The organism is Pigmentiphaga sp. GD03639 (genome assembly GCF_029845405.1).
In the GTDB taxonomy this organism is placed as follows: Bacteria; Pseudomonadota; Gammaproteobacteria; order Burkholderiales; family Burkholderiaceae_B; genus Pigmentiphaga; species Pigmentiphaga daeguensis.
Window position 1 is genome coordinate 55305 of sequence record NZ_JAOCLR010000017.1, and the last position, 54459, is coordinate 109763.

The window sequence follows — 54459 nt, forward strand, 5'->3', positions numbered from 1 at the left end:
GCCAGTACCGCGCCGATGTCGCCGTGGCCGACCAGGTACAGGATGCCACCGAACGACAGCAGGCCGCCGGCCGCCATGCCCACGGTGACGGGCTCGCCCAGCAGGGCGGCGCTCAGGATCGCCGTCAGCAGCGGGATCAGCGCGGTGACGATGGCCATGTTGGTGGCCGTGGTGCTTTCGGCGGCGCGGTAGGACAGGGCCTGGAACAGGGCCATGGACAACAGGCCGCCTATGGCCAGTTGCCACCAGTGGCGCCGGATCGCGTCGCGGTTGCGCCAGATGGGGCGCGCGAGGAAGGGACTCAGCAGCGCGATGGCCAGCACCAGCCGGTAGAACGTGATGGCGGTGGGCGAGATGGCCGAGGCCGCCATCTTGGACACGATCACGTTGCCGGCCCAGAAGACGATGGCCAGGAAGGGGAAGAGATACGCGGCGGGGGACATCGAAAGGGCTCCGGAAAGAGTGGACCCCTATGCTCCGCGCTTGCTGGTCGGCTGTCTCACGCTAATATGAAGAAAGTTATCTTAAAAGTGACATGTCATGGATGTCGATGCGCATTTGCGGGATACGGCCCGGGCCGGGGTGCCCGTCACCGCCATCGCCGCGGATTATCCGCACGGCCACATGATCGCTCCGCACAGCCATGCCTACAGCCAACTGCTCTACGCCATCGAAGGCGTGATGTGCATCGACGCCCAGGGCGGCCGCTGGGTCGTGCCGCCCACGCGCGGCGTGTGGCTGGAAGCCGGGATCGCGCACCAGGTGCGCATGAGCGGCGACGTGAAGATGCGGACCGTGTTCGTCGCGGCCGACGCCGGCGCGCAGTTGCCGCAGGGCAGTTGCGTGCTGGCCATTCCGCCGCTGCTGCGCGAGCTGATCCTGGCCGCCATCGACCTGCCGCCGGGCGGGGGGCCGGCGTCGCGCGCCGGTTGCCTGAGGCAGTTGCTGTTGCACGAGCTGCGGGCGCTGCCGGTGCTGCCGCTGCATCTGCCGCTGCCGTCGGACCCGCGCCTGCGCGCGGTGTGCGAGCGGCTGATCGCGGCGCCGGACGACGGCCGCACGGTCGATGCCTGGGCCGGCGGCGCGGGCATGTCGGCCCGCACGCTGCACCGGCTGTTCCAGCAGCAGACGGGCATGCGCTTCGGCTACTGGCGCCAGCAGGTGCGCCTGCTGGCCGCGCTGGAGCGCCTGGCCCGGGGTGATAAAGTGGTCGACGTCGCGCTCGACCACGGCTACCAGAGCCAGAGCGCCTTCGCAGCGATGTTCCGCCGGCATTGCGGGATGCCGCCCACGCTGTTCTATCGATGAACGCCCACAAGGAGAACCCATGATCCGGAGCGCCTTAGCCCTTGCCACGCTGGCCTTCGCCGCCGGCTGCGCCGCCCCCGTGCCCGTCGCCGATACCCAGCCCGCGGCGCAAGCGCCGCAGGGACAATGCCAGGCCGACGCGGCCCAGACCCTGGTCGGCCAGCAGCTCAGCTCGGTGCTGGTCGAGGAAGCCCGCAAGGCCTCGGGCGCCGGCAGCGCGCGCGTGCTGCGCCCCGGGCAGGCCATCACCATGGAATTCAATCCGTTCCGGGTGAACGTCGAGGTCAACCGCCGCGAGGTCGTGACGGCGATACGCTGCGGTTGAGGGCGGCCTTTCAGCCCGGCGCGGGCTTGCCCAGCGGCGCGTGCCCGCGCAGCGCCGAGGCCGCTTCCTCGATATAGGTGGCCAGCGCCCGGGCCTCGGGGCTGAGCGGCCGGATGGACGAATAGTAGATTTCGGTCCACAGCTCGATGCGAGGCCGGAACGGCCGGGTCACGACGTCGGGAAAGATGCCGGTGGACAGCAGCATGGGATTGATCAGGCCGATGCCCACGTCCTGCTGCACCAGCGCGCACACGCCCATGGACGTGCTGGCGAAGATGGTCTTGGGTATGCTGACGCCCGCTTCCTGCAAGGTGGCGCGCACCAGGATGGAAGTGGGCGACTCCTCGGGCAGGGCGATGACGGTGGCGCCGACCAGGTCTTCCGGGCGCACCACGGACTTGGCCACCAGCGGATGGCGCCGATGCAGCGCCGCCACCAGCAGGTCCTCCGATATGGTGTGGCGCTGGCACAGGTCGACGCTGCTGGCCGTGTTGGGCGCCGGCGGGTTGGTCACGCCCAGGTCCACCTCGTGGTGGGCCACCGACTCCAGCACCTTGGGCGGGCCTTCCACGCGCAGGTGCACGTTGACGTCGGGATGGCTTTCCTTGAAGCGCTGGATGGCGCTGGGCAGGATGGCGATCAGCGGCGGCGCGTGGGCCGCGACGACGACGGTGCGCACCGACCCCTGGTCCAGCGCGTAGGCCTCGTCCAGCGCCCATTCCAGGTGCTTGGCCGCCTGTTCGGCGCGCGGCAGCAGGCGGCGCGCCGCGGCCGTGGGCTCGAGCCGCCCGTGCGCCAGCGTGAATAGCGCGACGCCGGTTTCCCGCTCCATCAGCCGCAGGGTCTTGCTGACCGCCGCCTTGGAAATACCCAGCCGCAGGGCGGCTTCGCTCATGCCGCGGCTGCGCATGAGCGTGGCGAAGATCTGGAAATGGCGGCTGTTCAGCAGGCGTGACATGGCGGAACCTGGCATGGACCCGGCAACGGGCGTGTGGCGAATCGTTAACCTCTGGTTAACCAGAAATGCCATTGTCACACAGCCTGGCTGCCTACAATTTTTCGCATGGACGAGCCGCAGACGCCGCACCGGGCGGTCCGGCCGCCGCTGTCCCACCCTTTACGAGATCGATGTGATGATGCGCAAGCTGTTTTCCCTCGTGGCCGTGTCGGCCCTGGTTCCCGTGGCCGCGATGGCCGATACCTTCCCGTCCAAGCCCGTGACCATCGTGGTGTCCGTGCCGGCCGGCGGCACCATCGACGCGATCGCGCGCATGGTCGCCAAGGACCTGGGCGAATCGATGGGCAAGCAGTTCGTGGTCGAGAACCGGCCGGGCGCGAATGGCAACATCGCCGCCGACTACGTGCGCCGCGCGCCCGCGGACGGCTACACCTTGCTGATGCTGGCCTCGAGCACGCTGGCGCTGGGCCCGTACGTGATGCAGAACGTGCCGTTCGACCCGATCAAGGATTTCGCCCCGGTGGCGATGACGGCGGGCCTGAACATGGCGCTGCTGGTCAATCCCAAGGTGGGCGTCTCGGACGTCAAGGGCCTGGTCGAGAAGATGAAGGCCAACCCCGGCAAGCTGAACTATTCATCCACCGGCAACGGCTCGTTCCCGCACGTGGCCGGCGCGCTGCTGAACCTGGAAACCCACACCGACGCGACCCACGTGCCCTACAAGGGCCTGGCGCCTTCCATCCAGGACCTGCTGGCGGGCCAGGTGGACTTCACCTTCGATTCGGGCAGCGCCGTCCACGTCAAGTCGGGCAAGCTCAAGGCCCTGGCGGTGATCGGACCCAAGCGCGCCTCGGCCCTGCCCGACGTGCCGACCTTCCGCGAAGCCGGCCTGCCCGAGCTGGAGAAGGTCAGCGGCTGGCACGGCGTGTTCGCCCCGGCCGGCACGCCGGCCGACGTGATCAAGCGCCTGAACGCCGAGATCAACAAGAGCCTGAAGAAGCCCGACTCGGTCGAGCGCATCCAGGCCATGGGCTTCGAGAGCGTGGCCACCACGCCCGAGGAACTCGGCAACGCGTTGCGCACCGAGTACAAGAACTTCGGCGACCTGATCGCCAAGACCAAGATCTCGGCGTACTGATCCGCGTCCTGGCCGGCGCGCCGCGCGCCGGCCGTCCTTTTTTCCTGCTTTCCGCATCACCGCGCATGGGGTGAGGGCCGTGCTCACCCCGGCCGCCCCGCGCGGCCCGGACGGAGCCGATGTCCATGCCCAGCTTCCATTTCGAAACCACGCCTCGCATCGTCTGCGAGCGCGGGGCCGCCCTCCGGCTGGCCCGGATCCTCCAGGCCGGCGACCAGCGCCGCGCGTTCCTCGTCACCGATCCCGGACTGGTCGCGGCCGGGCTGATCGATGCGCCCGCCGCCGCTCTGCGCGCCGCCGGCGTGCACGTGACCGTATACGACCGCGTCCAGGCGGACCCGCCCGAGCACGTGGTGCTGGAGGCGGCGCAGGCCGCCCGCGACGACCGCGCCGACTGCGTGATCGGCCTGGGCGGCGGCAGTTCGCTCGACACCGCCAAGCTGGTGGCCCTGCTGGCCGCCAACCCGCAGCCGCTGGCCGACATCTATGGCCCGCAGCGCGCCCGCGGGCCGCGCCTGCCGCTGATCCAGGTGCCGACCACCGCGGGCACCGGGTCCGAAGTCACGCCCACGTCGGTGGTGTCCACGCCCGACCACCAGAAGCGCGGCGTGATCAGCTCCCTGCTGTTCCCCGACGTGGCGGTGCTGGATGCCGCGCTGACGGCGGCGCTGCCGCCCGGGCCCACCGCGATGACCGGCATCGACGCCATGGTCCACGCCATCGAGGCCTACACGACCCGGCACAAGAAGAATCCCATGTCGGACATGCTGGCCGTGCGCGCGCTGCAACTGCTGCACGGCCACCTGGACGGCGCCGTCCGGCAGGGCGGCGACCTGGACAACCGGGAAGCCATGCTGCTTGGCTCGCTGCTGGCCGGCATGGCCTTCGCCAACGCCCCGGTGGCCGCCATCCATGCGCTGGCCCATCCGCTGGGCAGCCACTTCCACGTGCCGCACGGACTGGCCAACTCGCTGGTCATGGTCCCCATCCTGCGCTTCAACCTGCCCGTGGCCGAAGGCGCGTATGCCGAACTGGCGCGCGCGCTGGACCCCGGCCTGCGCGACGCGGCCGATGCCGAGGCGGCGCTTGCCTTCATCGCGGCCATGCAGGCCCACGTGGCGGCATCGCCCATCCCGCAGCGGTTGCGCGAGGTGGGCGTGGGCGAGTCCGACCTGCCGGCCCTGGCCGAAGCGGCGATGACCGTGGACCGCCTGCTGATGAACAACCCCCGCGACCTGACCCGCGACGACGCGCTCGCGATCTATACCCAGGCCTTCTAGCCCGCCGCCACGCTTGCCTTTCATGGAAGACTGACATGACCGAACATATCCAGACCCTGATCGCCGGCTCCTGGCGCGATGCCTCGGGCCCCCGGTACGTGACCGAATACCCCGCCGACGGCAGCCAGGTCGCCACGCTGCACGCGGCCACCGCCGACGACGTGGACCAGGCCGTGCGCGCCGCCGAGGCCGCGCGCCTGCGCCCCGATTGGGCGGGCCTGAAGCCGCACGAGCGCGGCGCCATCCTGACCCGCATCGCCGCCGGCATCCGCGCCCGGGCCGAGGAACTGGCGCAGCTCCAGCGCCTGGACAACGGCAAGCCCATCAACGAGACGCGCGCGCTGGTGGCCAGCGCGGCGGGCACCTTCCAGTTCTTCGCCGCGGCCTGCGAGACGATGGAAGACACCATTACCCCGTCGCGCGGCGACTACGTCAGCATGAGCGTGCACGAGCCGCTGGGCGTGGTGGGCGCCATCACCCCGTGGAACTCGCCCATCGCCAGCGAGGCGCAGAAGCTGGCGCCCGCCCTGGCGGCCGGCTGCGCGGTCGTGTTCAAGCCGGCCGAAATCACGCCGCGCATGGCCATCGAACTGGCCCGCATCGCGCAGCAGGCAAGCGTGCCGGACGGCATCCTGAGCGTGGTGCCCGGCAAGGGTTCGGTGGTCGGCGACGCGCTGGTGCGCCATCCGCTGATCCGCCGCATCGCCTTCACCGGCGGCACCACCGTGGGCCTGGGCATCGCCCGGCTGGCGGCCGAGCGCCTGATGCCGACGTCGCTGGAGCTGGGCGGCAAGTCGCCCACCATCGTCTGCGCCGACGCCGACCTGGACCACGCCGTGGCCGGCGTGCTGTACGGCATCTTCAGTTCGTCGGGCGAATCGTGCATCGCGGGCTCGCGCGCCTTCGTGCATGCCAGCGTGTACGAAGCCTTCAAGGAACGCCTGCTGGCGGGCGTGCGGGCGCTGCGCGTGGGCGATCCGGCCAGCGAGCGGACCCAGATGGGACCGCTGGTCAGCCAGGCCCACCGCGAGTCGGTGGAGCGCTACGTGCAACTGGGCGTGGACGAGGGCGGCAAGGTGCTGGCCGGCGGCCAGCGGCCCACGGGCGCCGGCTACGACCGCGGCAGCTACTACCTGCCCACCGTGATCGAAGGCCTGCCCAACCAGGCCCGCATGTGCCAGGAGGAAATCTTCGGCCCGGTGCTGGCGCTGCTGCCGTGGACCGACGAGGCCGACCTGATCGCCCAGTGCAACGACAGCGTGTTCGGCCTGGCCTCGGGCATCTGGACGAACGATTACAAGACCGCCTGGCGCATCGGCGCCGCGCTGCAGACGGGCACCGTCTGGATCAACACCTACAAGCTGTTCTCGGTCAGCACGCCGTTCGGCGGCGTGAAGATGAGCGGCACGGGACGGGAAAAGGGCCGGCTGGGCATCCTGGAATACACCAACCAGAAGAGCTACTACTGGGGGATGAACGCGGCGCCGCTGCCGTGGAGCCGGTGATGGGGCAGCGACGTCCCCATGCATGATCGACCCGCTTGCACGGCACTTTGAGGCAAGGGCGGCGGATCCGCCGCCCCGGTTTCGTCACTCCTGCCTGGGGGCGGGCGCCGCCTGCGGTGCGCGTGCCATCCAGGCGATGAGCGACGAGCGCATCGCTTCTTCCACCGACATCTCGATGGGCGTGACCCACGAGATCGGCACGAATACCGTGTAGCCGCCGATCATGTATCCCATGGGCAGGTACACGGCGACCCGTTCGCCCGGCAGGAAGCCCTCGGGCAGGCCGGCCGTGCTGCGCCGGGTGACCAGTCCCACCAGTTCGATCTCCTGGCCCGGCATGCGCAGGATGACGACCTGCTGCCCGCCCTGGCTGGTGCTGGGGGTGAAGTAGTCGGCGAAGCTCTTGAGCGAGGAATAGATGCTTTTGACTACCGGGATGCTGGTGAACGGCCATTCCACGTAGGAAAGCATGCGGCGCACCCGGTGCTTGGACACCAGCATCCCGACCGCGACGATGCCCAGCATGCCCAGGATCAGGCCCATGCCGGGAAAGTAGAAGCTGCCGACGAAGGGGTGGAGCACCGCCAGCGCGAGGGCTTCCATCCATGCCACGCACACATACAGCAGGTACAGCGTCAACGCCAGCGGCAGGATGGTGATCAGGCCACGGAAAAAATACTTGTAGACGTTCTTCATCTCGGACTCCTGCGTCGACAGGCCCAGGGAAGCCGCCCCGCGCGGCGGCGGCCGGGGCGCCAAGCATAGCAGTGGAATGCGCGCGGCCGGGGGCCGCGCGGAAGGTCAGGCGGGGACCCGGTAGCGGACGATGTCGTCGGCGCCGATCTCGCGGGCGACCGCGCCCTGGTAATACAGCATGTGCAGGTGGGCGATGGCCTCGCCCAGCGCGAAGGTCATCTGGTGCAGGTCCAGCTTGCGCTTGAACAGCACGGGCACGATGTCGTAGGCCGAGGCGGCCTTGCCGGTACAGGCCTCCTTGACGCGCGCCAGGTGGTCGGCGTGGTGGGCGTGCTGCTGCGCGATGCGGGTATGGATGCCGACGAAGGGCCGGCCATGCGAGGGCAGCACCAGCGCGTCCGCCGGCACGTGGGCATAGCCGCCAAGCGAATCCAGGTAGAGCTGCAGCGGATTGCTTTCGGGGTCGATGTCCGTGACGCTGACGTTGGTGGAGATGCGCGGCAGCACCATGTCGCCGGAAATGACGATGTTCAGTTCCTTGCAATACAGCGAGATGTGCTCGGGCGCGTGCCCGTAGCCGGCGATGGCATGCCACTCGTGGCCGCCGATGCGCAGCACGTCGCGGTCCATGATGCGGTTGAAATGGGCGGGGACCCGCGGCACCAGTTGCGGGTAGTAGCGGGTGCGGGCGCGCACGCCGTCCAGCGAGGCCTGGTCGGTCATGCCGTTGCGGGCGAAGTGCGCCGCCATGCGTTCGCCGCCCGAGATGGCCTGGCCTTCGACGAACAGGTGGGCGGTCAGGAAGTCGGTGGCGCTCATCTGCAGCGGAACGCCCCATTTCTCGGTCAGCCAGTGGGCCAGGCCGATGTGGTCGGGGTGCATGTGGGTGACGATGACCCGCACCACGGGCAGCCCGTCGAGCTGGGTGGCGAAGACCTGTTCCCAGAGCGCCTTGACCTCGTCGCGGGCGATGCCGCAGTCGACGATGGTCCAGCCATCCCGTCCCTCGAAGCGATCGCGCAGCAGCCACAGGTTGATGTGATCCAGCGCGAAGGGAAGGGGCATGCGGATCCAGCGGATGCCGGGCGCGACCTCGATGGCCGTGCCGGCCGCGGGCAGGGTGTCGCCCAGCGGGTACTTCAGTTCGTGTTCGAGAGGATTCATGACGGATCGGGGGGGCCTGGCCGGTTCGTGCGGCGCTGCTTGGGCAGGTCTAAAATGGGCAGGCCACTTGTTGGTAAATTACAGCTAGTGTACCTAGGTGCCGGCGGATGCATTCCCGGAACGCAGCCGCCGCCCTTGCCCGTGGCGCCCGCCGCTTTTCAGAGTCAGGAGTCGAAGATGTCGGATCCCGTTGTTATCGTATCGGCCGCCCGTACCCCCATGGGCGCCATGTTGGGCGAGCTTTCAGGGCTTTCCGCCAACCAGTTGGGCGCAATCGCCATCAAGGCGGCGATCGAGCGTTCGGGCCTGAAACCCGAACAGATACAGGAAGTGCTGATGGGCAACGTGCTGCAAGCCGGCCAGGGCCAGGCTCCGGCCCGCCAGGCCGCGCTGGGCGCGGGCCTGCCGCTCGGCACCAGTTGTTCCACCATCAACAAGATCTGCGGGTCGGGCATGAAGGCCACGATGCTGGCGCACGACCTGCTGCTGGCCGGCAGCGTCCAGGTCGCGCTGGCGGGCGGCATGGAAAGCATGAGCAATGCCCCCTACCTGCTGCCCAAGGCGCGGCAAGGCTATCGCTACGGCCACGCCACCATGTACGACCACATGGCGATGGACGGCCTGGAAGACGCCTATGACAAGGGCCGCGCCATGGGCGTGTTCGCCGAGGACTGCGCCGCCAAGTACAGCTTCACCCGCGAGCAGCAGGACGCCTATTCGCTGGAGTCGCTGCGCCGCGCCAAGGCCGCCAGCGAGGACGGCAGCTTCGAATGGGAAATCGCGCCGGTCACCGTGGCCGACCGCAAGGGCGAGAAGATCATCGCGCGCGACGAGGCCCCCTACAAGGCCATGCCCGAGAAGATCCCCACCCTCAAGCCGGCGTTCAAGAAGGACGGCACCGTTACCGCCGCCAACTCCTCGTCGATCTCGGACGGCGCCGCCGCCCTGGTCCTGATGCGCGCTTCCACCGCCGAAAAGCTGGGCGTCACGCCGCTGGCCCGCGTGGTCGCCCACGCGCAGCATTCGCAGGAGCCGCAATGGTTCACCACCGCGCCGGTGGGCGCGCTGGCCACGCTGTTCGCCAAGACCGGCTGGAAGCCGGGCGACGTCGACCTGTACGAGATCAACGAAGCCTTTGCCGTGGTGACCATGGCCGCGATGGCCGAGCACAAGCTGCCGCACGAGAAGGTCAACGTGCATGGCGGCGCCACCGCCCTGGGCCACCCCATCGGCGCCAGCGGCGCGCGGCTGATCGCCACCCTGCTGGGGGCGATGCGCCAGCGCAAGGCCAGGCGCGGCGTGGCCTCGCTGTGCATAGGCGGGGGCGAAGCCACGGCCATGGCTTTCGAACTGATCTGATCGCCAGGGCTGCATGACGCAACACCCTTCGGCCGGCGGCAAGCCGGCCGGCATCGACGCGGGCAGCCCGGGGACTGCCCGCGCGTCCGCGGGCGCCAAAAGCGACGCGGTCAAGCCCAGCGATGCCTACGTGCAGTCCTTCGCGCGCGGACTGGCCGTCATCCGGGCCTTCAACGCCGAACGGCCCGCCATGACCCTGACCGAGGTGGCCGAGGCCGCCGGGTTGACGCGGGCGGGCGCGCGCCGCATCCTGCTGACGCTGGTGCAGCTGGGCTACGTGGCCGCGGAAGGCCGGCAGTTCCGGCTCACGCCCCGCATCCTTGAGCTGGGCTTCGCCTACCTGACCTCCATGCCGTTCTGGGACCTGGCCGAGCCCATCATGGAGCAACTGACCAACGAGGCGCACCAGTCCTGCTCGGCCACCGTGCTGGACGGGACCGACATCGTCTACGTGCTGCGCATTCCGACCGGGCGCATCATGTCCATCAACCTCGGGATAGGCAGCCGCCTGCCCGCCTACTGCTCGGCCATGGGGCGCGTGCTGCTGGCCGGCCTGGCCGACGCCGAGATCGACGCCGCGCTGGCCAGGTCCGACCTGCGGGCCCATACGCCGTTGACGGTGACCGATCCGGCGCAGCTCAAGGCCGCCATCCTGAAGGTGCGCGAGCAGGGCTGGTCGCTGGTGGACCGGGAACTGGAAACGGGGCTGGTCGCCATCGCCGCGCCCATCCGCGATCGCAGCGGCCGCACGGTGGCGGCCCTGAACCTGAGCGGCCAGGCGCACCTGGTGACGGCGCGGCAGATGCAGGACGAACTGCTGCCGCTGTTGTCCCGCGCCGCCGAGCGCATCAACGACTTGATGAAGCGCGTGTAATGGAGCGCCCATGACCGAACCCTATGCCTGCGCACCGCTGATACGCGAGATCGGCCGCGGCAAGGACGGCTCGCGCGCACTGGCGCGCGATCAGGCCGGCGAATTGATGGGCGCCATCCTGGATGGCCGGGTGTCCGAGCTGGAGCTGGGCGCGGTGCTGCTGGCCCTGCGCATGAAGGGCGAGTCCGTGTCCGAGGTGGCCGGCTTCCTGGATGCGGCGCAGGCGCGGATGACGCGCGTCGAGGCCCCCGCCGGGCGGCCCGTGGTGGTCCTGCCCACCTATAACGGTTCGCGCCACGCGCCCAACCTCGTGCCGCTGCTGGCCTGGACCGTGGCGCAGGCCGGCCTGCCGGTGCTGCTGCACGGGCAGGCCTCCGATCCGGCTCGGCCGGGCGCGGGTTCGAACGCCGCGCGCGTGCCTACCATCGATATCCTGGAACAACTCGGCATCGAGGCCTCGTCCGATGCCGACGCCGCCGCGCGGGCGCTGCGCGACCGGGGGCTGGCCTATCTGCCGCTGGCCGTCGCCAGTCCTGGCCTGGCCCGGGTCGTGGGCCTGCGCCGCATCCTGGGCGTGCGCAACGTCGCGCATACGCTGGCCAAGCTGCTGCGGCCGGTGCAAGGCCCCAGCCTGCTGCTGTCCGCCTACACCCATCCCGAATTCGGCGCCATGCTGGCCGAGCTGTTCGCGCTGCGGCGCGAGGCGGCGCTGCTGATGCGCGCCACCGAGGGCGAGGCGGTCGCCAACACCCGGCGCCCCCAGCGCATCGCGCGCTGGCTGGACGGTGTCGAGGCCACCGCGGTCGAGGGCGCGGAACGCGCCGAGGCCGGGCTGCCGGCCCTGCCCGCGCGCGAGGCCGCCCCGACGGCGGCCTGGGTGCGCGCCATCCAGCAGGGGCGCGAACCGCTGCCGGCCGCGATCGCGGCCCAGCGCGACGCCATCCTCGATGCCGCGGCGCGCCTGGGGGCGTCCGCATGACGCCGCGCCGAGGCATCGTCCTGTTCGCGCACGGGTCGCGGGATCCGCAATGGGCGCGTCCCATGGCGGAACTGGCCCGCGTGCTGCGCGGGCGCGATCCCGGCACGCCGGTCGAGATCGCGTTCCTGGAATTGATGCCGCCCACCCTGCCCGAGGCCATCGCCGTCCTGGCGAGCCAGGGGGTGGCCGGGATCGCCGTCCTGCCGGTATTCTGGGCGGCGGGCGCGCACGTGACGCGAGACCTGGCGCGTCTTCTGGACGAAGCGCGCGCGGCGCATCCCGCGGTGCGGTTCGCGTCATTGCCGGTGTTGTCGGAGCTGCCCGGCGTGCTGGACGCCGTTGCCGAGGCGGCCTTGCGCCCGGCGGCGGATCCGGACCCGCCGGCATAGCACCCTTTATTCCATTCCTTGCACCCGTACACGGAGATTTCCACCATGATGACCATCTGGGGCCGCCTGACTTCCATCAATGTTGCCAAGGCGGTGTGGGCCGCGCGCGAGCTGGGCCTGCAGTTCGAGCGCATCGACGTGGGCGGTCCCTATGGCGGGCTGGACAAGCCCGAGTACCTGGCGCTGAATCCCAACGGCAAGATCCCCACGCTGGATGACAACGGCTACATCCTGTGGGAATCGAACTCCATCGTGCGCTACCTGGCTGCCCAGTACGGCGCCGGCACGCTGTGGCCGACCGACCCGCGCGAGCGCGGCCTGAGCGATCGCTGGCTGGACTGGCAGGCCACCGAGTTCGGGCCCGCCATGGGGCCGGCCTTCATCGGCCTGATCCGCACGCCGGAAGACAAGCGCAACCACCAGGCCATCGCCGAGTCCGTGGCGCGCGGCAACAAGCTGATCCTGCTGCTGGAGAAGTTCCTGGCCGACGGCCGCCAGTACCTGGCGGGCGACCGCTTCACCATCGGCGACATCGCCGTCGGCTGCGCCATCGACCGCTGGTTCCTGCTGCCCATCGAGCGCCCGGCCACGCCGCTGCTGGCGCAATGGCACGAGCGCGTCAGCACCCGGCCGTCGGCGCAGGGCGTGCTTGGACAGGAATTGAAGTAGCGGCACCCGCGGGCAAGTGCCGCAGTCATCCCTGCGGCACCTGCGTGGGACGCCATCGGCCTCGCGGCGGTGCCGATCTGGCACAATCCGGATAGGCACCCCCCGGGCAAAGGGCCCGGCAGGACCGTTCCAGGGCAGTTCCATGATCCGCGAAATATTGAAGATGGGCGACGAACGCCTGCTGCGCGTCGCCAAGCCGGTTCGGGAGACCGGTACCCAGGCGCTCGACGCGCTGATCCAGGACATGTTCGATACGATGGAGGCCGCGGGCGGCGTGGGGCTGGCCGCGCCGCAGATCGGCGTCGACCTGCAGGTGGTGATCTTCGGCTTCGACAGCAGCGAGCGCTATCCCGACGCGCCGGCGGTGCCGCGCACCATACTCATCAATCCCGTCATCACGCCCCTGTCCGACGAGAAGGAAGAGGGCTGGGAAGGCTGCCTGTCGGTACCGGGCCTGCGCGGGGCGGTGCCGCGCCACGTCTCCATCCGCTACACCGGCATCGACCCCGCCGGGGTTCCCATCGACCGCGTGGCAGACGGTTTTCACGCCCGGGTGGTGCAGCATGAATGCGACCACCTGATCGGACGCCTGTACCCGTCGCGCATCGAGGATTTCTCGAAGTTCGGCTTCACCGAAGTGCTGTTCCCCGGTCTCGATCCGAACCGCGACGACTGATACCGGGAGGTCGCCAACATGGCGGAAAGTCTGCTGTCGATCGGTCTGGAGGTCGCCACCCTCCATGTGCTGGGCATCATCGCAGCGTGCCACGCGATCATGAACACCCGCACCTCGCAGGGCGCGGTGGCCTGGGCCGTGGCGCTGGTCTCCGTTCCCTACCTGACGCTGATTCCGTATCTGTTCCTGGGCCGCAGCCGCTTTGCCGGCTACGTGGACGAACACCGGTTCAACAGCGCGCGGGCGCGCGCGCGTACCGAGGCCGACGTCAACCAGTCGCAGCTTACCGTGGCCGCGCGCCGCGACGCCGCGACGGAGCCGGCGCTGCGGCGCTTCCTGGCGCTGGACCGGCTGATGGGCCGCCGCTTCCTGGCCGGCAACCAGGTCGGCCTGCTGGAGAACGGCCGGGAAACCTTCGATGCGATTTTCGAGGCCATCGACCAGGCACGGCGTTACGTCCTCGTGCAGTTCTTCATCGTGCGCGACGACCCGCTGGGGCGCGAACTGCACCGGCGCCTGCTGGCGCGCGCCGCGGCCGGGGTCAAGGTCCATTTCCTGTACGACGGCATCGGCAGCCACGCGCTGGCGCGCCGCTACGTCGAGTCCCTGCGGGCGGGTGGCGTGCAGATCCATGCGTTCTCGGTGCGCCGGGTCAGCAACCGCTTCCAGCTGAATTTCCGCAACCATCGCAAGATCGTCGTGGTTGACGGGCAGGTGGCCTTCGTCGGCGGCCACAACGTGGGCGAGGACTATCTGGGCGGCAATCCGCGCCTGTCGCCGTGGCGGGACACCCACATCCGCCTGGCCGGTCCCATCGTGGCGCAGATCCAGCGCACGTTCAGCGAAGACTGGTATTGGGTCACGCAGACCCTGCCCGAGCTGGCCATGCCGGAGGAAGCCCCGGGCGACATGACCTGCCTGGCCATCGCCAGCGGTCCAGCCGACCACCAGGAGACCGGTTCGCTGTTCATGACGCAGGCCATCCAGGCGGCGCGGCGGCGCATCTGGCTGACCTCGCCGTATTTCGTGCCAGATTCGGCCGTGCAGTCGGCGCTCCGGCTGGCGGTGCTGCGCGGGGTGGACGTGCGGGTGCTGTTGCCCTGCCGGCCCGACCATTTCACGGTCTACCAGGCTTCGCTGTTCCACACCTACGAAGCGGTGCGCGCGGGCGTGCGGATCTATCGATACCAGCCGGGGTTCCTGCACCAGAAGGTGATGCTGATCGACGACGACACGGTCGCGGTGGGCAGCGCCAACCTGGACAACCGCTCGTTCCGGCTCAATTTCGAGCTGAGCGTGCTGACCGTCAGTCCCGAATTCGCGGCCCAGGCGCAGGCCATGCTGCTGGCCGACTTCGCGTTGGCCAAGGAAGTGGGGCCGGGCGAGTGGGAGACCGTGCCCCTGCTGCCGCGCGTGGTCATGCACGTGGCGCGGCTGTTCGCGCCCGTGCTGTGACGGCCGCCGCCCGGATCAGCGCTTGTCGAATACCTCGGCGCAGCGCGAGAAGCTGAACCCGGCGCCGGAGGATTCACGCGTGGTCTGGATGGCGGTGATGCTGCCGGCGGCATTGGCATTGATCTGCAGCTCGCAGAACAGCTCTTCGGTGCGGGCCGGCGACACCATCACGCGGTCGGTCTTCTTGGAGTCCTTGTCGCGCGGCACGTCGCGGTACTGCGCGGCGTGCTGGATGCTTTTCTCGCCGCCGCGCCAGTTGTAGACGGAACTGCCGTCGCCCAGCTTGTACGAACGCTGCGGCGGGCCGTACTGCGAAAAGAAGGCGTCGGTGGACTGGCCGATCCAGCGTGCCCGTATGGCCGAATTGGTTTCCTCGGTGGTGGCGCAGCCGGACACCAGGAGCAGGGCGGCCGCCAGGCCGGGCAACAGGACCTTCATGGGATTCTCCAGGACGGGTGGGTGGGGTTGGGTTCTCGTCAGGGGCGGATCAGGATGTCGGGGCCGATCTCGGCGATGGTGCGCGTGCCGGTCAAGGCCATGCTGACGTCCAGTTCGCGCTGGATGATGCCGAGCGCGGCATCGACGCCGGGCCGGCCCATGGCGCCCAGCCCGTACAGGAAGGCGCGGCCTATCATCGCGCCGCGCGCGCCCAGGGCCAATGCCTTGAGCACGTCCTGTCCGCTGCGCACGCCGCCGTCGAACAGGACCTCGGTCCTGTCGCCCACCGCCTCGACGATGGCGGGCAGGGCGGCGATGGAGGACTGCGCGCCGTCGAGCTGGCGGCCTCCATGGTTGCTGACCACGATGGCGTCCGCGCCGCACGAAGCGGCGATGCGGGCATCCTCGGGGTCGAGGATGCCCTTCATGATCAGCTTGCCGCCCCACTGCCGCTTGATCCACTCCACGTCCTTCCAGGACAGCGTGGGATCGAACTGGCGGGCGGTCCAGCGGGCCAGGCTGTTGATGCCGTCGGCGTCCTTGACGTGGCCGGCCAGGTTGCCGAATGTCCGGCGCCGGGCGCCCAGCATGCGCAATGCCCAGGCGGGCTTGCTCGCCAGGTCCAGCAGGTTGGCCAGCGTGGGGCGCAGCGGCACGGTCATGCCGTTCTTCAGGTCCTTGTGGCGCTGGCCCAGGATCTGCAGGTCCAGGGTCAGCACCAGGGCCGAGCACCGGGCCGCCTTGGCGCGCTGGATCAGGTCGGCGATGAACTCGCGGTCGCGCATCACGTACAGCTGGAACCAGAAGGGCTTGGTGGTGGCCGCGGCCACGTCCTCGATCGAGCAGATGCTCATCGTGGACAGCGTGAAGGGGATGCCGAACTGCTCGGCGGCCTGGGCGCCCAGGATCTCGCCGTCGGCCCATTGCATGCCCGCCAGGCCGGTCGGCGCGATCGCCACCGGCATGCTGACCTCCTGGCCGAGCAGGGTGCTGCGGGTGGAGCGGTTGTCGACGTTGACCGCGACGCGCTGGCGCAGCTTGATGGCCGCCAGGTCGTCGGCGTTGGCGCGATAGGTGCACTCGGTGTACGAGCCGCTGTCGGCATAGTCGTAGAAGGCGCGCGGGACGCGCTTCCTGGCGAGCTGACGCAGGTCTTCGATGCAGGTGATGACGGGCATGGGGAAATCCGGGTATTCGAGAAGCGCGGCACGCGGCCGCATGGGCGCTATTTTGCTACAGATGAGCGGGAACGACCTCCCAGCAGGCGGTTCCACGTCTGGTCGAAGGTGGCGCAGAAGGCCTCGGCCAGCTTGGACAGGGGGCGATGCCGATGGCGCAGCAGGCGCAGTTCGAGCCGGGCTCGGCATTGGTAGGGGCGCACCACCAGGCCGGGAAAGGCGGCTCCCGCTACCGCGGTGGCATCGACGATGGCGACGCCGCCGCCCGCCAGGCTGAACCAGCAGGCGGTCTGCCCTGAGCGCACCTCGATGCCGGTCTGGATCTGCGCGGCGTAGCGCCCGTACAGATCTTGCGGCGTGACGCCATACAGTAGCGCTTGCGGAAAGGAGATGACGCGATGATCCCGCAGGTCCGAGGCATGTACCGTTTCCTTGCGCGCCAGTGCGTGGCCCGCAGGCATGACGCAGACCAGCCCGCAGGGGTAGCGACCGAGGATCTGGAGGCTGGGATGATCCTGCGGGCTGAGCGACAGACCCAGGTCCGCGGCGCCGTCCACCAGCGCCTGCACTAGCAGGTGGGGAATGAGCAGGTCGACGTGCAGCCTCGCGTGTGGAGTGCTTTCCGATACCTGCGTGGCGGCTTGGGGCACCACTGTCGCGCCCAGGCTGGGCGAGATGGCAAGGCGCAGCGATCCCGCCGTGGGGTTGCGCAGTTCCTCGGTCATCACGCGGATGCGCTCGACGCCTGCCCACATGCGGTCGACCTGCTCGTATAGCTGAGTGGCCTCCGGTGTGGCGATGAGTCGTCCCTTCGCGCGTTCGAACAGGCGCAATCCCGAGCGGCGTTCCGCCGTGGCCAACAACTTGCTGACTGCGGGTGGAGAAACGTGCAGGAGTTCGGCCGCGCCCTTGACCGACCCGGTTTGCATGATGGCCCGGAACACTTCTATCTGGCGCAGATTCACGTGGATTCCCCGATTAACCTTTGGTTAATACTAACCGACATCAATTCAATTTACTCAGCCCTGGCGGCGATGGGACACTGCGGCTCCATTGGATGCTTCGGTGAAACGACATGACTGACACGCTTGCGGCGGCTTGCCGAGCTCCCGCGGAAGGGCCCGCGGTCTGGAAGGCGGCGGATTTCGAGCACGATCGATCCTGGCTGCATCGCTTGAGCGACGAGCAGGCCGGCTGCCTGGCGCGAGCGGCTCGGGAATTCGACGGCCAGGACCTGGCGCGCGCGACGCCCGAGTGGGCGGCCCGTCATCTGGTTCCGCTTGCCATGCTGATGCGCGAGGTGAAGCGGGAGCTCGGCACCCGCGGATTCGTGCTGCTGCGCGGCGTGCCGGTGCGTGAACTGGGAGACAAGGCCGGGTTGGCATTCTGGATGCTGGGCGCGTTGCTGGGTACCGGATTGACCCAGAACGCCGACGGCGACCTGTTGTGCCCCGTCACCGACAAGGGCGTGCGGTTCGACTATTCGGCCGAGGCCCATCGCAGCAACGCCCGGGGATACCAGAGCCGCGCCGACCTGAACTATCACTGCGACCCCACCGACGTCGTCGCGCTGCTGTGCGTCAACAAGGCCATGTCGGGAGGTGCCAGCACCATCGTTAGCACACCGGCGGTCTACAACGCGCTGCTTGCCGATCATCCGGAGCACATGGAGGTGCTGGAGCGAGGGTTTCCCTACGATCGCAAGGGCGAGCAATGGCCGCAAGAGGCGCCTGCCTCGCCGCGTATCCCCGTCTTCGTCCGGCACGGCGCGCGGGTCAGCTGCCGCTATGCCAGGTCCTATATAGAAGGCGCGGCGGCCAAGCTCGGTACCCCGCTCGAGGACGCGGAGCGGGCCGCGCTCGATTGCTTCGACTCGGTAGTCAGGCGTCCGGACATGGCGCTACACATGGCGTTCGAACCGGGCGACGTCCAACTGCTGAACAACTTCACCGTGGTGCATGGCAGGACTGCCTACGAGGACGATCCCGATCCCGCGCAGCGGCGCTTTCTTTACCGCCTCTGGCTGCATCTGGGCGACAGTCCGCCATGGCAAGGGGAAAGCCAGATCATGCGATGGGCGTTTGCCCGCTTTGGCAACCTTGGCCGTACCGCGCAGGAATGGTCATCGCTGCGGTCCGAGACCTGAGCGCCTACGGCATGCCATCGACAGGAAGGAGACAACATGAAAATTGCAATCGCCCTCGTGGCCGCGCTCTGCGCGATGAGCAGCAGCTTCGCGGAGGCGCAGGCGTGGCCGCAGAAGAATGTCCGCGTCATCGTGCCCTACGGTCCGGGTTCGGTCCCGGATACGCTGGCCAGATTGATCTTCGAGAACGTGCAGAAGGTCTCGGGCCACGTGGTCGTGGTCGAGAACCGGGCCGGAGCGGCAGGCATGATAGGCGCGGGTGCAGTGGCCCGCGCCGAGCCCGATGGATACACGCTCGTGCTGGCACCGGCCGGGCCCCTGGCCACCAACGCGCTGTTGTACAAGAAGATGCCCTATGACCCGCTGCGCGACCTGGCGCCGGTGGCGATGGTGGCCGAGACGCCTACCGTGCTGGTGGCCAGTGCGGCGATGCATGCCGGACGCGCCGCGGATCTGCTGGCAGCGATGCGCGACCCTTCGCGCAGGATGGCGTATGCGTCGCCAGGCAACGGCACGCTGGGTCACTTGGCGATGGCCTACCTGGTTGCGCTGAGCGGTGGCGATGTTCCGCATGCACCCTATGCCGGCTCGCCGCAGATCGTCTCCGCCCTGATCGCCAACGACGTGCAGATGGCCGTGCTGCCGCCGCTCGCCGTGGCGCCTTTCATCAAGTCTGGCAAGATCGACGCCGTCGCGGTCGTGGGGCCCCGTCGAACCCCCATGCTGCCGCAGGTCGCCACGCTGAAGGAGCAGGGCGTCGACTTCGACCCCATAGGCTGGTTCGGCCTCGCGGCGCCCGCCACTACGCCGCCCGCCGTATTGCAGGCCATCCATGCGGCCGTAGCTGTCGCACTGCGCGATCCCAAGGTTGTCGACTACTACCGTGCGCAGGGCATGGAACCGGCCCATCTCGGGCCGGCTGCGTTCCGCGACTACATCGCGCGGGAACTGGACCGCTGGCGGCCAATCATCGCACGCAATGCGATCTCTCTCGATTGAGCGGGCGGGGGCGGATCCTGCGCTGCCGTCCGGGCACGAAAGCTGCTGCCTGGCACGGCAACTCGACAGGAGCCGACCATGAAAACCCCTCCCGACCCCAATGCCGGCGCGCCGCGCCCGAAACATGTTTCCTCCGACGACGCCCCGCGTCCGGACGTGGATCATCCGCCCGGTCCCGAAGGGGCGACGACCGAGTTCGACCAGGGGACCGCGCAAGCCGGTAGAGAGGCCAGGACCGGGACGCTGCCCGGATCCGACGATTTCACGCCGGCGCAGCGCGGCCAGCAGGGGGCCGACGTGGAGGTGCGCAGCGACGGCGCGGCGGGCAACGAGCGGCGCAGCGGGAAAGACGAGGAAGACTGACGAGGCTTCAGGCCAGGTCGGGATCGCGACCCCGACGCGACGGCGGCTTGCCCAGTGCGGACGGGACCTCCCCCGGCATCTTCCGGCCGACGTTGGCGGGTTCCGAGCCGGTCTGCGGCTCGACCGGCTCGCGCGGCCGTTCCTCGGAGCCGACGCCCAGCCAGTTGGGATCGGCCGGCCGTTCGCGTATGACAGTGGGGGGCTTGGCGGTCGTGTCGGACGGACGATCTTTCATGGGAGGTCTCCTGAAAGCGCGTTCCGCAGCAAGTGGCGTGCCACGCGCCGCCGCCGGAACAGCTAGCGGCGGAACAGTCGCAGCAAATCGGGCGACGCGGTCTGGCCGGGCACGGGTGCCACGTTCCGGTCCAGTTGCACCTGCTGCGGCACGTACGGCGCTTCCAGCCGTTCCAGTTCCTCGGCGCTGAGTACGATGTCCAGCGCGGCCACGGCATCGTCCAGGTGGGCGGCGCGCGTGGCGCCGACGATGGGAGCGGTGACCGCCGGATTGTGCAGCAGCCAGGCCAACGCGATCTGTGCCGGCTTGACGTCGCGCTCGGCGGCGACCTGGATGACGCGGTCCACGATGCTCTCGTCCTCCGGGCGGACGAAGTCGCGGACGACGCGCGAACGTTCGGTGTCCTGCCTGCGGCTGCCCGCCAGCAGGCCGCGCGCCAGGGGGCTGTAGGGCAGCACCGCCACGCCCTGATGCAGGCACAGCGGCAGGGTCTCGCGCTCTTCTTCCCGGTATAGCAGGTTGTACTTGTTCTGCATGGTCGAGAACCGTGTCAGCCCGTCACGCCCGGCCAGTTGCTGCAAGGTGGCGAACTGCCAGGCGTGCATGCTGCTGGCGCCGATGTAGAGCGCCTTGCCGGCGCGCACCACGTCATCCAGGGCCAGCATCACTTCCTCGAGCGGCGTGTGGGGATCGAGGCGGTGGATCTGATAGAGGTCGATGTAGTCGGTTCCCAGGCGCCGCAGGCTGTCGTCGATGGCGTGGCGGATACGCTTGCGCGACAGGCCGTGGCTGACGCCCTCACCGCTGCTCAGGCCCGCCTTGGTGGCGATGACGACCTTGTCGCGGCCCGTGCCGTAGCGCTTGATGGCGCGGCCCAGGATTTCCTCGCTCAGGCCGCTGGAATAGGACTCGGCGGTGTCGAACAGGTTGAAACCGTGCTCGAATGCCGCGCGGTAGTGGGGCTGGGCGTCGTCCTCGGACAGGGCCCAGGGCATCCAGTCCCTGGAGCCGTAGCTGGAGGCGCCGAATGCCAGCCGCGAGACGCGCAGGCCGGTGGTGCCCAGATCGATGTATTGCATGCGTGGTCCCGAAGGCGGAAAAGTGCTGGAACGCGCAATCTAGCAACGCGCGCGGCGCGGCGGAAATGCGATTTGCGGCATTGCATATGCGGACAAATTCCTTCGGCGCCGGCCGGCGGCGGCATAGAGTAGTCCTCCGACGTCTTTCCGCCTTGCCGCCATGTCCAGCATTCCGTCGCATCTCCATGCCGTACCCGTGCCTCCCCTCGCGGCCCGCGAGCCACGGCCGCGCAAGCGCGTGCCCGCCGCGCTGCTGATCGTCGCGGGGCAGGTCCTGCTGCTGGCGGCCATCCTGCTGTCCATCCAGTTCCTGGTGGACAGCGGCGCGGTCAAGCCCATCTACCTGGCATCGCCCACGCAGGTCCTGGAGGCCTTCCCCCGCCTGGTGACGCAGGATGGCCTGCTGCGCCACCTGCTGGTGACCCTGTCCGAGGCGCTGCTGGGACTCGCCATCGCGTTCGTGGCCGGCGTCTCGACCGGCGTGGTGATGGGCCTGCTGCCGGCGGTGCACCGGTTTCTCAATCCGTTCCTGGTCGCGCTGATGACCGTCCCCAAGGTCGCGATCATTCCGCTGCTGACGCTGTACCTGGGCATAGGCTATGCGCACAAGGTCTTCATCGTTTTCCTGTTCGGCTATTTCATCTTCGTGTTCAACACGATCGCGGGCATCCGCCAGGTGCAGGAAAACCATCTGAAGGTCGCCCGGGTGCTGGGCGCGACGCCCGCGCAGCGCATCTTCAAGGTGGTCCTGCCGTCGGCCATTCCCTCGATCATGGCGGCGGTGCGTGTGGAGGCGGTGATGTGCGTGGTGGCCGCGCTGCTGGCCGAGATCGTGGCGTCCAAGGCGGGCATCGGCAATCTGCTGAACCGGGCCACCGGCGTCTACGACACCGCCGCCGTCTTCGCGCTGGTCGCCACCATCACAGTGTTCGCGCTGCTCATCATCTTCGCGGTCGAGCAACTGGAGAGGCGCGTGCTGCTCCGGTGGAAGCATGCCTGACCGTTCGTCATTTCCCCGCTTCGCTTTCCTGTGGATTCCATCATGAACAAGAACCGACGCGACATGCTGTCGCGCCTTGCCGCCCTGGCGGCCCTTTCCGCCTCCGTTCCCGGATTGTCGTCCGCGCAGGGCGCCGCGACGAAGAAGCTCAAGCTCGTGGCCACCAACAGCTACACCCAGCAGCCCATCGCCTTTGGCGTGGAGAAAGGATTCTTCCGCGAAGAGGGCCTGGAGGTGGAGTTCGTGGACGTACAGGATGCGGTGACCGGCGTCGCGACCGGCGAGCTGTCGTTCGCGTTCGGGCCGACCAGCGTCTACCTGCGCGCCGCGGCGCTGGGCGCGCCGATCAAGATCGTATCGTCGGGCTTTCGCAGCAAGGGACCGTACTTCCTGATCGCCCGGCCCGGCATCCAGAGCATCGCCGGCCTGAAGGGCAAGACCGTGGGCAATGCCCATGCGGGTTCGAACCTGGATACGGTGCTGCGCACGATCCTGGTCCGCAACGGCCTCGATCCCCGCCGCGACGTGACGCTGTTCGGCAATGGCTCGACCCAGCAGGCCTACGGCACGCTGATCTCCGGCCAGGTGGACGCGACCATCATCCACCAGCCCTTTGCCGCGCTGGGCGAGCTGGAGAAGACCAGCCGCACGCTGGCCCGGGGCTGGGACTACCTGCCCACTTATCACACCGGCGTGCTGATCGCGGGCGACCGGCTGATCGCGAACGATCCCGACCTGCTGCGCCGCGGGCTGCGGGCCTATTTCAAGTCCTACACCTACGCCAAGGCGAACTACCCGGAGTACCTGCCGTGGCTGCAGGCGCGGCTCAAGCTCAACCCCCGCGCGGTCGAACTGGCGCTCAGGCAGGAGGACGACGTCTGGGACAACAATCCCGACGTCGATCCGGTCGCCATCCAGGATACGCAGCGCATCGAGATCGAGCAGCAGAACCAGAAGGCGCCGTATGACGCGAAGAAGTACATCGACCTGCGCTTCGTGCCGCGGGAATACGTCAAGCCGTTCCAGTACCCCGATAGATCGGCGGCGCTGAAAGGCTGATCGCAAGGAGTCGCCCGGTGTCCATTTTCTCGATCCGCAAGCTGAGCCAGGTCTATGGGGGCGCGAAGCCCGTGCATGCGCTGGCCGATATCGACCTCGATATCGATGAAGGGGAGTTCGTGGTGCTGCTGGGCCCCAGCGGTTGCGGCAAGAGCACGCTGCTGGAGATCCTGGCCGGCCTGCAGCGCCCCACCGCCGGGAAGGCCCTGTTCGACGGCCGGCCCATCGCCGGGCCGTTCCCCTCGGTGGGGGTGGTGTTCCAGGACGCCTCGCTGCTGCCCTGGCGCACGGTGGCGCGCAACGTCCAGCTGGGCCTGGAGATCCGGGGACGCGACAAGGCGCTGCGGCGCCAGACCGCCAAGGCCTATCTGGAGCTGGTGGGGCTGGCGGGATTCGGCGACAAGTACCCGCACCAGTTGTCGGGCGGCATGCGCCAGCGGGCCGGCATCGCCCGCGCGCTGGCCAACGAGCCCAGCGTGCTGCTGATGGACGAGCCCTTCGGCGCGGTGGACCACATCACGCGCATCCGGCTGCAGGAAGACCTGGTGCGCATCTGGCAGGCGCACCGGCGCACGGTGGTGTTCGTCACGCACGACGTGGGCGAGGCGGTGTTCCTGGCCGACCGCATCGTGCTGCTGTCGCCCCGGCCGGGCCATATCCACGACACCTTCCGCGTGGCCGTTCCGCGGCCGCGCCGGCGCGGCGACCTGCCGCTGCTCAAGCTCGAGGCGTCGATCTACGACGCCCTGCATGCGATCGACACAGGCGCCTCGCCGGCCCGGGCTCCGCTGCGCGCGCTGGCCTCGGCGCGCTGACTCTTCACCTGGGGTTCCACATGTCTTCCACATCCGTATCCCTTCCGCGTGCCGGCGGCCCGCTGCTGGCGTATCTGCATCGCCGCGCCGAGCCCTCGATCGAGACGGCGTTCGCCGGCTCGCTGCTGACCAGCCTGGCGCTGGAAGTCGAGCGCGCCGGGTTCGACCTGCTGGTGCTCGATGACGAACCGCGCGTCGAAGGCGCCGCGCCGCGCGTGCGCCTCGACCCGTTCACGGCGGCTTCCTTCATCGCGACGCGCACCCGCCACCTGGGCCTGGCCGTGACGGCCGACGCCGCCTACTACGAACCGTTCAACCTGGCCCGCCTGACCGCTTCGCTGGACCACATCACCCATGGGCGGGCGGCGCTCAACCTGGTGCACGATCCCGCGCGCGCGGCGGCGGTCAACTTCGGCGTGCGCGATCGCGCCGCGCCGGCGGATCCCGGGCGGCATGCCAGGGAGTTCCTGCACGTGGTGCGCGCGCTGTGGGACAGCTGGGAGGACGACGCTTTCCTGCGCGACAAGGCCAGCGGCCGTTTCGTGGACGGCGCCAAGATCCACGCCATTGCGCACCGGGGCGAGCATTTCCAGGTCCAGGGACCGCTGAACGTCGCGCGGCCGCCGCAGGGCCAGTTGCCCCTGGTGCATGTCGAACGCTCGGCCGCCTCGCGCCCCTGGGCGGCGGCCGAGGCCGACATCGTGGTGGTGGCGGCCGGGGACGAAGCCGGCGTGCGCGAGGCGGCCGAAGCCTTGCGCGCACTGGCCGTGCGCGAAGGCCGCGCCGCGAATCCGCCGCGGGTGCTCGCGCCCATCGTGCCCTGGGTGGCCGACACGCCGGACGAAGCGCAGCGGCTGCGCGCCCGCGCGCCTTCGCGTGCCGATGCGGTCACGCTGATCGGCACGCCGGGCGAGATCGCCGCCACCTTGCAGGCATGGGTGGCGCGGCGGGTGGCCGACGGATTCGCGGTGGCGCCGGCGCCCGAGCCTGGCCAATGGCCGCGTTTCGCCGAACTGGTGGTGCCGGGGCTGGTTCGGCGCGGCGCGACCGCCCCGCCCGCCGAAGGCGCCGCGCTCACGCTGCGCGGACGCCTGGGCCTGGCCCGTCCCGCCAATCGCCACGTTTCCCCGCAACCCGTCAACGGATGACCGCCATGAGCCAACCCCCTCGCCGTTTGCACCTGGGCCTGATGTTCTGGGCCACCGGCACCCACGCCGCCGGCTGGCGGCTGCCCGGCTCCAAGGAGGATGCGGCGTTCGACATCGAGTTCCTGCAGCACGTGACGCAAGTGGCGGAGCGGGCCCGGTTCGACTTCCTGTTCCTGGGCGACCGCCTGGCCACGGATCCCCGGCTGCAACGCACCAACCCCGCGCAGATGTCGCGGCTGGAGCCGTTCACGACGGCCGCCAGCCTGGCTGCCGCCACGTCGCGCATCGGCATCGTGGTCACCGCCAACCCCACCTACTACGACCCCTATTCCGTGGCGCGCCTGATGGGATCGCTCGATCACGTCAGCGCGGGCCGTGCATCCTGGAACATCGTGACCGGTGCCGATGACATCGCCGCCGCCAACTTCAGCCGTACCGAGCATTGGGAAACGGGCAAGCGCTATGACTGGGCCGACGAGTTCGTCGACGTGGTGAAGGCATTGTGGGACGGCGCACCGTCGGTCGAGGCGCCGGCGGGCGTCCCGCTGGATCACGACGGACGGCACTTCCGCATCGCCGGCCCGCTGGACGTGCCGCGGCTGCCGCAGCGCCATGCGGTCATCCTGCACGCGGGCACCTCGGACCGGTCGCGCGAACTGGGCGCGCGCGAGGCCGACGTCATCTTCGCCGGCCAGCCCGACATTCCGTCGGCCCAGGCCTACTACGCCGACATCAAGCAGCGCGCCGCCCGCTACGGACGCGGCGAAGACGAAATCGCCATCCTGCCGGGCCTCACGCCCATAGTCGCGCCCACCACCGAAGAAGCCGTGGCGATCTACGACAGGTTGAACGCCTTCCTGCCGCTGGACCCGGAAGAGGCGGCGGGCGAGGTCCGCAAGGGCGGGCTGGGGCGCGGCCGCCGGCGCAACCTGAGCGCGCTGTCCGAGACCCTGGGCGTGGACGTGCGCGGCAACGACCCCGGCGCCGTGGTGGAACCCGCGCTGTACGGGCAGGCGTCCGAGGCGGGGCGCAGGCTGATCGACGAGACCGCCCGCCGCACCCGCCGGTCGCTGACGGGTGCGGCGCGTATTTCCTATCGCGACCTGATCGATACGGCGGGGGCCATGGGCGCCATCGTGGTGGGCAACCCCGAGGAGGTCGCCGATTTCATCCAGGCCTGGTTCGACCAGCGGGCGGCGGACGGCTTCAACATCTTTCCCGCCTACGTGCCAGGGGCCGTCGAGGCATTCGCGGAACTGGTCGTGCCGGTGCTGCAGCGGCGCGGCCTGTTCCGCCTGGACTACGAAGGCCCGACCTTCAGGGATCACCTGGGGCTGGGCCTGCCCGGCTCCCGCCGGGACCGGGATCAACTGGTGCGCCTGTAGGTATAGGTGTAGTCGAACCGGGTCGTGGTGGGCGGGATCGTGATGCCGTTTGCGGTGCCCGAGACCGACACCGAGCCCTTGCTCTTGAGCACGATGGTGCTGCCGACGCCGCAGCCTCCGCAGCCCTCGTAGCTGGTCGACAGGTCGCTGTAGCTGTAGCTCAGGCTGACCCCGGGGCCGGACACGCCGCCCGAGACGCCGCCGTACTGCTGCACCACCTGTTGGGCACCGTCGGCCGAGGCCGGCACGGCGCCGAATTCGATGTTGCCGATGGTCTGCTCGAAAGGCACGCCGTTGGCCGAGCCCCGCACGGTCAGTTCCCACTTCGAGCCGGCCGGGATGGTGCTGCTCGTGCCGCCGCCGCTGAACGAGATGCCGGCCACGCTGATCGAGAAATCATAGGTGGTGACGCTTTCGCCGACCTTGATCGTTTCCGAGCAGGACGTGGTGGAGCAACTGAGCGAAATCGATACGCCGTCCAGCACCGCATCGAAGCCCTTGCCGTCGGCGGCGAAGCCGCGGCTGAAGAAATCGAAGGTCTTGGGATCCACGCCCTTGGCGGTGTAGAGCGCGGCGAAGTTGGCGTTCACACGCTTGGCAGCGGCTGTGATCGCGTCGCCTGCGAGGCGAGTGGTCTTCCAACCCTCGAACAGCGCGGCCAGCGGTTTCCTGCCGCCGGCATCATGCAGCGCCAGCGTGGTCAGCGGCGTGATGTTGGCCGTGCCCGCGGCCGCCGCGAACGAGTACAGCACCGATCCCGATCCGGTCGAGACCTTGAGCAGGTAGGGCGGCGCCGATTCGATGGTGATGCTGTAGCGGCCATCGGCGCCGCTCTTGCCGGTGGCGGTGGCGCCCGCCGCGTTCACGACGGTGACGGTGGCGTTGGCCACGGCGGCGCCGGTGGCCGCCGTGCCCGACAGCGTGTCCGTCTTCGGTGCCGGCGGACTCGCGCCGCCCGACGAGCCGCCGTCGCCGCCGCAGGCGCCCAGGGCAAGTGCGAGACAGGCGCACGCGGCAAGGCGCGCAATGCGTGGCGGGAAGAACGGTAGCTTCATCATGGAATACCTTCGTGGCGTGGATGAGACCTGCCGCGTTCGCGGCCGGTCGGGTGGTGTCCGGCGATTCTTCCCATGTGGAGCGGGGCGGGCAATCCCGCGAACACGGGGTTGCCGGCAGGCGACGAATGGCTTGTACTGGCCGGGGTCTTTCTTCATCATCAGCGTGCCGCCCCCGTTCGCGTCCCGATTGCCGCTGGAATCCCGACATGCCCATCAATTCGTTCCTGGCCGTGCCTGCCCGCATCCTGCTGGCGGTGCTGGCGCTGTGCGCGGCCGCCGCCGCGGCGGCCACCTGGGGGGCGTTGCAGACGCCCTGGCTGGGCATCGCATTCACTGTCGACGAAGCCGGCAGCGTGCGCGCGCGCGGACTGTCCGGCGGCCCCGCCCATGGCCTGGAGGAAGGCGCGTCGCGCCTGGCGCTTTCGCGTCCCGGAGAGCGCACCGGCCTGGACGTGGAGCCCGACGACCTGATCGAAGAGCCCGACTTCTTCGACGAATACGCGCGCATGAACAGGTTCTTCGACCGGCAGGCAAAATTCCGCGCGCTGCTGGACGGGCCCGTGCGGGCCGAGTGGACACGGGTCGATGGTTCGCGCGCGGCCGAGGTCTGGACGCCCGCGACCCGGCCGCTGGGATCGCTGCCGGCGACGTTCTGGTTCCAGCTCGTCGTCAGCTTCGCCGGGTGCCTGATCGCATGCTGGGTCTGGGCCTTGCGGCCGACGGACCTGGGCGCGGGCATGTTCGCGCTGACCGGCCTGGCCTTCCCCGCCTTCGCGGTGCCCGCGGCGGTCTATAGCAGCCGCGAACTGGCGCTGGGCGGGGAACTGTTCCACGCGCTGTCCGCCGCCAACCACGCCGGCGCCTTCATGTTCGGGTGCGCGCTGCTGGCGGTGTTCCTGTGTTATCCGAGGCGGCTGGTGCCGGTGGGGGCGCTGTGGGCGCTGCCCGTGGTGTACGGGGCCTGGTGGCTGGCCGACACGATGCAGTGGCTGCCCAGCCAGAACTGGACCCGCATGGGCATCATGTCCGAGATGCTGGGCGCGATCGCGCTGGCCGGCGTGCAATGGAGAATGAGCCGGGGCCGTCCGCTGGATCGGGCCGCGCTGCGCTGGCTGGCACTGTCCATGCTGGTGGGCAGCGGCCTGTTCGTCTTCTCGACGACGGGATCCAAGGTGCTGGGCTTCTTTCCGCCCATCTCCCAGGGCTACGCCTTCGGCTACTTCCTGATCATCTACGTCGGGCTCGCGTTCGGCCTGCGCCGGTACCGGCTGTTCGACCTGGACCGCTGGGCCTACCGGATCCTGCTGTGGCTGGCCGGGGCGCTGGCGGTGGTGCTGATGGACGCGGCGCTGATCGTCTGGCTGCGCTGGAACCCGGCGTTCTCGATGGGCGTGTCGCTGCTGCTGTGCGGCTGGCTGTACTTCCCGTTCCGACAGTGGCTGTGGCGCCGGCTGACCGGCGCCCGGGGCGCGCGGGTCGACTCCACTTTCCCCGAGCTGATCCGCATTGCCTTCTCGCCCTCGCGAGGGGAACAGGAGCGCCGGTGGGACGCGCTGCTCGGGCAGTTGTTCGATCCGCTGGACATTCGCCGCCTTGCGCATGCCGAGGCCGAGGACCCCCGTTCGGCCACCCTGCTGGAGTCGGGGCAGGCGCTGTGGGTGCCGTCCTGCGGCGGCCTGGAGGCGCGGGTGCTGCGCCTGGCCGATCGCGGCCGCAGGCTGTTCGCGCCGCACGACGTCGAGCTGGCGGTATCGCTGTCCAGCCTGGTGCAGAAGGCGGGCGAGGGGCGCGATTCCTACGAGCGGGGCGTGCGCGAAGAACGCCATCGCATCGCGCAGGACATGCACGACGACATCGGCGCGCGGCTGCTGATGCTGATCCACCAGGCGTCGCGCGCGGGCGACGGCGTGGCGGCCGATGTCGCGCGCGCGGCGATGAGCGACCTGCGCACCACGCTGTCGGCCCTGGAGGGCCACAGCCAGCCGCTGGCCGATGCACTGGCCGATTGGCGCGCCGAGATGGCCACCCGCTGCGACGCGGCGGGCGTGGATTTCGTCTGGAACGAGTTCGTGCCGGCCATGCCGCTGCCCGACATGCAGTCGGCCCTGCCGGCCCGGATGAAGGCCACCCTGGAACGCGCCCTGCGCGAGGGCCTGTCCAACGCGCTCAAGCATGGCGGTCCCACCCGTATCGAGGTGGAGGTGCGAGCGGGCAACGGCCGGCTGGACATCGTCATGGTGGACGATGGCATGCGCGGCTCCGGCCGCAGCGCGCCCGTTGCGGGGCCGGCCAGCATCGGCCTGGGCCTGGCCGGCATGCGGCGGCGCCTGGCCGAGTACCAGGGGGTGGTCGGGCTCGAACGCGGCGAGGACGGCTGTATCCTGAGGATCTGCCTGCCGCTGGGGCCCGGGAATTCAGCCGTGGCGTCCGTGGAGCCGGCGGCGCCGGCGGAGGTGCGGGCATGAACGACATCCTGATCGTCGAAGACCTGCCGGAAGCGGCGGCCATGCTGAGCGAGGCCGTGGCGCTGGCCTTTCCGGAAGCGCGCGTGCGCTGCGGCCAGGACCTGGCGCAGGCGGGCGCGGCCATCGCCGAGCGGGTGCCGGACCTGGCCCTGGTGGACCTGGGACTGCCCGACGGCGATGGCACGGAACTCATCGCCACCCTGACGCTGCGGCATCCGCGCTGCACCGTGGTGGTGTCCAGCATCACGGGCGAGGACAGCAAGCTGTTCGCCGCCTTGCAGGCCGGCGCGCAGGGCTATGTGCTGAAGGAACATCCGCCGGCCCAGCTCGCGGCCATGCTGACCGGCATCGCCCAGGGCCAGCCGCCGCTGTCGCCCGCCATCGCGCGCCGGCTGCTGGATCATTTCCGCTTGAGGCCGTCCACGGTCATCAGCCCGCTGTCGGCCCGGGAGAACGAAGTGCTGGTGCTGCTGGCGCGTGGCCTGCGGCTGGGCGAGATCGCCACCGCGCTGGGCATCTCGCGCCATACCGTGGGCGACCACGTCAAGCACATCTACGAGAAGCTCAACATTGCCTCGCGCGCCGAGGCGGCGCTGCGCGCCAAGTCCTTCGGCCTGGTCTGAAGCCGGCGGGTCAGCGCCGCAGCCGGTCCAGCGCCTCGTCCATGGCGGGCGGCCGGGGCGCATCCTTGTAGACGTCCAGCCGCCGGAAGATGTCCGCGGCCGCGAGGTGAAAGCCCGAAGGCAGCCCGGAGGCATGGAAAGTGGACGCGATTTCCTCCATCTCGCCCACCCAGCGCCAGGCCTTCTCGGCCTTCTGCGCGACCTCTTCCGACCGTGCCGGGGTCTGCGGGCTGGACCGCTGCCATTCGGCCAGCAGGGCCGGCTCGACGCCTTCGTGGCGGGCCAGCGCGCGTATGCCGGCCAGCAGCGCGGTGGCGCCCTTGCTCCAGGCGGCATAGCAGATCTTCAGCGCCGAAGCGCTGCCGGCGGGGGAGTCCAGCGCGATGGCTTCGAGCGCGCTGCCTTCGAACAGCGCAGCGATGTCCGAAGCGCCGTCGCCGGCCAGGTAGAGACGGGTGCTGCCGGCCGCGCGCGGCGGCTGGCCGATGATGCCGCCGTCCACGAAGCGCGCGCCGCCGGCGCGCACGGCTTCCTCGATCTGCCGGAGGGTGGCCGGCGAGACCGCGTTGGCGTCGACGAAGACGCCGCCGTACCGGTGCCGCGCGACCTCGCGCGCCAGGTCGAGCGCGTTGTCCGGCGGGCAGACCGAGATGGCGATGTCGGCGGCGCGCAGGGCGTCGGCCAGGGAGCCTGCGTCTTCCAGACCGGCCTGGCGCGCCCGCGCGGCCGTGGCGGCGCTGCGCCCGGCGGAACACCAGAGCACGCGGTGGCCGGTGGAGACCAGGCAGGCGCCGATGGCCGCGCCCATGGCGCCGGGATGCAGGAGGGCGAGGGTGGGGCTGGGCATGATGACGTCTCCCGGAGGCGGATGATGGCGGAGGTCCATGTTAACGCCGCCGCGCGGGCCGCGTCCGCGCTGGCTACAATGGCGCTGCTTCATATTCGCGCAGAAGGTTCGCCATGAACGATTCCCAGCACAAGCTTTCCATGACGATCCTGATGACGCCCGACATGGCGAATTTCTCGGGCAACGTCCATGGCGGCACCATCCTCAAGTATCTCGACCAGGTCGCCTATGCCTGCGCCAGCCGCTACGCCGGGCGCTACGTGGTCACGCTGTCGGTCGATCAGGTCGTGTTCCGCCAGCCCATCCACGTGGGCGAACTGGTCACCTTCTACGCGGCGGTCAACTACACCGGGCGCACGTCCATGGAGATCGGCATCAAGGTGGTGACGGAAGATATCCGCAGCAAGACCGTGCGCCACGCCAACAGCTGCTATTTCACGATGGTCGCGGTGGGCGACGACGGCGTGCCGGTACCGGTGCCCCCGCTCGAACCGCAGGACGAGGAAGAGCGCCAGCGCTGCGAGGCGGCGCTGCTGCGGCGCGAGCTGCGGCAGGAAATGGAAAGGCGGCATCAACTGATCAAGGAACGCACCACGCAGGCGGGCGGCGCGTGAACTAGCTCATGCGTGGCGGCTATTTGGTCGGGAGGCCGGAATCTCCTACTATTTTCGATTCCGTTTCCCTTCCGCACGAGGCAGCCATGACCTATCGACCGCTCGGCACCACCGGCCTGCAGGTATTCCCCATTGCCTTCGGCGGCAACGTATTCGGCTGGACCCTGGACGAGGCCGCGTCGTTCGGCATCCTGGATGCGCTGGCCGACCGGGGCATGAACTTCATCGATACCGCCGACGCCTATTCGCGCTGGGTACCCGGCAACCAGGGCGGCGAATCGGAAACCATCATCGGCAACTGGTTCAAGCGCAGCGGCAAGCGCGATCGCGTGATCCTGGCCACCAAGGTGGGCAAGCCCGCGCTGGGCAATCCGGGCGGGCTGTCGGCCGCGTACATAGAAAAGGCGGTGGAAGGTTCGCTGCGCCGCCTGCGGACCGACTACATCGATCTGTACCAGGCCCATGACGACGATGCGGCGACGCCGCTGGAGGAAAGCCTGGCGGCCTTCGACCGGCTGGTGAAGGCCGGCAAGGTCCGCGCGATCGGTGCGTCCAACTACACCGCCGCCCGCTTCCAGGAGGCCCTGGACGTGAGCCGTGCCAACGGTTTTGCCGCCTATGCCACGCTGCAGCCCGAGTACAACCTGATCGAGCGCCAGGCGTTCGAGACGGAACTGGCGCCGGTGGCGCTGCGCAATCAGGTGGCCGTCATCAACTATTACGCGCTGGCCAGCGGTTTCCTGAGCGGCAAGTATCGCACCGCCGCCGACCTCGAAGGCAAGGCGCGCGGCAGCCGGGTGGGCACGTACCTGAACGAGCGCGGCCTGCGCATCCTGGAGGCCCTGGACCAGGTGGCCCAGCGGCATGGCTCGACCCCGGCGGCCGTGGCGCTGGCCTGGCTGCTGCACCAGCCCGCGGTCACGGCGCCCATCGCCAGCGCCACCTCGGCCGCCCAGCTCGATTCGCTGCAGGCTGCCGCCACGCTGGCACTGGACGCGGAATCGCTGGACCTGCTTTCGAAGGCTAGCGCCTACTAGCGGTAAAAACCTTGGCCGGCGTGGCTGCGCCGGCCAGTGTGTTGCACATTGTTTGCAGTGGGATGGATCGCTCTTCCGTAGACTCGCCCCAAGCTTGTCTCTGCGAGCACTTCCATGACCGAACTTACCGGCGAGCTGTCCGAGCGCCGCGCGGCGGGGCCGCTGTGCGACCTGGGGCGCGTGATCCAGTCAGCCGTGGAGGACTACGACCTCTCGCCGGACGGCAACGTCCGGTACGTGGAGGCCGATGTACCCGACCATCCGCTGCTGGTGGCCGGCTCCGCCGACCATGTCTGCGCGCTGATCGACTCCGCCATCGCCTGCATCGCCAGCCGTCCCGGCATTAACCGGCGCATCGTGGTCGGCGCGCGGCTGGACCTGGATCGCGTGCAGTTGCGGGTCGGCCATGGCAACGGCGCCAGCGGCCACACCTCCGTGCCGGTCTCGCTGGACGAGCTCCAGCCCTGGGGGCCGACGCGGGTCCGCGCCTCGTTCGCCAAGGAACGGGCGCGCATGCTGCGGCTGCTGGATGTGCTGGACGCGACGCTGGTGATAGGCGTGGACGTCACCCTGGATGCGGCCGTCCTGTCCATCGCCTTTCCCGCCATCGGTGGCGGGCTTCGCCGCCGGCGACCCTACCCTGTGGCCGTCAAGACAGGCCAGGCAAGTTCGTAGCCGCGGCGGGCCGCATGCGGGCCTGCGCCGCCCTGGCCGAGGCCATCCGGCCCTTGCGTTTCTTCGCCCAGATCACGACGCCCGTCACGCTCAGGATGGCCACCGACAGTCCCAGCAGCGACACGAAGATGCGTCCGGGAATGCCCAGAATGCGGCCGGAATGCAGCGGGAACTGGGCCTGCATGAACACGTCCCCGGCGCTGCCGGTGCCCGGGATGTGCTTGCCCAGCAGCGCTCCGTTCTTTTCGTCGAAGTAGAGCCAGCTGTTGCCGAGCCCGCCGTCGCCGTGGTCGTTGCCGGGTTCGTAGAAACCTACGCCATAGATGCCTTGCAGCGCGCCGTAGAACACGGCGCCGGCCGGTTCGGCGATGCCCAGGCGGCCGGCCTCGGCCCTGCCCAGCTCGACGATCCGCGTCCGGGTCAGCGTCGGCATGATGGGCTGGTCCAGCGGGCGCAGGGGGCGGGTCTCGAACGGCGTGGGCGTCAGCGGCGAGATCTGGTTGACCACCGGACGCACGACCTCGTTGCCCAGGTTGAGCGAGATCGAGGTCACCGCCAGCAGGAGCAGCAGCGCCCACAGCCAGACGCCGCCGGAGCGATGCACGTCGAAATTGAGCGCGTAGCCGCCCTTGCCGACGCGGAACGCGAACGATTTGCGCCAGGCGCGCCACGAGGGGAAGGACAGGTAGAGCGCGACGAAGCAGTCCAGGAACCAGGCGATGCTGACCAGCCCCATGAACCACATACCCAGTTCCACGCCCTTCACGTCGGGCAGGTGCATGGTGTAGTGCAGCTTGTACAGGAAAGGCAGCAGGTTCTCGCGGCTGAGCGAGATCGCACCCCATTCGCGCCGGCCCTGGACGTCGCCGGTGACCGGATCCAGCGCGACCTGGTTGAAGTCCAGCGGGAAGGCCTTGCCGGTGGCCGGGTCGATGCGGCCGGTGACGGAGACCAGCAGGGCGTGGCCGGGCTCGACCTCCAGCGGGCTGAAGGTGACCATCAGGCGCGGATCCTCGGCTTCCAGCCTGGCGATCAGGGTCTCGACCGGCAGCGGCTCGCCCTGCGTGGCGGGCTCGAACAGCTGCGGGTTCAGCCACGCGTCGAGCTCGTGGTCCCACGAGATGAAGGCGCCGGTCAGCCCGGCGATGAACAGGAAGGCGGCGACGCCCAGGCCCAACCAGCGGTGCAGCAGGACTCCGAATTTGCGCAACATGAGGCTAAGGTCGCGCCTGTGGAGAGGCCGCGATTCCCGGAATGTTGAAATTCCAGGAATGATAACGCGAATTAGTATTATTTGATGTATCGGCGGCCGGTCGGTTACACCAAGGGTTTCAGGCAGGTCTCCACGCGCCAGCCGTACAGCCACTGCATCGCGTCGTAGTACTGATCCTGGGTGCGGCCCACCCACAGCGAGTTGCGCACCAGGCGCTCGACGCCCTTGGCGTGGTAGAGCGTGCCCATGGCGCGGGTGGACAGCACCACGCGCGCGGTGCGGGTGATGCGGGAGTTCTCGTACAGCCGGAACGCCGCTTCCAGGTCGCCGCGGGCATGGCGCACCGCCGCGCCCAGCGTGGCGGCATCTTCCAGTGCCATGCAGGCGCCCTGTGCCAGGTACTGGGTCATGGGATGGGCGGCGTCGCCCAGCACCGTGGCGCGGCCCTGGCCCCAGCGCGGCTGCGGGTCGCGGTCGGCGGTGGCCCAGCGCTTCCAGGACGTGGGACGGTGCAGCATCTGGTGCGGACGGGGATGGATGCCCTCGAAGTAGGACAGCACTTCCTCCTTGCTGCCCTCGCGCACGCCCCAGACCTCGGGCTCGCGGCTGTGGAAGGTGACCACCAGGTTGTACTGGTGTCCGTTGCGCAGCGGATAGTGCACCAGGTGGCAGTTCGGGCCGGCCCACACCACCGGGGCGTTGATCTTGAGGTCGTCGGGCATGTCGGCCTCGTCCACCACGGCGCGGTAGACCACGTGGCCGGTCACCCGGGCCTCGTCGCCGATCAGCGTGTCGCGTATCACCGACTTCACGCCGTCGGCGCCCACCACGGCATCGGCCGTATGGCGGCCGCCCTGGTCGTCCACCACCGTGGCCTGGCCGTCGCCCAGTTCCAGGGCCTGCACGCGGGTGGAGGTCTTGAAGCGGATCAGCGGATGGACCTGCACCGCTTCCAGGATGGACAGGTGGATGTCGGCACGGTGGATGACGGCGTAGGGATTGCCGAAGCGCGCACGGAACGCCTCGCCCACCTCGAAGCCGCCGACCTCGGTGGCGTCGACCGCGTCCATCATGATCAGGCGCTCGGTGAAGACTGCGCGGCGCCGCGCGGCCTCGCCCACGCCCAGCGCGTCCAGCGCGGCGAAGGCGTTGGGGCCGAGCTGGATGCCGGCGCCGATCTCGCCTATGGTCGGGCTCTGCTCCAGCAGTTCGACCGACACGCCTTCCCTGGCCAGGGCCAGCGCGGCGGCCAGGCCGCCTATGCCGCCGCCCACCACGATGGCGGTCGCTTGGGTTCCGGTACTCATGGTGTCTCCTCGCGTGAAATCTGGCGCCATGTTAGTAAGCGGGTGCGCTTGACTCCATGGAGCGGTATCGATACGCTGGATCGAATTTATCGATATGGATCAATAAGAAAATTGGAGAATATCGATACGAAGCTGCTGCGCGTGTTCGACGAGATCCGCCGCACCGGCAGCGTCTCGGCCGCTGCCGAGCGCATGGGCATGAGCCAGTCGACGATGAGTTTTTTCCTGGCGAAACTGCGCGAACTGTTCGACGATCCGCTGTTCGTGCGCACCACCTCGGGCATGGAGCCCACGGCGCGCGCGCTGGAACTCGAAGGCCGCGTGGCCGCCGCGCTGGCCGCGATGCAGGCGCTGCTCGAGCCTGCCGTCTTCCTGCCGGCGGCCTCCGATCGCGTCTTCCGCCTGTGCATGACGGACATCAGCCACATCGTGCTGCTGCCGCGCATCGTCAACCGCCTGCGCGACGTGGCGCCCGCCGTGCGCATCGAGATCTTCCGTATCGGGCCCGACACCCCGGCGCGCATGGAAAGCGGCGAAGCCGACCTGTCCATAGGCTTCATGCCGCAGCTGGATGCCGGCTTCTACCGCCAGCGGCTGTTCGAGCAGGACTTCGTGTGCGTGGCGGGACCGCGCCATCCGCGCATCGGCCGCACCTTCACGCGTGCCGATTTCGCCCGCGAAGGCCACGTCGACGTCTCGCCCTCGACCACCAGCCAGTTGATCGTGGAGCAGGCCATCCGCCGTGCCGGGCTGGAGCGGCAGGTGGTGCTGCGGCTGCCCAGCTACCTGGGCCTGGCGGCAATCATCGCGCAGACCGACTTCGTCGCCACGGTGCCGAGCCTCCTGGGCGGGATCGTGGCGCGGCAGGAAGGGCTGCGCGTGCACGCGCCCCCCATTCCGATCGAGCGCTATGCGGTCAATCAGTACTGGCACGCGCGCTTCCACCGCGATCCCGGCCACGCCTGGCTGCGCCAGACCCTGGCCGAGCTGTTCATGGATACGGGCGTGGGCGTCAGCCCGCCGCGTCGGCGGTCTTCTCGGCGTGCGGGTTCACCATGACGATGGGCGAGGTGGCCACCGCCACGCAGGGCAGGATGAAGCCTTCCTGCTTTTCCTGCGCGCTCAGGCCCGGCCATTCGACCAGATAGCGGACGCTGCCGCTTTCCATGCGCGAAAAACAGGTCCGGCAGGTGCCGTTGCGGCAGATGGTGGGCAGCCGTATCCCGGCGCGCCGCGCGGCCTGGAACAGGCTCTCGTCCTCGCCGGCGGCGAAGGTCCATTGCTGCGGATCGAGGGTGACGGAATGGGTATCGGTGGGAGCGTTCACGGCGGATGGCGCAGGGCGGGGCGAGGCCCGATGGGCGGGATGCTAGCATCCCCGGCGCGGCCCGGCCGCCGGGCCGCGCCGGACTCACAAGGGTCATGCCTTGAAACACATGCTCCCCGAGGAGGCCACGCGCGCACGGGTACACTTCGCCATCGATGGCCAACCAGCGGATGGGAGCAACGACGCGTATGCAGCCGTGGGATATCGCGTCCTACAGGTTCCGGGGCCAGCGCCGCCTGGACGACCAGGCCGCCGCTGACGCCTTGCGGCGCAGCGAGGACCGCTACCGGCAATTGTTCGAATCCATCGACCAGGGATTCTGCGTCCTGCAGATGATCTTCGACAACGGCAAGCCGGTCGATTATCGCTTCCTTGAGATCAATCCCGCCTTCGAGGCCCACACCGGCCTGCGCCATGCGCTGGGCAAGCGCATGCGGGAGCTGTCTCCCGACCACGAGGAACACTGGTACCAGATCTATGGCGACGTCGCGCTGACCGGCCAGCCGGCGCGCTTCGAACATCATGCCGAAACGCTGGAGCGCTGGTTCGACGTCTATGCGTTCCGCCTGGGGGAACCCGACGAGGCGACCGTCGCCGTGCTGTTCAGCGACATCACCGAGCGCTACGTCATGGAAGCACAGCGCGAGCAGTTGCTGGAGGCCGAGCGCGCCGCCCGGCACGACGCCGAGGCCGCCACCCGCATGAAGGACGAATTCCTGGCCACGCTGTCGCACGAACTGCGCACGCCGCTGTCGGTCATCATCGGCTGGAGCCAGCTGCTGCTCAAGCGGGCGCCCGACAACGAGCAATTGCGCAAGGGCCTCTCGACCATATTGCAAAGCGCCCGCACCCAGGCCACGCTGATTTCCGACATGCTCGACATGAGCGCGATCTTCCTGGGCAAGATCAAGCTCGACCTGGAACCCCTGGATGGCTTCGAGCAGGTTGCGCGGGTCGTGCAGTCCAGCGAGCCGTCCATGCAGAGCAAGGGGATACGGCTGGAATTCCAGCACAGCTTCGAGGTTTGCCTGGTCCTGGCGGACCCCGCGCGATTGCAACAAATCTTTTGGAACCTGCTGTCCAACGCGATCAAGTTCACGCCGCCCAACGGCCGGATCAGCATCGCGGCTCGCCGTACCGATACGCGGTTCGAGATCTCGGTGGCCGACAGCGGCGTGGGCATCGAGCCCGATTTCCTGCCCCACCTGTTCGACCGCTTCCGCCAGGCCGACGGTTCGACCTCGCGGCGCTACGGCGGCCTGGGGCTGGGCCTGTCCATCGTCAAGCAGCTGGTGGAAATGCACGGCGGCGAAGTGTGGGCCGAGAGCGAGGGCATGAACCGCGGCGCCTGCTTCACGGTCAGCCTGCCCGTGTACCGGTCGCCGCTCATCGCTTCCGAGACCGGCGACATCCAGGGCGAGAAGGGGGACCTGCTGCATGCCGACAGCCTGGCGGGCCAGCTCATCCTGGCCGTGGAGGACCAGCCGGACATGCTGGAGTACCTGACCCACCTGCTGCGCGAGTACGGCGCCGAGGTCACGGGCGTGACCTCGGCCTACGCCGCGCTCGAGGAACTGGCCGAGCGCGGGGCCGGTTTCTATTCCGCGCTGGTGGCCGACATAGGCATGCCGGGCATGGATGGCTATCAGTTGATCGAGTCGGTGCGCAAGGGCATGGGCCTGGACGGCGCGGCCTTGCGCGCGGTGGCGGTGACCGCCCTGGCGCGCGAGGATGACCGCAGGCGGGCGCTCGCAAGCGGTTTCCAGGCCCACGTGACCAAGCCCTACCGGGCCGCGACGCTGATCGCGGCGATACGCGGCGTGAACGAAGACGCCGCGGGCCAGCGGCCCGTTCCTGGCGAGCCTCCTTTTAGCGGGACCAGGCCCTAGACGGCGTCGCAGGCCTGGGCGAAGTCGCCCAGCAGGTCCTCGGGATCCTCGATGCCGACCGAAACGCGTATCAGCGAATCGGCGATGTCCATCTCCCGCCGCCGCTCGGGGCCCATTTCCCAATAGATGGTCTGTGCCACCGGGATGGCCAGCGTGCGGTTGTCGCCCAGGTGGGTGGCCGAGATGACCACGCGCAACTGGTTCTGGAAATGCACCGGATCGATTCCGTCCAGCAGCTCGAAGGCCAGCAAGGCGCCGCCGCGCTTGAACAGGGCGCGCGCGCGCTCGTGCTGCGGGTGGTCGGGCAGGCTGGGGTGATAGACGCGCTTGACCTTGGGATGGGCGGCCAGTTGCGCGGCCAGCGCGGCGGCGGTCGAGCAGGCGCGCTCCATGCGCAGGCTGAGGGTCTCGGCGCCGGCCGCGATGCGGTGGGCGGCCTCCGAACCCAGGGTGGCGCCCATGTCGCGCAGGCCCTTCTTCTTGATCTGCTGCAGGCCCTGCATGGCCGGCTTGGTGTTGCGGTACGACGGGCTGATGTTGGGATAGGCGGTCCAGTCGAACAGCCCGGTGTCCGTGACCGCGCCGCCCAGCGCGTTGCCGTGGCCGCAGATGTACTTGGTGAGCGAGTTGATGCTCAGGTCGGCCTGGACCGCCTTGGGACGGAACAGGTAGGGCGAGGTCATGGTGTTGTCGACCACGTACAGCACGCCGCGGGCCTTGCACAGCACGCCGATCTCGGCCAGCGCGGCCACCTGCGTGCGGGGATTGGCGATGGTCTCGACGAACACCAGGCGGGTGTTGGGGCGCAGCGCCCGCTCGACGTTGGCGGCGTCGGTGGCATCGACGAAGTCGATTTCCACGCCCAGCCCCTTCATCGTCGCGAACAGGCTGTTGGTATTGCCGAACAGGAAGCCGCTGGAGACCACGTGGTCGCCTTCGCGCAGCAGAGTGGTCAGCACCGCGGCGATGGCGGCCATGCCGGTCGAGAAGGAGACGGTGCCGATGCCGTCCTCCATCTCGGTGATCTTGGCCTCGAGCGCGGCGGTGGTGGGGTTGCCCTGGCGGCCGTACGAGTATCCCGGATTGCGGCCCTGGAACACGTCGACCAGGGTTTGCGCGTCGCCATAGCCGAAGGCGGAGGCGGTGTGCATGGGTTTGTGCAGGGCGCCATGCTCGACCGAGCCGCGGCGGTCGCTATGCAGGATGCGGGTGGTGAAGCCTTCGGACATGATCTGGACTGGGACTATCTAGGGAGGGGGCCGTCATTTTAATCCTTGCCCGTCACGCGGCGGGCGGCGCGCAGGGATCCCGGCGCCCAGTTGCCCCAGCTTCTCCTGCACCACCTGCCCGAGCGCCCGGGTAAGCGCGGCGGCGGCATCCGGCCGGGGCACGTTGCGGCGGTAAACGGCCGAGAAGTCCAGCGATATCGTAGGGGTGAAGGGGCGGATGGCGACCTTGGGCGTGTGGTGGCCGATGACGGCGATGGGATCGATGACCGCGATCCCTATCCCGCGGCTCACATAGCCGATCACCGAGGACGAGTGCATGGTCTCGACGCGGATGTTGGGCCGTACCCCGGCCGCCAGCATCGCATTGTTGAGCTGGATGCGCTGGCGGCTCGCCTGGCCCAGCGCGACGAAGTCCTGGCCGTCGAGATCGTTGACCGTGACCCGTTTCTTGCGCGCGAGAGGATGGGCGGCAGGCATGACGCAGACCGCCTGGGTCGAGGGAAAGGGGTCGTGTTCCAGTCCGCTCGGATCGGGCGGCAGCGTGCCGAACACGATGTCCAGCTGCGCGTGGAGCAGCATGGAAACGAGGTTGATCGAGCTGTCGGGATGGACGGAAACGACGACGTCGGGGTGGTGCCGCAGCAGCAGGCCGATGGCCTCGGGCAGGCAATGCGAGGCGAGGTTCGGCATCGTCCCCACGTGCAGATAGCCGGCCGTCGACAGCCGGATCGCGCGCGCGGCCTCGCGGATCCGGTCGGCGCCCGAGAAGTGCCGTTCCACCTCGCTGTACAGCCGGACCGCCGCTTCGGTCGCAATGATCTGTATGCCCTGGCGCTGGAACAGCACCAGCCTGAGCTCGTGCTCGAGATCGTGGATCAGCCGCGAGACCGCGGGCTGCGAAATGGACATCGCGTGGCCGGCGGCCGTCATGCTGCCGGTCAGCATGACGGCGCGGAATGCTTCGAGCTGGCGGAAGTTCAGCGGGCGTGCCAAGGTGGCGATGCGGTTATCGATGCTCGGACGCGCCGATCATACTTCGAAGGCCGAATCGTCGATAGGCGCGAGGCACGATTCGAGCAGCCTTCCATGGCCCCCGATCGCATCGTTCAGCCCCAGGCGCCGCAGGCATGCCCAGAAGCAGGCCTGGTTGCTGGTGATGACGGGCTTGCCCAGGTCGCGTTCCAGGGCCGCCACCACGCCCAGCGAAGCCAGGTTGGTGCAGGAAATGAACACGGCGTCCGCCTCGGGGCGGTCGGCCAGGCGGGCCAGCCGGTAGAGGGCCTCGGGAGGGACCCGGCCGATGCCGCGGCGTTCCTCCTGCGTCTCTCCCAGTTCCAGGCCGTGCAGCGAGGCCACGCGGAAGCCGTACTCCTCCAGGAATTCCCGCTCGCGCCGGTTGACGAATTCCACGTAGGGCGTGGCCACGGCCACGTTGCGCACGCCCAGCGCCCGCAGCGCGGCGACCACGGCCCCCGAGGCGGCCAGCGCCGGCGCGCCTGCCCGCTGGCGTATGTCCGCCACGATCTCGGACATGGGGCACATGAACGACCCGGAGGTGCAGCCGTAGGCGACGATGTCGACCTCGGCCGTGGCCAGCTGGTCCGCAGCCGTCCGGGTCGCTTCGGCCATGGCGACGTAGGATTCCTGGGTCATGCTGCCCAGCAGCATGGCCCGGGCCGTGAACACTCCCACGCCCTCGGGCGCCATGCGCCAGAACTCGGGTTCGTTGATGGTGTTGGTGGATGGGACGATCAGGCCGATCTTCGCCTTCCAGCCATAGGGCGCGTACAGGGAAACGGCCTTCATGGACATGCTCCTTCTGGTTTCCGGGTCATTCGAGCCGTATCCCCATGCGGCGGATCAGATCTCCGTATTTCTTCTCCTCGGCCACCAGGGTCTGGCCCAGTTCGGCGGGCGTGCTGCCGACCACCTGCGCGCCGGCGTCCTCGAGGCGCTTGCGGACCTCCGGCAGGTTCAGTGCCGCGACGATCTCGCGATTGAGCTGGTCGATGCGGGCGGCAGGGGTGCCGGCGGGCGCCAGCACGGCGCCCCAGGACTCCGCGCGGAATCCGGGATAGCCGGCCTCGGCCACCGTGGGGATGTCCGGATACTTCGGGAGCCGTTCGGCGCCGGCGGCCAGGATCTTGAGGTTGCCCGCGGCCACGTGCGGCTGCACCGCGCCCAGCGTATCGAACACGATCTGCGTGCGGCCCGCGATGAGGTCCATGTGCGCCGCCGCGCTGCCCTTGTAGGGAACGTGGGTCATCTTGAGCCCGGCCAGGTCGGCGAACCACTGGCCGAAGACGTGGACGTTGCTGCCGTTGCCGGCCGAGGCGAAGGCGAGCTGGTTCGGCCGGGCGCGCACGTAGGCCACCAGTTCCGGCACGTTGTTCACCGGCAGCGAGGGCGAGGCCACCAGCACCATCGCGGTGCGCGTCGCCAGCGTGACGGGCGCGAAATCCTTGATGGGATCGAACGGCAGGTCGGGGATGAGGGCGCGGCCGAAGACGTGCGAGCTGACGACGTACACCAGCGTGTTGCCGTCGGGCGCGGCCTTGGCGACCTGGGCGGTGCCGATGGCGCCGTTGGCGCCCGGCTTGTTTTCCACCACCACGGGCTGGTGCAGCCGCGCGGCCAGGTGCTCGGACAACAGCCGCGCCGTGATGTCGGCCAGGCCGCCCGAGGCGTAGGGAACGACGATGCGCAGCGGCCGGCCGGAGGAGGCCGCGGGCGACTGGGCGTGGGCGGGGCCGAGCGCGCCCAGCGCGAGGGAAAGGCAGGCGGCGATGCGCCTGAACGAAGCGGACATGTCGGTTCTCCGAAGTAGGGAAATCTAGCGGTCGAGCGTGCCGTGGGACAGCCCGCGGTCGGGCGGCGCGATGTTGACGCGCACCATGTCGCGCAGAAGCTGGATGATCGCCATCGAACTCTCGCCCTCGGTGCCGTCGACGATGAAGCGCGAGGTGCAATAGCGCATCTCCCAGCCACCCGCGTCCAGGCAGGCGCGCAGGACGTCGCGTTCGATGGCCGGCGTATGCAGGACGTCGAGCCGGCGGCACAGGAAGGCCAGCATGGCGCAGAGGCCGTAGGCGCCCCAGTTGGAGATCGAGGCCGGCAGGAAGATGTCGGTGGCGACCGTGGTGGGCACGCCCACTCCCCCTTCGTACTGGCAACGCCGGCCGTAGGGGTGGAAGGACTTCATGAAGTCGAAGATCCGGCCAAAGCCGATCTCGTTGCCGTTGTCGCCGATGCCGATGGACAGGATCCCGCGCCGCGCGGCCTGCGTGAAGAGCGGCGAGAGGTCGACGCACTCCTGCGGCCGCACGCCCGTGGAATAGTGGATCAGCCCGTGCTCGTTGGGCCCCAGGCGTTCGATCGACACGATGGCCCGGGGCTGGCAGTCGTCCAGCAGCGCCGCGGCCCAGTCCGGTACTTCGTCCTGCCGTTCGGGCGAGGTGGACAGCGCCGCGCCCATCCGGCGGTCGCGGCACAGCGCGTAGTCGCGCACCATGATGCCCGCGGCCTGGCTGCTGGCCACGACCGGTGGGGCGTGGCAGGGTTCGGTCACGAACACCGGCACCGCCTGCAAGCCCCAGAACAGTGCATGGGCGAGGGCCGCCGCGCCGGGCGGGCCGTCGCTCTCGCCGTTGGGCGCCTCGGGCGCGTAGCCGGCGCCGGTCACGATCAGGACGCGGTCGCCGGGCCGCACGCGGTCGAACAGCGCCTGCGCGGCGCGCGCGCTGATCGGCCGTCCGCCGCCTTCGGCGCGCGCCCGGTCGTAGATCGGGCCGATGATGTTGTGGTTCATTGCGCGGTTGCGCATCTCGACCGTGACGAGGCGGTCGACGTACTCGCCGATGATGTCGGGCATCGGAGGCTCCCGGATGGCTCTGGATTAGACTGGAGCCATTCTGAGTCGTCTCGCGTCCGGGGGCATAATCGAATTCTCGGCGCGATCGATAAGCAAATGTTATGCGGCGCCGCGGCTGCGTTCGACGGCCCCGGGGCGGCTTTCCGGCTCGCGTCCTACACCATGAACATTCCTTCCATACCGGTCCTGCGCGCGTTCATCGAAGTCGCCCGCTGCAACAGCTTCACCCGCGCGGCCGATACGCTGTGCCTGACCCAGAGCGCCGTCAGCAAGCAGGTTCAGGCGCTGGAAGAGCAACTGGGCTGCCGGCTGTTCGTGCGTTCGGGAAAGCTGCTGGCGCTGACGCCCGCCGGCCACGCCTATCTTGCGCACGCCGGCGATGCGCTGGCCATGCTGCAGGAGGGCAGGGCGATCGCGCAGGAGGTAGCCGGGGAAAAGGCGCCCGCCACCGCGGTGGAGATATCCGCGTCCCCGGCCTTCGCGTCGTACTGGCTCATTCCCCGCCTGCCGGGATTCCGCGAGCGTGCGCCCGGCACGCGCCTGGCGGTCCGCCCGCGCCTGCCGGATTTCTCGCCGGTGACCGAGCGCTTCGACGTCGAGGTCCGGGTCGGCGCCGGACGATGGCCCGATGCCCGGGCGATCCGCCTGCTGGGGCGCGAAATGGCGCTGGTGGCCAGCCCCGATCTGCTGGGGGACACGCGCGCCACGCTGCGGCAGGTCCAGGCACTGCCCGCGCTGCACCGCGCGCAGCGGGGCTATGACTGGAGGGAATGGAGCGCGGCGGCGGCGCCCGCCTGGACGCCTCGCGCCGGCACCGGCCTGCTGTTCGAAGGGTTCTCGGTGCTGATCCCGGCGGTGGTGGCCGGGCTGGGCGTGGCGATATGCCCGCTGTTCCTGGTACTGGACCAGCTCGAAAGCGGCCGCCTGGTGCGGCCTCTGGGCGAATGCGTGCGGACGCGATACGCCTATCACGCCGTGCTGCCCACCGGCGCCGGGCATGGCGCCGCCCGGGACCGGTTCCTGGACTGGATGCTGCCCGAAGCCGAAGCGACGCAGATGCGCATACAGAAGCATCTGGATTTGGGGTATTCCATGGCGGAATGAGGGTCCCGAAGTTTTCGTTTGACCCTCCCTGGAGCGGAACTTAATGTGGCGCCTCTCATTCTTCCAGGCGTCCGTGACATGCGCGTCCTTTCCATTCTCCGTCTTTGCATCGCGGGCGCGGCTGGCGCCGTGGCTGCCGCCCCCGCCCTGGCCGATTCCTATCCCTCCAGGCCCATCGAGTTCGTCGTGCCCTACGCGCCCGGCGGCGCCTCGGACATCGTCGTCCGGGCGCTGGCCCCGCAACTCCAGAAGCAGCTGGGCGTATCGGTCGTCGTCATCAACCGCGCCGGCGCCAACACGGCAATCGCCGCCACGCAGCTGGCGCGATCCGCCCCGGACGGCTACACGATCATGCTGGCCGACGTGGCGCTGGTGCTCAACGCCGCGGTGCGCCAGACGTCGCCCGGCTACGACGTGGCCAAGGATTTCTCCACCATCGCCCAGGTGGGCTCCGCGCCGCTGGTGCTGTTCGTGCCGGCCTCGGGCGCGGCCGACCTGCCGTTGTTCCTCAAGCAGGCGCACGATCGCCCCGTGAACATCGCCAACGCCGGCCCCGGCTCGCTGGGCCACCTGGCGGCCGAACTGCTGCAGCTGCGCACCAAGACCACGCTGGTGAGCGTGCCGTATCGTGGATCGGGACCCGCCATGAACGAGACGATCGCCGGGCAGGTCGATGCCATCTTCACCAGCACCGCTTCCGGCATGCCGCTGGTCAAGAGCGGCCGCCTGCGGCCGCTGGCCGTCGCCTCGCCCGAGCCGTTGAAGGATTTTCCCGAGATTCCCACCTTCGACCGCCTCGGGGTGCAGGGCGTGCACGTCCTGAACTGGTGGGGCCTGATCGCGCCGGCGGGGCTGCCCGCCGACATCTCGGCCCGTATCGCGAAGGCGGTGACGGCGGCCATGCGCGATCCCGCCATCGTGGAACGCTTCGCGGCGCTGGGCATCTCGCCGTCGACGCGCGACGCGGCGGCCTTCGCCGGCCTGATGAGCAAGGAATTCGCCGCTTGGCGCGACGTGGCCACGCGGGCCGGTATCAAAGTGGATTGATGGACGGCACCAACAGGTGTTCGTGAGAACAAGGAGGATACAAGATGAGTGGTGAACGGATGCGCCTGACCGCGGCGGACGGTTTCGAATTCGACGGCTACGTGGCCCGGCCGGCGGGCACGCCCCGCGCCGGCGTCGTCATCCTGCCCGAGATCTTCGGCGTGAACAGCCACATACGCAGCGTGGCCGACCGCTATGCCGGATGGGGTTATCTCGCGATCGCGCCCAGTGTCTTCGACCGGGTGGAGCCCGGGCTGGACCTGGGCTACGGCGACGACGACGTCCGCAAGGGGCAGGCCCTGATGAAGCTGATCGACTGGAACGATGCGGTCAAGGACATCGAGGCTGCCGGCGCGTTCGCGGCCCAGGCGGGCAAGGTGGGCATCGTCGGCTTCTGCTGGGGCGGCACCGCGGCATGGGTGACGGCGGGGCGCGGCACGGGATTCGCGTGCGCGGTCTCGTACTACGGCAACGCCATTCCAACGGTGATCGAGCCGACGCCGCGCATCCCCATGATGCTGCATTGGGGCGAGCGCGATCACCTGGTGTCCAAGGAAAAAATGATGGAGCCGGGCCGGGCCGCGCCCGAGGTGGCCGTGCATTTCTATGCCACGGGGCATGGCTTCAACTGCGATCAGCGCGACCTCTACCACGCGGAATCGGCGGCCCTGGCACAGCAGCGTACGCTGAACTTCCTTGGCGAGCACCTGGCATGACGCGCGACGACATCGGCGCGCAGGCAGCCGAACAGGCGGCCTTCGACGAGGTCGCCGCGCGCCTTCGGCGGGACGAGGAGTTGTGGACCGATTTCCAGGCCCTGTGCCGGCATGGCGGACGCATGGCGGGCACCGCCAGCGAACGCGCCGCGCAGGATTGGTGCGAACAGCAATTGAGCGTTTTCGGAACGGTCGCGCGCGAGTCCACGCCTTACGCCGGGTGGCGGTGCGACCATGCGGTGCTGACGCGCCTGCCCGATGGCCGGCAACTGGAGGCCGTGCCGCTGCTGGGGACGGCGTTCACGCCGGAAGAGGGCATCGAACTGCCCGTGCTGGACCTGGGACGCGGAACGCCCGACATGATCACCGCCGCGGGCGACGCGGTGCGCGGGCACGCGGTGATGGTGCAGCACGAATACCCCTTTTCCACCCGGACGGTCCATCGCCGGGTCAAGCTGGCCGCGGCGCAGCAGGCGGGCGCCGCCGCGCTACTGGTCGTGCAGCCCGAGGCCGGAATAGGCCCGGTGTCGGGATCCTCGGGACGCGGGGGCGGGCCGGGCATCCCGGCCATGGGCATCTCGGCCGAGGCCGGGCTGGCGCTGCGGCAGCCCGGGGCGCGCGTCCGCCTGTGCATCGGCGGCGAAGACCTGCCGCAGGCGCGTACCGACACGCTGGTGCTCGACCTGCCGGCCGGGCAGGCCGCTCACCCGGACGAGCGCGTGGTGCTGTCCGCCCACATCGACGGCCATCCCCTGGCCGAGAGCGCCCTGGACAATGCGACCGGCGTGGCGGCGGCCATGGCGCTGGCCCGGGCGTTCGCGCCGCGGATGCACGTCATGCGCCGGGGCCTGACCGTGTGCCTGTTCAGCGCCGAGGAATGGGCGCTGAACGGCTCGCGCGAGTGGCTGGCGGCGCTGGCGCAAGCGCGGCGCGCGGCGATGGCGCTCAACGTCAATCTCGACTCGCTGGCGGGATCGCCGCGCCTGACCGCGCTGACGTCGGGCTTCGAACGGCTGGGCGGGTTCGCCCGGTCGGGGGCGTCGCTGGCCGGAGGCGACCTGGGCGTCCATCTGCCGCTCATGTCCAATAGCGACCACGCGAACTTCGCCGCCTGGGGCATTCCCGCGCTGCGCCTGATCGCCGGCTTCGACGAACCCGACAGCGCGCTGCGCCTGCTGCTGACGCCCGCCGATACGAGGGCGCTGGTGGACCAGGGCCATCTGCGCGGCGCCACGGTGCTGGCCGCGGGCGTGCTGTGGCGCGCGCTGCGCGCGGACAGCCTGGGCGGCTTACGCAACGAACCGGCGCCCGGAGGCGGCGCATGAGCGCATCGGCACGCGGTTCGATCGTGGTGCTGGGCGCGGGGCTGGTGGGCCTGGCTTGCGCCCATGCCCTGCAGCGCGACGGATACGACGTGACGGTCATCGATCGCGGCGGCGTGGGCGAGGGCGCGAGCTTCGGCAACGCCGCCCACATCGCCATCGCTTCCATCTTCCCGCAGGCCACGCCCGGCATACTGGGGCAGACGGTCCGGATGCTGCGCGATCCCCGGGGCCCGCTGATCGTGCGGCCCGGCTATGCCGCCCGGCATCTCCCGTGGTTCGCACGCTTCATCGCCCAGGGCACCGCCGAGCGCGCGCGCGTCGGGACCCATGCCACGGCCGCGATGCTGGCGCAGGCCTGGGAGGCCTGGCAGCCCGTGCTGGACGACATCGGCGGCAACGACCTGGTGCGCCGGTCCGGCGCCCTGCACGTGTTCGGGTCGCAGGCGGCGCTGCGCGCGGCACAGGGGGCCTACGAGCTGCGGCGCAGCCTGGGGGTCGCGTGCACGCCGCTCGACGTGGACGAGGCGCGGGCCATGGAGCCCGCGCTGACCGATCGCATCGGCGGCGCGATGTCGATACCGGGAATGGGATACGTCACCGATACACTGATGCTGGCCCGGCGCCTGGCCGCCCGGGTCGAGGCGCTGGGCGGGCGCATCGTGCGCGCCCAGGCCACCGGCATCGATGCCGGTGGCGTGCTGACCCGGGACGGGCGCCTGCGCGCCGACCGCGTGGTGCTGGCCGCCGGCGCCTGGTCCCACCGGCTGGCGCGGGGGCTGGGCGTGGACATTCCGCTGGTGGCCGAGCGCGGCTATCACGTCATGCTGGCGCCGGGCAGCAGTCCGCTGCGCATGCCGGTGCTGATGGTGGAACGCAAGGTCGCGCTGACGCCCATGGCGGCGGGCATCCGGATGGCGAGCGTCGCGGAATTCACGCACGCCGATGCTCCGGCCGATCACGTGCGCGCGGCGCCGGTGTTCGACGGACTCGAACGCTTCGTCCAGGGAGTGGATGCCGAACCGGTATCGAAATGGGTGGGGCCGCGCCCTTCCGTGCCCGACAGCCGTCCCATCCTGGGGACGGCCCCGGCCGCGCCCCACGTCCTGCTGGCCTACGGCCATGGCCATCTGGGCGTGACGCTGGCCGCGCTGACCGGACGCATCATCGCCGACGTGGCGAGCGGCCGCGACCCGCGCGTGGACATGCGCGCCGTCGCGCCGCTGCGCAGCCTGCGCCTCAGGTGATCCGGGGGGATACATGTCGGAACTGCTGCTGTTGGCGGCCGCCTTCGGCGCGGGCATGCTCAACGCCGCGGCGGGCGGGGGAAGCTTCCTCACGCTCCCGGCCCTGGTCTCCGTGGGCATGCCCGCGGCGGTTGCCAACGCCACCGGCACGCTGGCGCTGCTGCCCGGCTATGTGACCGGCGCCTGGGCGCTGCGGCGCGACATCGCGCGGTCGGAATCCGGCTCGCTCGCGGGCCTGTCGGGCATCGCGCTGGCGGGCGGGAGCGCGGGAGCACTGCTGTTGCTGTGGACCTCGGGCGCCGTCTTCCGGAACGTGGCGCCCTGGCTGCTGCTGTTCGCCACCGCCCTGTTCCTGTGCGCGCCCATCATGCTGAGGGCGGCGCGCGGGCGGATGTTGTCTTCCGGTGCGGCGGCGGCGGGCCTCTTCGCCGTCAGCCTGTATGGCGGCTACTTCAACGGCGGCGTGGGCATCATGCTGCTGGCCCTGTTCGGGATGTCCAAGCGCGGCGATTTCAGCGCCCTCAATGGGCTCAAGAACCTGCTGTCCGGCGTGCTGACCGTGGTGGCCGTCGTGGTCTACGTGGCCGGCGGGCTCGTGCAATGGCGCGAGGCGGGCGTGATGGCCGTGGGCGCGACGGTGGGCGGATTCGCGGGCGCACGGTTGGCGCGCCGCGTGCCCGCCGTCGTGATGCGGGCCATCGTGGTGCTGGTGGGCGTGTCGATGAGTGCGTTCATGTTCCTGAAGGCGTGAGGCCCGGCAGGACCGCGCGCGCCTCGGCTTCCCGCAGCCGGGCTTCCCGCTCGCCCACGTAGTCCCGCGTCAGCGGCACGCTTTCCTGGCGCCTGGCCAGTTGCACCTGGAAGATGGCGATGTCCTGGTAGCGGAACGCCGTCTCCGACATCGACAGGTAGTACTCCCACATGCGGGCGAAGCGTTCGTCGTACAGCGCCACGGCCTCGGCCCGGCGCGCCAGGAAGCGCTCGCGCCAGATGCGCAGCGTGCTGGCGTAGTGCAGGCGCAGCACCTCGATGTCGGTGACGACCAGGCCCGAGCGTTCGATGGCGGGCGTGAATTCCGACAGCGACGGGATGTGGCCGCCGGGAAAGATGTACTTCTCTATCCACGGATTGTTGAAGTCCGGGACGTCGGAGTTGCCGATGAAATGCAACAGCATCACGCCGTCGTCCGTCAGCAGTTCGTGGCATTTGCGGAAGAAGGCGTCGTGATAGCCCACGCCCACGTGCTCGAACATGCCCACCGACACGACACGGTCGAAGCGGCCGGGCGTCGCGCGGTAGTCCTCCAGGCGGTAGTCGTAGGCCTGGGGATGGGCGGTGCGGGCGGCCAGTTCGCGCGCGCCCTTCAGTTGTTCCTCGGACAGCGTGATGCCGGTGGCGTGCCCGGCGCCGGCGACCTCGACCAGGTAGCGCGTCAGGCCGCCCCAGCCGCAGCCGATGTCGAGCACGCGGTGGCCGGGCTCGACCAGCAGCTTGGCCGCGATGTGGCGCTGCTTGGCCCGCTGGGCCGATTCCAGGTCTTGCCCGGGGTGCTCGAAATAGGCGCAGGAATACTGCCGCTGCTCGTCCAGGAACAGCGAGTACAGGCGGTCGTCCAGGTCGTAGTGGTGGGCGACGTTGGCGCGCGCGCGGCCCGGGCGGTTGTTCTGCAGGAAGCGCCGTATCGACATGCGCATCGCGTCCAGCACGCGCACCATGACGCCGGGCCGCACCGCGTCGGCATCGCGCAGCAGCAGTTCCAGCACGTCGTAGATGCTGCCTTCGTCGACCACCAGCCGCTGGTCCATGAACAGCTCGCCCAAGCGCAGGTCGGGGTCCATCAGCAGCGCCAGCACGGCGCGGGTGTCGGTGAAGCGGATGGCGGCGCGCGGCAAGGTGCCGTCGCCGAAGGCCAGGCGGCGGCCGTCGGGCAGGGTGACATCCAGCGTGCCGCGCCGGACCAGGTCTTCCAGGGTATTGGCAAGCAAGCGTTCCGCGTACGTTTGAAGCATCGTGGTTTCCGCGATGGGTCGACAGGACAGGGTGCTGCTACGCGGCCAGTGTAATGAATCCCCGGGAACCGGGTGCGGTTGATTTTTCCGCGGGCGGCAAGAAGAATGCGCCATGGCATTGCCCCATACCGCCTTTTCGCTGTTGTTCGAGCGCCTGTCCGATACGCAGGCGCGGGCCGTGCTCGACCGCATGACGGCACGCGAACTGGCGCGCGGCCAGGGCCTGTTCGCGCAGGGGGATCCCAGCCCGCGCCTGTGGGTGATACGGGCGGGCCGGTTGCGCACCTATCATTTGGCGCCGTCGGGCGAGGAGTTCACGACCGCCGTCTGGACGTCCGGGCAGACCCTGGGGCTGCTGAGCACGCTGCTGGACCAGCCCCGCGCGATCTCGTGCGAGGCGCTGGAGCCGGCGTCGTTGCTGGCCATGGAGCGGGCAGACCTGCTTGCGCTGATGGAAGCCGTGCCTGTTTTCGCCATCAACGTGGCGCGCGTGGCCGCCATGCTGGCGACCCACAGCATCGCGCGAGCCGGCCCCAGGGTACTGGATTCGGCCACGGCGAAACTGGCGCGCATCCTGCATGATCTGGCGCTGGCCGATCCCGGCTACGACGGGCATGGCGCCGAGATAGCGGGCGTGACGCGCGCGGACCTGGCCAAGATGGCAGGCATCAGCCGCACCTGGGCCAGCCTGCGGCTGGCAGCCCTGGAGCGCGCGGGCCTGGTGCTGCGCAGGCGCGGCGGGCTGCGCGTGCCCGACGTGGCCAGGCTGGCCCGGCTTTATTCGGACGGGTACTGAGGCGGCAGCAGCGCCAGGCACTCGACCTCCAGCAGCAGGTCGGGCTTGGCCAGCGCGGCCACGCCCACCAGCGTGCTGGCCGGCGGCCGGTCCGCGTCCAGGTACGGTGCGCGCACGCGCCGTATGGTCGCCACCGCTTCCTCGGTCAGGTCGCGCACGAAGTAGTTGAGCTTGACCGCATAGGCCAGCGCCGAACCGGCGGCCTCGAGCGCCGTCGCCAGGTTCTCGAACACCTGCCGGGTCTGGGCGGCCAGGTCGCCCTTGCCGACGATGCTGCCGTCGGGCGCGTAGGCCACCTGGCCCGAGACGACGATCAGCCGGTCCACCGGGGCGATGGCGACGTGGGTGAAGCCGTTCGGGGCGGGCAGGCGGTCGGGATTGATGAACGAGACGTAGGGGTGCATGGCGGGCGTCAGTTGAGCGTGATCCGGGTGCGTTCGATGATACGGGCATACAGCTCGCGCTGGCGCGCGGCGAACTCGGCGAACCGGGCCGGCGTCGAGCCCGCGGGCTCGATGGCGGCCTGCTTCAGGGTCGCCGCGACGCCGGGGTCGGCCAGCGCTGCGCGCACGGCGGCGTTCAGGCGCTCGACTACCGGAGCCGGCGTGCCGGCGGGCGCGACGATGCCGAACCACGAATACAGGTCGACCTCGCCCGCACCCTGTTCCTGCGCGGTGCCGATCTCGGGCGCTAGCGGCGATCGTTTGGCGCTCAGGATGGCAAGGGCCTTGAGCTTGCCGGTGCGCACCTGCGGCAGCGTGGCGGCCAGCGTGTCCACCACCACGTCGACGTTGCCGCCCATCAGGTCCACCAGCGCCGGCGCGCTGCCCTTGTAGGGCACGTGCAGCAGGGTGGCCGACCGTTGCAGGCCTACCAGCTCCATGCCGATGTGGTTCGAGGTGCCGGCGCCCATGGAGCCATAGGCCAGGCCCTTGGGGCGCTCGCGCGCCTGGTCCAGCGCCTGGACCAGGGTGGTCCACGGGGCATCGGGGCGGGCGACCACCACGTTGGGCACGGTGCCCAGCAGCGAGACGTGGTCGAAGGAGTCGGTGGGCGAGTAGCCCACGTCCTTCATCAGCAGGGGATTGATCGCCAGGGTGGCGTTACTGGCAACCAGCAGCGTATAGCCGTCGGCCGGCGCCTTGGCCACCGATTGCGCGGCCACCACCGTGCCGGCGCCCGGGCGGTTGATGACGACCACCGCCTGGCCCAGTTGCCGGCTCATGCCGCCGGCCACGGTGCGGGCCAGCAGGTCGGTGGTGCCGCCCGCGGCGAAAGGAACGATCAGATTGATGGGGTGGGCCGGGAAATCGGCCGCCGCGGCCGGGGGCGTCGCGGCCAGGGCCAGCAGCGCGGCCAGTGCGGTACGCAGGATAGTCATCGCAAGTCTCCACCTTGAATGACGCCATTCTGCGGGGGGACCGCGGGGCTGTCGGTTAACTG

The 54459-nt window shown here is 69.6% G+C and carries 56 protein-coding genes (1 of these 56 cut by a window edge); 34 read left to right on the top strand and 22 right to left on the bottom strand.

Annotation, left to right across the window (positions count from 1 at the left end):
• Window positions 1-443: the beginning of a DMT family transporter gene (locus N5K27_RS17930; protein ID WP_132979500.1), read on the bottom strand. It extends 466 nt beyond the left edge of the window; only the first 443 of its 909 coding nucleotides appear in the window; the start codon lies at window positions 441-443; its stop codon lies off the left edge, out of view.
• Between the two features lie 97 nt (window positions 444-540).
• On the opposite strand from N5K27_RS17930, the gene N5K27_RS17935 reads away from it, so the two are divergent.
• Both N5K27_RS17935 and N5K27_RS17940 read left to right on the top strand, forming a co-directional pair.
• Window positions 541-1308: a helix-turn-helix transcriptional regulator gene (locus N5K27_RS17935; protein WP_279817891.1), complete on the top strand. Its 768-nt coding sequence runs from the start codon at window positions 541-543 to the stop codon at window positions 1306-1308.
• Between the two features lie 19 nt (window positions 1309-1327).
• The gene (locus N5K27_RS17940) at window positions 1328-1633 is read left to right on the top strand and encodes an I78 family peptidase inhibitor (protein ID WP_279817892.1); all 306 of its coding nucleotides are present in this window, start codon (window positions 1328-1330) and stop codon (window positions 1631-1633) included.
• A 10-nt stretch (window positions 1634-1643) separates the two neighbouring features.
• Here N5K27_RS17940 and N5K27_RS17945 read toward each other — a convergent pair whose 3' ends face one another.
• Window positions 1644-2591 (bottom strand): LysR family transcriptional regulator, encoded by a 948-nt coding sequence (locus N5K27_RS17945; protein WP_165963115.1) that lies wholly within the window; start codon window positions 2589-2591, stop codon window positions 1644-1646.
• Between the two features lie 175 nt (window positions 2592-2766).
• On the opposite strand from N5K27_RS17945, the gene N5K27_RS17950 reads away from it, so the two are divergent.
• From N5K27_RS17950 to N5K27_RS17960, 3 genes are all read left to right on the top strand, one after another.
• Window positions 2767-3729, top strand: coding sequence for a tripartite tricarboxylate transporter substrate binding protein (locus N5K27_RS17950; RefSeq protein WP_279817893.1), 963 nt, complete (start codon window positions 2767-2769; stop codon window positions 3727-3729).
• Between the two features lie 125 nt (window positions 3730-3854).
• Window positions 3855-5009, top strand: coding sequence for an iron-containing alcohol dehydrogenase (locus tag N5K27_RS17955; protein WP_279817894.1), 1155 nt, complete (start codon window positions 3855-3857; stop codon window positions 5007-5009).
• A gap of 35 nt (window positions 5010-5044) precedes the next feature.
• Window positions 5045-6514, top strand: coding sequence for an aldehyde dehydrogenase (locus N5K27_RS17960; RefSeq protein WP_279817896.1), 1470 nt, complete (start codon window positions 5045-5047; stop codon window positions 6512-6514).
• Between the two features lie 84 nt (window positions 6515-6598).
• Here N5K27_RS17960 and N5K27_RS17965 read toward each other — a convergent pair whose 3' ends face one another.
• Together N5K27_RS17965 and N5K27_RS17970 are read right to left on the bottom strand one after the other, a co-directional pair.
• Complete coding sequence (locus tag N5K27_RS17965; RefSeq protein ID WP_279817897.1) at window positions 6599-7210, bottom strand: DUF502 domain-containing protein; 612 nt, start codon at window positions 7208-7210, stop codon at window positions 6599-6601.
• Between the two features lie 105 nt (window positions 7211-7315).
• Window positions 7316-8374, bottom strand: a complete 1059-nt coding sequence (locus tag N5K27_RS17970) for an MBL fold metallo-hydrolase (protein WP_087838095.1) — start codon at window positions 8372-8374, stop codon at window positions 7316-7318.
• A gap of 177 nt (window positions 8375-8551) precedes the next feature.
• Between N5K27_RS17970 and N5K27_RS17975 the strand changes: the two genes are divergently transcribed.
• The 7 genes from N5K27_RS17975 to cls all read left to right on the top strand — a co-directional run bounded on the left by N5K27_RS17975 (window position 8552) and on the right by cls (window position 14775).
• The gene (locus tag N5K27_RS17975) at window positions 8552-9733 is read left to right on the top strand and encodes an acetyl-CoA C-acetyltransferase (protein WP_279817899.1); all 1182 of its coding nucleotides are present in this window, start codon (window positions 8552-8554) and stop codon (window positions 9731-9733) included.
• A gap of 13 nt (window positions 9734-9746) precedes the next feature.
• Entirely contained in the window at window positions 9747-10607 is an 861-nt protein-coding gene (locus N5K27_RS17980; protein ID WP_279817901.1) for an IclR family transcriptional regulator, read from the top strand.
• A 10-nt stretch (window positions 10608-10617) separates the two neighbouring features.
• Complete coding sequence (ybiB, locus tag N5K27_RS17985; protein WP_279817903.1) at window positions 10618-11586, top strand: DNA-binding protein YbiB; 969 nt, start codon at window positions 10618-10620, stop codon at window positions 11584-11586.
• Window positions 11583-11975: a CbiX/SirB N-terminal domain-containing protein gene (locus N5K27_RS17990; RefSeq protein ID WP_279817904.1), complete on the top strand. Its 393-nt coding sequence runs from the start codon at window positions 11583-11585 to the stop codon at window positions 11973-11975. The genes ybiB and N5K27_RS17990 overlap by 4 nt, the downstream gene beginning before the upstream one ends.
• Before the next feature lie 45 nt (window positions 11976-12020).
• Window positions 12021-12644 (top strand): glutathione S-transferase family protein, encoded by a 624-nt coding sequence (locus N5K27_RS17995; protein ID WP_087838090.1) that lies wholly within the window; start codon window positions 12021-12023, stop codon window positions 12642-12644.
• 142 nt (window positions 12645-12786) lie between these two features.
• A complete protein-coding gene (gene def, locus N5K27_RS18000; RefSeq protein ID WP_087838089.1) occupies window positions 12787-13320 on the top strand; it encodes a peptide deformylase in 534 nt (177 codons plus the stop codon).
• A gap of 18 nt (window positions 13321-13338) precedes the next feature.
• Entirely contained in the window at window positions 13339-14775 is a 1437-nt protein-coding gene (gene cls / locus N5K27_RS18005; RefSeq protein ID WP_279817906.1) for a cardiolipin synthase, read from the top strand.
• A 15-nt stretch (window positions 14776-14790) separates the two neighbouring features.
• Here the strand turns inward: cls and N5K27_RS18010 are convergent, their stop codons facing one another.
• From N5K27_RS18010 to N5K27_RS18020, 3 genes are read right to left on the bottom strand one after another with little or no spacing between them, the layout of a single operon-like run.
• Complete coding sequence (locus N5K27_RS18010; RefSeq protein ID WP_279817908.1) at window positions 14791-15213, bottom strand: hypothetical protein; 423 nt, start codon at window positions 15211-15213, stop codon at window positions 14791-14793.
• Window positions 15214-15251: 38 nt separating this feature from the next.
• Window positions 15252-16391 carry an alpha-hydroxy acid oxidase gene (locus N5K27_RS18015; protein ID WP_279817909.1) on the bottom strand — a complete coding sequence of 380 codons (1140 nt, stop codon included), beginning with the start codon at window positions 16389-16391 and terminating at the stop codon, window positions 15252-15254.
• Window positions 16392-16438: 47 nt separating this feature from the next.
• Window positions 16439-17356, bottom strand: a complete 918-nt coding sequence (locus tag N5K27_RS18020; RefSeq protein WP_279817910.1) for a LysR substrate-binding domain-containing protein — start codon at window positions 17354-17356, stop codon at window positions 16439-16441.
• A gap of 110 nt (window positions 17357-17466) precedes the next feature.
• Between N5K27_RS18020 and N5K27_RS18025 the strand changes: the two genes are divergently transcribed.
• The 3 genes from N5K27_RS18025 to N5K27_RS18035 all read left to right on the top strand — a co-directional run bounded on the left by N5K27_RS18025 (window position 17467) and on the right by N5K27_RS18035 (window position 19899).
• Window positions 17467-18537 (top strand): TauD/TfdA family dioxygenase, encoded by a 1071-nt coding sequence (locus tag N5K27_RS18025; RefSeq protein WP_279817912.1) that lies wholly within the window; start codon window positions 17467-17469, stop codon window positions 18535-18537.
• Between the two features lie 36 nt (window positions 18538-18573).
• Entirely contained in the window at window positions 18574-19536 is a 963-nt protein-coding gene (locus N5K27_RS18030; RefSeq protein ID WP_279817913.1) for a tripartite tricarboxylate transporter substrate-binding protein, read from the top strand.
• Window positions 19537-19614: 78 nt separating this feature from the next.
• Window positions 19615-19899: a hypothetical protein gene (locus tag N5K27_RS18035; RefSeq protein WP_279817914.1), complete on the top strand. Its 285-nt coding sequence runs from the start codon at window positions 19615-19617 to the stop codon at window positions 19897-19899.
• A 7-nt stretch (window positions 19900-19906) separates the two neighbouring features.
• Here the strand turns inward: N5K27_RS18035 and N5K27_RS18040 are convergent, their stop codons facing one another.
• Window positions 19907-20134, bottom strand: coding sequence for a hypothetical protein (locus tag N5K27_RS18040; RefSeq protein ID WP_279817915.1), 228 nt, complete (start codon window positions 20132-20134; stop codon window positions 19907-19909).
• 62 nt (window positions 20135-20196) lie between these two features.
• The gene (locus tag N5K27_RS18045; RefSeq protein WP_279817917.1) at window positions 20197-21213 is read right to left on the bottom strand and encodes an aldo/keto reductase; all 1017 of its coding nucleotides are present in this window, start codon (window positions 21211-21213) and stop codon (window positions 20197-20199) included.
• A gap of 160 nt (window positions 21214-21373) precedes the next feature.
• On the opposite strand from N5K27_RS18045, the gene N5K27_RS18050 reads away from it, so the two are divergent.
• Genes N5K27_RS18050 through N5K27_RS18070 form a run of 5 tightly spaced genes read left to right on the top strand, consistent with a single transcriptional unit; the run spans window position 21374 to window position 26620 of the window.
• Window positions 21374-22213 (top strand): ABC transporter permease, encoded by an 840-nt coding sequence (locus N5K27_RS18050; RefSeq protein ID WP_279817919.1) that lies wholly within the window; start codon window positions 21374-21376, stop codon window positions 22211-22213.
• A gap of 42 nt (window positions 22214-22255) precedes the next feature.
• The gene (locus N5K27_RS18055) at window positions 22256-23272 is read left to right on the top strand and encodes an ABC transporter substrate-binding protein (protein ID WP_279817921.1); all 1017 of its coding nucleotides are present in this window, start codon (window positions 22256-22258) and stop codon (window positions 23270-23272) included.
• Window positions 23273-23289: 17 nt separating this feature from the next.
• A complete protein-coding gene (locus N5K27_RS18060; RefSeq protein WP_279817923.1) occupies window positions 23290-24087 on the top strand; it encodes an ABC transporter ATP-binding protein in 798 nt (265 codons plus the stop codon).
• Window positions 24088-24107: 20 nt separating this feature from the next.
• Window positions 24108-25235, top strand: coding sequence for an LLM class flavin-dependent oxidoreductase (locus tag N5K27_RS18065; RefSeq protein WP_279817925.1), 1128 nt, complete (start codon window positions 24108-24110; stop codon window positions 25233-25235).
• 5 nt (window positions 25236-25240) lie between these two features.
• Window positions 25241-26620 carry an NtaA/DmoA family FMN-dependent monooxygenase gene (locus tag N5K27_RS18070; RefSeq protein ID WP_279817927.1) on the top strand — a complete coding sequence of 460 codons (1380 nt, stop codon included), beginning with the start codon at window positions 25241-25243 and terminating at the stop codon, window positions 26618-26620.
• Here the strand turns inward: N5K27_RS18070 and N5K27_RS18075 are convergent.
• Window positions 26602-27678, bottom strand: a complete 1077-nt coding sequence (locus tag N5K27_RS18075) for an Ig-like domain-containing protein (protein ID WP_087838077.1) — start codon at window positions 27676-27678, stop codon at window positions 26602-26604. The two genes, N5K27_RS18070 and N5K27_RS18075, sit on opposite strands and share 19 nt — an antisense overlap.
• 206 nt (window positions 27679-27884) lie before the next feature.
• Between N5K27_RS18075 and N5K27_RS18080 the strand changes: the two genes are divergently transcribed.
• Window positions 27885-30143, top strand: coding sequence for an ATP-binding protein (locus N5K27_RS18080; protein ID WP_176400686.1), 2259 nt, complete (start codon window positions 27885-27887; stop codon window positions 30141-30143).
• Window positions 30140-30766, top strand: coding sequence for a response regulator transcription factor (locus tag N5K27_RS18085; protein WP_087838075.1), 627 nt, complete (start codon window positions 30140-30142; stop codon window positions 30764-30766). Before N5K27_RS18080 ends, N5K27_RS18085 begins: the two co-directional genes overlap by 4 nt.
• Window positions 30767-30776: 10 nt before the next feature.
• On the opposite strand, the gene N5K27_RS18090 is transcribed toward N5K27_RS18085, so the two are convergent.
• Complete coding sequence (locus N5K27_RS18090; protein ID WP_176400685.1) at window positions 30777-31613, bottom strand: NAD(P)-dependent oxidoreductase; 837 nt, start codon at window positions 31611-31613, stop codon at window positions 30777-30779.
• A gap of 113 nt (window positions 31614-31726) precedes the next feature.
• On the opposite strand from N5K27_RS18090, the gene N5K27_RS18095 reads away from it, so the two are divergent.
• From N5K27_RS18095 to N5K27_RS18105, 3 genes are all read left to right on the top strand, one after another.
• Complete coding sequence (locus N5K27_RS18095; RefSeq protein ID WP_087838073.1) at window positions 31727-32227, top strand: acyl-CoA thioesterase; 501 nt, start codon at window positions 31727-31729, stop codon at window positions 32225-32227.
• 86 nt (window positions 32228-32313) lie between these two features.
• Window positions 32314-33264: an aldo/keto reductase gene (locus tag N5K27_RS18100; protein WP_087838072.1), complete on the top strand. Its 951-nt coding sequence runs from the start codon at window positions 32314-32316 to the stop codon at window positions 33262-33264.
• Window positions 33265-33378: 114 nt separating this feature from the next.
• Window positions 33379-33939 carry a hypothetical protein gene (locus N5K27_RS18105; RefSeq protein WP_087838071.1) on the top strand — a complete coding sequence of 187 codons (561 nt, stop codon included), beginning with the start codon at window positions 33379-33381 and terminating at the stop codon, window positions 33937-33939.
• On the opposite strand, the gene N5K27_RS18110 is transcribed toward N5K27_RS18105, so the two are convergent.
• Both N5K27_RS18110 and N5K27_RS18115 read right to left on the bottom strand, forming a co-directional pair.
• Window positions 33914-35149 (bottom strand): PepSY-associated TM helix domain-containing protein, encoded by a 1236-nt coding sequence (locus N5K27_RS18110; RefSeq protein ID WP_130357884.1) that lies wholly within the window; start codon window positions 35147-35149, stop codon window positions 33914-33916. The two genes, N5K27_RS18105 and N5K27_RS18110, sit on opposite strands and share 26 nt — an antisense overlap.
• A 107-nt stretch (window positions 35150-35256) precedes the next feature.
• Window positions 35257-36459: a 3-hydroxybenzoate 6-monooxygenase gene (locus N5K27_RS18115; protein WP_087838070.1), complete on the bottom strand. Its 1203-nt coding sequence runs from the start codon at window positions 36457-36459 to the stop codon at window positions 35257-35259.
• Window positions 36460-36570: 111 nt separating this feature from the next.
• On the opposite strand from N5K27_RS18115, the gene N5K27_RS18120 reads away from it, so the two are divergent.
• Window positions 36571-37518: a LysR family transcriptional regulator gene (locus N5K27_RS18120; protein ID WP_087838069.1), complete on the top strand. Its 948-nt coding sequence runs from the start codon at window positions 36571-36573 to the stop codon at window positions 37516-37518.
• Here N5K27_RS18120 and N5K27_RS18125 read toward each other — a convergent pair.
• On the bottom strand, window positions 37472-37786 hold the full coding sequence (locus N5K27_RS18125; RefSeq protein WP_087838068.1) for a 2Fe-2S iron-sulfur cluster-binding protein: 315 nt from the start codon (window positions 37784-37786) through the stop codon (window positions 37472-37474). The two genes, N5K27_RS18120 and N5K27_RS18125, sit on opposite strands and share 47 nt — an antisense overlap.
• A 188-nt stretch (window positions 37787-37974) precedes the next feature.
• Between N5K27_RS18125 and N5K27_RS18130 the strand changes: the two genes are divergently transcribed.
• On the top strand, window positions 37975-39675 hold the full coding sequence (locus tag N5K27_RS18130; protein WP_087838067.1) for an ATP-binding protein: 1701 nt from the start codon (window positions 37975-37977) through the stop codon (window positions 39673-39675).
• Here the strand turns inward: N5K27_RS18130 and N5K27_RS18135 are convergent.
• Genes N5K27_RS18135 through N5K27_RS18155 form a run of 5 tightly spaced genes read right to left on the bottom strand, consistent with a single transcriptional unit; the run spans window position 39672 to window position 44775 of the window.
• The gene (locus N5K27_RS18135) at window positions 39672-40904 is read right to left on the bottom strand and encodes a cystathionine gamma-synthase family protein (RefSeq protein WP_087838066.1); all 1233 of its coding nucleotides are present in this window, start codon (window positions 40902-40904) and stop codon (window positions 39672-39674) included. The two genes, N5K27_RS18130 and N5K27_RS18135, sit on opposite strands and share 4 nt — an antisense overlap.
• A 33-nt stretch (window positions 40905-40937) precedes the next feature.
• Window positions 40938-41897: a LysR family transcriptional regulator gene (locus tag N5K27_RS18140; RefSeq protein WP_279817936.1), complete on the bottom strand. Its 960-nt coding sequence runs from the start codon at window positions 41895-41897 to the stop codon at window positions 40938-40940.
• A gap of 36 nt (window positions 41898-41933) precedes the next feature.
• Window positions 41934-42710 (bottom strand): aspartate/glutamate racemase family protein, encoded by a 777-nt coding sequence (locus tag N5K27_RS18145; RefSeq protein WP_243724476.1) that lies wholly within the window; start codon window positions 42708-42710, stop codon window positions 41934-41936.
• Window positions 42711-42735: 25 nt separating this feature from the next.
• Entirely contained in the window at window positions 42736-43713 is a 978-nt protein-coding gene (locus N5K27_RS18150) for a tripartite tricarboxylate transporter substrate binding protein (RefSeq protein WP_087838063.1), read from the bottom strand.
• A 24-nt stretch (window positions 43714-43737) separates the two neighbouring features.
• A complete protein-coding gene (locus N5K27_RS18155; RefSeq protein ID WP_132979523.1) occupies window positions 43738-44775 on the bottom strand; it encodes a glutamate cyclase domain-containing protein in 1038 nt (345 codons plus the stop codon).
• A 162-nt stretch (window positions 44776-44937) separates the two neighbouring features.
• Between N5K27_RS18155 and N5K27_RS18160 the strand changes: the two genes are divergently transcribed.
• The 6 genes from N5K27_RS18160 (at window position 44938) to N5K27_RS18185 (ending at window position 50962) form a co-directional block, all read left to right on the top strand.
• Complete coding sequence (locus N5K27_RS18160; protein WP_176400684.1) at window positions 44938-45879, top strand: LysR substrate-binding domain-containing protein; 942 nt, start codon at window positions 44938-44940, stop codon at window positions 45877-45879.
• Window positions 45880-45957: 78 nt separating this feature from the next.
• Window positions 45958-46926 (top strand): tripartite tricarboxylate transporter substrate-binding protein, encoded by a 969-nt coding sequence (locus tag N5K27_RS18165; protein WP_279817941.1) that lies wholly within the window; start codon window positions 45958-45960, stop codon window positions 46924-46926.
• Window positions 46927-46970: 44 nt separating this feature from the next.
• A complete protein-coding gene (locus N5K27_RS18170) occupies window positions 46971-47642 on the top strand; it encodes a dienelactone hydrolase family protein (RefSeq protein ID WP_279817943.1) in 672 nt (223 codons plus the stop codon).
• Window positions 47639-48967, top strand: coding sequence for a M28 family peptidase (locus N5K27_RS18175; protein WP_279817944.1), 1329 nt, complete (start codon window positions 47639-47641; stop codon window positions 48965-48967). Before N5K27_RS18170 ends, N5K27_RS18175 begins: the two co-directional genes overlap by 4 nt.
• A complete protein-coding gene (locus N5K27_RS18180; protein WP_087838057.1) occupies window positions 48964-50211 on the top strand; it encodes an FAD-dependent oxidoreductase in 1248 nt (415 codons plus the stop codon). The genes N5K27_RS18175 and N5K27_RS18180 overlap by 4 nt, the downstream gene beginning before the upstream one ends.
• Window positions 50212-50224: 13 nt before the next feature.
• The gene (locus N5K27_RS18185; protein ID WP_087838056.1) at window positions 50225-50962 is read left to right on the top strand and encodes a sulfite exporter TauE/SafE family protein; all 738 of its coding nucleotides are present in this window, start codon (window positions 50225-50227) and stop codon (window positions 50960-50962) included.
• Here the strand turns inward: N5K27_RS18185 and N5K27_RS18190 are convergent.
• Window positions 50943-52220, bottom strand: a complete 1278-nt coding sequence (locus N5K27_RS18190; RefSeq protein ID WP_279817946.1) for a cyclopropane-fatty-acyl-phospholipid synthase family protein — start codon at window positions 52218-52220, stop codon at window positions 50943-50945. The two genes, N5K27_RS18185 and N5K27_RS18190, sit on opposite strands and share 20 nt — an antisense overlap.
• A gap of 112 nt (window positions 52221-52332) precedes the next feature.
• Here N5K27_RS18190 and N5K27_RS18195 point away from each other — a divergent pair, with 112 nt between their 5' ends.
• Window positions 52333-53016, top strand: coding sequence for a Crp/Fnr family transcriptional regulator (locus tag N5K27_RS18195; protein WP_087838054.1), 684 nt, complete (start codon window positions 52333-52335; stop codon window positions 53014-53016).
• On the opposite strand, the gene N5K27_RS18200 is transcribed toward N5K27_RS18195, so the two are convergent.
• Together N5K27_RS18200 and N5K27_RS18205 are read right to left on the bottom strand one after the other, a co-directional pair.
• Complete coding sequence (locus tag N5K27_RS18200) at window positions 52998-53420, bottom strand: RidA family protein (RefSeq protein ID WP_087838053.1); 423 nt, start codon at window positions 53418-53420, stop codon at window positions 52998-53000. The two genes, N5K27_RS18195 and N5K27_RS18200, sit on opposite strands and share 19 nt — an antisense overlap.
• 8 nt (window positions 53421-53428) lie before the next feature.
• Window positions 53429-54397, bottom strand: a complete 969-nt coding sequence (locus tag N5K27_RS18205; protein WP_279817948.1) for a tripartite tricarboxylate transporter substrate binding protein — start codon at window positions 54395-54397, stop codon at window positions 53429-53431.
• Window positions 54398-54459: the final 62 nt, after the last annotated feature.

Excerpts from the sequence above, each read along its gene's own strand:
- N5K27_RS17935 (WP_279817891.1), top strand. The coding sequence starts at position 541 with ATGGATGTCGATGCGCATTTGCGGGATACGGCCCGGGCCGGGGTGCCC.
- N5K27_RS17940 (WP_279817892.1), top strand. The coding sequence starts at position 1,328 with ATGATCCGGAGCGCCTTAGCCCTTGCCACGCTGGCCTTCGCCGCCGGC.
- N5K27_RS17945 (WP_165963115.1), bottom strand. The coding sequence starts at position 2,591 with ATGTCACGCCTGCTGAACAGCCGCCATTTCCAGATCTTCGCCACGCTC.
- N5K27_RS17950 (WP_279817893.1), top strand. The coding sequence starts at position 2,767 with ATGATGCGCAAGCTGTTTTCCCTCGTGGCCGTGTCGGCCCTGGTTCCC.
- N5K27_RS17955 (WP_279817894.1), top strand. The coding sequence starts at position 3,855 with ATGCCCAGCTTCCATTTCGAAACCACGCCTCGCATCGTCTGCGAGCGC.
- N5K27_RS17960 (WP_279817896.1), top strand. The coding sequence starts at position 5,045 with ATGACCGAACATATCCAGACCCTGATCGCCGGCTCCTGGCGCGATGCC.
- N5K27_RS17965 (WP_279817897.1), bottom strand. The coding sequence starts at position 7,210 with ATGAAGAACGTCTACAAGTATTTTTTCCGTGGCCTGATCACCATCCTG.
- N5K27_RS17970 (WP_087838095.1), bottom strand. The coding sequence starts at position 8,374 with ATGAATCCTCTCGAACACGAACTGAAGTACCCGCTGGGCGACACCCTG.
- N5K27_RS17975 (WP_279817899.1), top strand. The coding sequence starts at position 8,552 with ATGTCGGATCCCGTTGTTATCGTATCGGCCGCCCGTACCCCCATGGGC.
- N5K27_RS17980 (WP_279817901.1), top strand. The coding sequence starts at position 9,747 with ATGACGCAACACCCTTCGGCCGGCGGCAAGCCGGCCGGCATCGACGCG.
- ybiB (WP_279817903.1), top strand. The coding sequence starts at position 10,618 with ATGACCGAACCCTATGCCTGCGCACCGCTGATACGCGAGATCGGCCGC.
- N5K27_RS17990 (WP_279817904.1), top strand. The coding sequence starts at position 11,583 with ATGACGCCGCGCCGAGGCATCGTCCTGTTCGCGCACGGGTCGCGGGAT.
- N5K27_RS17995 (WP_087838090.1), top strand. The coding sequence starts at position 12,021 with ATGATGACCATCTGGGGCCGCCTGACTTCCATCAATGTTGCCAAGGCG.
- def (WP_087838089.1), top strand. The coding sequence starts at position 12,787 with ATGATCCGCGAAATATTGAAGATGGGCGACGAACGCCTGCTGCGCGTC.
- cls (WP_279817906.1), top strand. The coding sequence starts at position 13,339 with ATGGCGGAAAGTCTGCTGTCGATCGGTCTGGAGGTCGCCACCCTCCAT.
- N5K27_RS18010 (WP_279817908.1), bottom strand. The coding sequence starts at position 15,213 with ATGAAGGTCCTGTTGCCCGGCCTGGCGGCCGCCCTGCTCCTGGTGTCC.
- N5K27_RS18015 (WP_279817909.1), bottom strand. The coding sequence starts at position 16,391 with ATGCCCGTCATCACCTGCATCGAAGACCTGCGTCAGCTCGCCAGGAAG.
- N5K27_RS18025 (WP_279817912.1), top strand. The coding sequence starts at position 17,467 with ATGACTGACACGCTTGCGGCGGCTTGCCGAGCTCCCGCGGAAGGGCCC.
- N5K27_RS18030 (WP_279817913.1), top strand. The coding sequence starts at position 18,574 with ATGAAAATTGCAATCGCCCTCGTGGCCGCGCTCTGCGCGATGAGCAGC.
- N5K27_RS18035 (WP_279817914.1), top strand. The coding sequence starts at position 19,615 with ATGAAAACCCCTCCCGACCCCAATGCCGGCGCGCCGCGCCCGAAACAT.
- N5K27_RS18040 (WP_279817915.1), bottom strand. The coding sequence starts at position 20,134 with ATGAAAGATCGTCCGTCCGACACGACCGCCAAGCCCCCCACTGTCATA.
- N5K27_RS18045 (WP_279817917.1), bottom strand. The coding sequence starts at position 21,213 with ATGCAATACATCGATCTGGGCACCACCGGCCTGCGCGTCTCGCGGCTG.
- N5K27_RS18050 (WP_279817919.1), top strand. The coding sequence starts at position 21,374 with ATGTCCAGCATTCCGTCGCATCTCCATGCCGTACCCGTGCCTCCCCTC.
- N5K27_RS18055 (WP_279817921.1), top strand. The coding sequence starts at position 22,256 with ATGAACAAGAACCGACGCGACATGCTGTCGCGCCTTGCCGCCCTGGCG.
- N5K27_RS18065 (WP_279817925.1), top strand. The coding sequence starts at position 24,108 with ATGTCTTCCACATCCGTATCCCTTCCGCGTGCCGGCGGCCCGCTGCTG.
- N5K27_RS18070 (WP_279817927.1), top strand. The coding sequence starts at position 25,241 with ATGAGCCAACCCCCTCGCCGTTTGCACCTGGGCCTGATGTTCTGGGCC.
- N5K27_RS18075 (WP_087838077.1), bottom strand. The coding sequence starts at position 27,678 with ATGATGAAGCTACCGTTCTTCCCGCCACGCATTGCGCGCCTTGCCGCG.
- N5K27_RS18080 (WP_176400686.1), top strand. The coding sequence starts at position 27,885 with ATGCCCATCAATTCGTTCCTGGCCGTGCCTGCCCGCATCCTGCTGGCG.
- N5K27_RS18085 (WP_087838075.1), top strand. The coding sequence starts at position 30,140 with ATGAACGACATCCTGATCGTCGAAGACCTGCCGGAAGCGGCGGCCATG.
- N5K27_RS18090 (WP_176400685.1), bottom strand. The coding sequence starts at position 31,613 with ATGCCCAGCCCCACCCTCGCCCTCCTGCATCCCGGCGCCATGGGCGCG.
- N5K27_RS18095 (WP_087838073.1), top strand. The coding sequence starts at position 31,727 with ATGAACGATTCCCAGCACAAGCTTTCCATGACGATCCTGATGACGCCC.
- N5K27_RS18100 (WP_087838072.1), top strand. The coding sequence starts at position 32,314 with ATGACCTATCGACCGCTCGGCACCACCGGCCTGCAGGTATTCCCCATT.
- N5K27_RS18105 (WP_087838071.1), top strand. The coding sequence starts at position 33,379 with ATGACCGAACTTACCGGCGAGCTGTCCGAGCGCCGCGCGGCGGGGCCG.
- N5K27_RS18115 (WP_087838070.1), bottom strand. The coding sequence starts at position 36,459 with ATGAGTACCGGAACCCAAGCGACCGCCATCGTGGTGGGCGGCGGCATA.
- N5K27_RS18130 (WP_087838067.1), top strand. The coding sequence starts at position 37,975 with ATGCAGCCGTGGGATATCGCGTCCTACAGGTTCCGGGGCCAGCGCCGC.
- N5K27_RS18135 (WP_087838066.1), bottom strand. The coding sequence starts at position 40,904 with ATGTCCGAAGGCTTCACCACCCGCATCCTGCATAGCGACCGCCGCGGC.
- N5K27_RS18145 (WP_243724476.1), bottom strand. The coding sequence starts at position 42,710 with ATGAAGGCCGTTTCCCTGTACGCGCCCTATGGCTGGAAGGCGAAGATC.
- N5K27_RS18150 (WP_087838063.1), bottom strand. The coding sequence starts at position 43,713 with ATGTCCGCTTCGTTCAGGCGCATCGCCGCCTGCCTTTCCCTCGCGCTG.
- N5K27_RS18155 (WP_132979523.1), bottom strand. The coding sequence starts at position 44,775 with ATGCCCGACATCATCGGCGAGTACGTCGACCGCCTCGTCACGGTCGAG.
- N5K27_RS18160 (WP_176400684.1), top strand. The coding sequence starts at position 44,938 with ATGAACATTCCTTCCATACCGGTCCTGCGCGCGTTCATCGAAGTCGCC.
- N5K27_RS18165 (WP_279817941.1), top strand. The coding sequence starts at position 45,958 with ATGCGCGTCCTTTCCATTCTCCGTCTTTGCATCGCGGGCGCGGCTGGC.
- N5K27_RS18170 (WP_279817943.1), top strand. The coding sequence starts at position 46,971 with ATGAGTGGTGAACGGATGCGCCTGACCGCGGCGGACGGTTTCGAATTC.
- N5K27_RS18175 (WP_279817944.1), top strand. The coding sequence starts at position 47,639 with ATGACGCGCGACGACATCGGCGCGCAGGCAGCCGAACAGGCGGCCTTC.
- N5K27_RS18180 (WP_087838057.1), top strand. The coding sequence starts at position 48,964 with ATGAGCGCATCGGCACGCGGTTCGATCGTGGTGCTGGGCGCGGGGCTG.
- N5K27_RS18185 (WP_087838056.1), top strand. The coding sequence starts at position 50,225 with ATGTCGGAACTGCTGCTGTTGGCGGCCGCCTTCGGCGCGGGCATGCTC.
- N5K27_RS18190 (WP_279817946.1), bottom strand. The coding sequence starts at position 52,220 with ATGCTTCAAACGTACGCGGAACGCTTGCTTGCCAATACCCTGGAAGAC.
- N5K27_RS18195 (WP_087838054.1), top strand. The coding sequence starts at position 52,333 with ATGGCATTGCCCCATACCGCCTTTTCGCTGTTGTTCGAGCGCCTGTCC.
- N5K27_RS18200 (WP_087838053.1), bottom strand. The coding sequence starts at position 53,420 with ATGCACCCCTACGTCTCGTTCATCAATCCCGACCGCCTGCCCGCCCCG.
- N5K27_RS18205 (WP_279817948.1), bottom strand. The coding sequence starts at position 54,397 with ATGACTATCCTGCGTACCGCACTGGCCGCGCTGCTGGCCCTGGCCGCG.